At 72.2% G+C, this 55,749-nt stretch carries 50 protein-coding genes, 1 pseudogene and 2 riboswitches (1 of these 53 only partly in view); of the genes and pseudogenes, 24 read left to right on the forward strand and 27 right to left on the reverse strand.

Annotated features, from left to right (window positions below):
• Together BLT59_RS25295 and BLT59_RS32200 are read left to right on the forward strand one after the other, a co-directional pair.
• Positions 1–870 (forward strand): annotated as a pseudogene (locus tag BLT59_RS25295) (glycosyl transferase); the annotation flags it as partial.
• A complete protein-coding gene (locus BLT59_RS32200; RefSeq protein WP_091787379.1) occupies positions 867–1,586 on the forward strand; it encodes a CatB-related O-acetyltransferase in 720 nt (239 codons plus the stop codon). The pseudogene BLT59_RS25295 and the gene BLT59_RS32200, both read left to right, overlap by 4 nt.
• A gap of 28 nt (positions 1,587–1,614) precedes the next feature.
• Here the strand turns inward: BLT59_RS32200 and BLT59_RS25305 are convergent, their stop codons facing one another.
• From BLT59_RS25305 to uvrA, 7 genes are all read right to left on the reverse strand, one after another.
• Positions 1,615–2,817, reverse strand: coding sequence for a Zn-dependent hydrolase (locus BLT59_RS25305; RefSeq protein WP_091787382.1), 1,203 nt, complete (start codon positions 2,815–2,817; stop codon positions 1,615–1,617).
• A 50-nt stretch (positions 2,818–2,867) separates the two neighbouring features.
• Positions 2,868–4,295, reverse strand: a complete 1,428-nt coding sequence (gene trmFO / locus BLT59_RS25310; RefSeq protein ID WP_091787385.1) for a methylenetetrahydrofolate--tRNA-(uracil(54)-C(5))-methyltransferase (FADH(2)-oxidizing) TrmFO — start codon at positions 4,293–4,295, stop codon at positions 2,868–2,870.
• A 76-nt stretch (positions 4,296–4,371) separates the two neighbouring features.
• A complete protein-coding gene (locus BLT59_RS25315) occupies positions 4,372–4,518 on the reverse strand; it encodes a DUF1127 domain-containing protein (RefSeq protein ID WP_091787538.1) in 147 nt (48 codons plus the stop codon).
• 295 nt (positions 4,519–4,813) lie between these two features.
• Positions 4,814–5,083: a GCG_CRPN prefix-to-repeats domain-containing protein gene (locus BLT59_RS25320; protein WP_091787388.1), complete on the reverse strand. Its 270-nt coding sequence runs from the start codon at positions 5,081–5,083 to the stop codon at positions 4,814–4,816.
• Positions 5,084–5,268: 185 nt separating this feature from the next.
• Positions 5,269–6,243 carry a S1C family serine protease gene (locus tag BLT59_RS25325; protein ID WP_091787391.1) on the reverse strand — a complete coding sequence of 325 codons (975 nt, stop codon included), beginning with the start codon at positions 6,241–6,243 and terminating at the stop codon, positions 5,269–5,271.
• Positions 6,244–6,505: 262 nt separating this feature from the next.
• Entirely contained in the window at positions 6,506–7,486 is a 981-nt protein-coding gene (locus tag BLT59_RS25330; RefSeq protein WP_091787395.1) for a transporter family protein, read from the reverse strand.
• Positions 7,487–8,075: 589 nt separating this feature from the next.
• Positions 8,076–11,210 (reverse strand): excinuclease ABC subunit UvrA, encoded by a 3,135-nt coding sequence (uvrA, locus tag BLT59_RS25335; RefSeq protein WP_091787398.1) that lies wholly within the window; start codon positions 11,208–11,210, stop codon positions 8,076–8,078.
• A 432-nt stretch (positions 11,211–11,642) separates the two neighbouring features.
• On the opposite strand from uvrA, the gene BLT59_RS25340 reads away from it, so the two are divergent.
• On the forward strand, positions 11,643–12,824 hold the full coding sequence (locus tag BLT59_RS25340; RefSeq protein ID WP_091787400.1) for an MFS transporter: 1,182 nt from the start codon (positions 11,643–11,645) through the stop codon (positions 12,822–12,824).
• A gap of 29 nt (positions 12,825–12,853) precedes the next feature.
• Here the strand turns inward: BLT59_RS25340 and BLT59_RS25345 are convergent, their stop codons facing one another.
• Positions 12,854–13,270, reverse strand: coding sequence for a cupin domain-containing protein (locus tag BLT59_RS25345; RefSeq protein WP_091787403.1), 417 nt, complete (start codon positions 13,268–13,270; stop codon positions 12,854–12,856).
• A gap of 10 nt (positions 13,271–13,280) precedes the next feature.
• Entirely contained in the window at positions 13,281–14,300 is a 1,020-nt protein-coding gene (locus tag BLT59_RS25350; RefSeq protein ID WP_091787405.1) for a zinc-binding alcohol dehydrogenase family protein, read from the reverse strand.
• Positions 14,301–14,410: 110 nt separating this feature from the next.
• Here BLT59_RS25350 and BLT59_RS25355 point away from each other — a divergent pair, with 110 nt between their 5' ends.
• Together BLT59_RS25355 and BLT59_RS25360 are read left to right on the forward strand one after the other, a co-directional pair.
• Positions 14,411–14,770, forward strand: a complete 360-nt coding sequence (locus BLT59_RS25355; protein ID WP_091787408.1) for a winged helix-turn-helix transcriptional regulator — start codon at positions 14,411–14,413, stop codon at positions 14,768–14,770.
• A 102-nt stretch (positions 14,771–14,872) separates the two neighbouring features.
• Positions 14,873–16,921: a methyl-accepting chemotaxis protein gene (locus BLT59_RS25360; RefSeq protein WP_091787411.1), complete on the forward strand. Its 2,049-nt coding sequence runs from the start codon at positions 14,873–14,875 to the stop codon at positions 16,919–16,921.
• 96 nt (positions 16,922–17,017) lie between these two features.
• On the opposite strand, the gene BLT59_RS25365 is transcribed toward BLT59_RS25360, so the two are convergent.
• The 4 genes from BLT59_RS25365 to BLT59_RS25380 all read right to left on the reverse strand — a co-directional run bounded on the left by BLT59_RS25365 (position 17,018) and on the right by BLT59_RS25380 (position 20,872).
• On the reverse strand, positions 17,018–17,875 hold the full coding sequence (locus BLT59_RS25365) for an amidohydrolase family protein (protein ID WP_091787414.1): 858 nt from the start codon (positions 17,873–17,875) through the stop codon (positions 17,018–17,020).
• A gap of 222 nt (positions 17,876–18,097) precedes the next feature.
• Positions 18,098–19,504 (reverse strand): MFS transporter, encoded by a 1,407-nt coding sequence (locus BLT59_RS25370; RefSeq protein ID WP_091787417.1) that lies wholly within the window; start codon positions 19,502–19,504, stop codon positions 18,098–18,100.
• A 115-nt stretch (positions 19,505–19,619) separates the two neighbouring features.
• Positions 19,620–19,874: a hypothetical protein gene (locus BLT59_RS25375; protein ID WP_091787420.1), complete on the reverse strand. Its 255-nt coding sequence runs from the start codon at positions 19,872–19,874 to the stop codon at positions 19,620–19,622.
• Positions 19,875–20,029: 155 nt separating this feature from the next.
• Positions 20,030–20,872, reverse strand: a complete 843-nt coding sequence (locus BLT59_RS25380) for a TrmH family RNA methyltransferase (RefSeq protein WP_091787423.1) — start codon at positions 20,870–20,872, stop codon at positions 20,030–20,032.
• Positions 20,873–21,732: 860 nt separating this feature from the next.
• Between BLT59_RS25380 and BLT59_RS25385 the strand changes: the two genes are divergently transcribed.
• From BLT59_RS25385 to BLT59_RS25395, 3 genes are all read left to right on the forward strand, one after another.
• Positions 21,733–22,827: a replication protein RepA gene (locus BLT59_RS25385; RefSeq protein WP_091787426.1), complete on the forward strand. Its 1,095-nt coding sequence runs from the start codon at positions 21,733–21,735 to the stop codon at positions 22,825–22,827.
• 122 nt (positions 22,828–22,949) lie between these two features.
• Positions 22,950–23,603 carry a hypothetical protein gene (locus tag BLT59_RS25390; RefSeq protein WP_091787429.1) on the forward strand — a complete coding sequence of 218 codons (654 nt, stop codon included), beginning with the start codon at positions 22,950–22,952 and terminating at the stop codon, positions 23,601–23,603.
• 178 nt (positions 23,604–23,781) lie between these two features.
• Positions 23,782–23,997 (forward strand): hypothetical protein, encoded by a 216-nt coding sequence (locus BLT59_RS25395; RefSeq protein ID WP_091787431.1) that lies wholly within the window; start codon positions 23,782–23,784, stop codon positions 23,995–23,997.
• A 49-nt stretch (positions 23,998–24,046) separates the two neighbouring features.
• On the opposite strand, the gene BLT59_RS25400 is transcribed toward BLT59_RS25395, so the two are convergent.
• From BLT59_RS25400 to BLT59_RS25430, 6 genes are all read right to left on the reverse strand, one after another.
• Positions 24,047–24,397, reverse strand: a complete 351-nt coding sequence (locus BLT59_RS25400) for a hypothetical protein (RefSeq protein WP_091787436.1) — start codon at positions 24,395–24,397, stop codon at positions 24,047–24,049.
• A gap of 572 nt (positions 24,398–24,969) precedes the next feature.
• Positions 24,970–25,647: a carbonic anhydrase gene (locus BLT59_RS25410; protein WP_091787443.1), complete on the reverse strand. Its 678-nt coding sequence runs from the start codon at positions 25,645–25,647 to the stop codon at positions 24,970–24,972.
• A gap of 236 nt (positions 25,648–25,883) precedes the next feature.
• Entirely contained in the window at positions 25,884–26,204 is a 321-nt protein-coding gene (locus tag BLT59_RS25415) for a hypothetical protein (protein ID WP_244514142.1), read from the reverse strand.
• Positions 26,205–26,565: 361 nt separating this feature from the next.
• Positions 26,566–28,467, reverse strand: coding sequence for a sensor histidine kinase (locus BLT59_RS25420; RefSeq protein ID WP_091787446.1), 1,902 nt, complete (start codon positions 28,465–28,467; stop codon positions 26,566–26,568).
• A gap of 192 nt (positions 28,468–28,659) precedes the next feature.
• The gene (locus tag BLT59_RS25425; RefSeq protein WP_175544132.1) at positions 28,660–29,526 is read right to left on the reverse strand and encodes an alpha/beta hydrolase; all 867 of its coding nucleotides are present in this window, start codon (positions 29,524–29,526) and stop codon (positions 28,660–28,662) included.
• A 67-nt stretch (positions 29,527–29,593) separates the two neighbouring features.
• Positions 29,594–29,899 (reverse strand): hypothetical protein, encoded by a 306-nt coding sequence (locus BLT59_RS25430; RefSeq protein WP_091787449.1) that lies wholly within the window; start codon positions 29,897–29,899, stop codon positions 29,594–29,596.
• Between the two features lie 192 nt (positions 29,900–30,091).
• On the opposite strand from BLT59_RS25430, the gene argE reads away from it, so the two are divergent.
• Entirely contained in the window at positions 30,092–31,294 is a 1,203-nt protein-coding gene (gene argE / locus BLT59_RS25435) for an acetylornithine deacetylase (protein ID WP_091787452.1), read from the forward strand.
• A gap of 123 nt (positions 31,295–31,417) precedes the next feature.
• Here argE and BLT59_RS25440 read toward each other — a convergent pair whose 3' ends face one another.
• Positions 31,418–32,215, reverse strand: coding sequence for a glycosyltransferase family A protein (locus tag BLT59_RS25440; protein ID WP_091787456.1), 798 nt, complete (start codon positions 32,213–32,215; stop codon positions 31,418–31,420).
• 453 nt (positions 32,216–32,668) lie between these two features.
• Here BLT59_RS25440 and BLT59_RS25445 point away from each other — a divergent pair, with 453 nt between their 5' ends.
• A complete protein-coding gene (locus tag BLT59_RS25445; RefSeq protein ID WP_091787459.1) occupies positions 32,669–33,142 on the forward strand; it encodes a DoxX family membrane protein in 474 nt (157 codons plus the stop codon).
• Between the two features lie 37 nt (positions 33,143–33,179).
• Here the strand turns inward: BLT59_RS25445 and BLT59_RS25450 are convergent, their stop codons facing one another.
• From BLT59_RS25450 to BLT59_RS25460, 3 genes are all read right to left on the reverse strand, one after another.
• On the reverse strand, positions 33,180–33,785 hold the full coding sequence (locus BLT59_RS25450) for a glutathione S-transferase (protein ID WP_091787547.1): 606 nt from the start codon (positions 33,783–33,785) through the stop codon (positions 33,180–33,182).
• Positions 33,786–33,881: 96 nt separating this feature from the next.
• Positions 33,882–34,139 carry a hypothetical protein gene (locus BLT59_RS25455; protein WP_091787462.1) on the reverse strand — a complete coding sequence of 86 codons (258 nt, stop codon included), beginning with the start codon at positions 34,137–34,139 and terminating at the stop codon, positions 33,882–33,884.
• A gap of 191 nt (positions 34,140–34,330) precedes the next feature.
• Entirely contained in the window at positions 34,331–34,666 is a 336-nt protein-coding gene (locus tag BLT59_RS25460) for a hypothetical protein (protein WP_091787465.1), read from the reverse strand.
• Positions 34,667–34,857: 191 nt separating this feature from the next.
• A riboswitch (glycine riboswitch) is annotated at positions 34,858–34,960 on the forward strand.
• 3 nt (positions 34,961–34,963) lie between these two features.
• A riboswitch (glycine riboswitch) is annotated at positions 34,964–35,073 on the forward strand.
• Positions 35,074–35,141: 68 nt separating this feature from the next.
• On the opposite strand from BLT59_RS25460, the gene BLT59_RS25465 reads away from it, so the two are divergent.
• The 6 genes from BLT59_RS25465 (at position 35,142) to BLT59_RS25490 (ending at position 42,521) form a co-directional block, all read left to right on the forward strand.
• A complete protein-coding gene (locus BLT59_RS25465; protein ID WP_091787468.1) occupies positions 35,142–36,404 on the forward strand; it encodes a D-amino acid dehydrogenase in 1,263 nt (420 codons plus the stop codon).
• Between the two features lie 183 nt (positions 36,405–36,587).
• Positions 36,588–37,727: a pyridoxal-phosphate dependent enzyme gene (locus tag BLT59_RS25470; RefSeq protein WP_091787471.1), complete on the forward strand. Its 1,140-nt coding sequence runs from the start codon at positions 36,588–36,590 to the stop codon at positions 37,725–37,727.
• A 46-nt stretch (positions 37,728–37,773) separates the two neighbouring features.
• Positions 37,774–38,895 (forward strand): DSD1 family PLP-dependent enzyme, encoded by a 1,122-nt coding sequence (locus BLT59_RS25475; RefSeq protein WP_091787474.1) that lies wholly within the window; start codon positions 37,774–37,776, stop codon positions 38,893–38,895.
• A gap of 143 nt (positions 38,896–39,038) precedes the next feature.
• The gene (locus BLT59_RS25480; protein WP_091787477.1) at positions 39,039–39,977 is read left to right on the forward strand and encodes an ornithine cyclodeaminase family protein; all 939 of its coding nucleotides are present in this window, start codon (positions 39,039–39,041) and stop codon (positions 39,975–39,977) included.
• Positions 39,978–40,019: 42 nt separating this feature from the next.
• On the forward strand, positions 40,020–40,808 hold the full coding sequence (gene cobF / locus BLT59_RS25485) for a precorrin-6A synthase (deacetylating) (RefSeq protein ID WP_091787480.1): 789 nt from the start codon (positions 40,020–40,022) through the stop codon (positions 40,806–40,808).
• A gap of 9 nt (positions 40,809–40,817) precedes the next feature.
• Positions 40,818–42,521: a DEAD/DEAH box helicase gene (locus BLT59_RS25490; protein WP_091787483.1), complete on the forward strand. Its 1,704-nt coding sequence runs from the start codon at positions 40,818–40,820 to the stop codon at positions 42,519–42,521.
• A 631-nt stretch (positions 42,522–43,152) separates the two neighbouring features.
• Here BLT59_RS25490 and BLT59_RS25495 read toward each other — a convergent pair.
• The gene (locus tag BLT59_RS25495) at positions 43,153–43,899 is read right to left on the reverse strand and encodes an SDR family oxidoreductase (protein ID WP_091787485.1); all 747 of its coding nucleotides are present in this window, start codon (positions 43,897–43,899) and stop codon (positions 43,153–43,155) included.
• Positions 43,900–43,994: 95 nt separating this feature from the next.
• On the opposite strand from BLT59_RS25495, the gene BLT59_RS25500 reads away from it, so the two are divergent.
• Positions 43,995–44,906: an AraC family transcriptional regulator gene (locus tag BLT59_RS25500; protein ID WP_091787488.1), complete on the forward strand. Its 912-nt coding sequence runs from the start codon at positions 43,995–43,997 to the stop codon at positions 44,904–44,906.
• A gap of 33 nt (positions 44,907–44,939) precedes the next feature.
• Here the strand turns inward: BLT59_RS25500 and BLT59_RS25505 are convergent, their stop codons facing one another.
• Positions 44,940–46,073 (reverse strand): hypothetical protein, encoded by a 1,134-nt coding sequence (locus tag BLT59_RS25505; RefSeq protein ID WP_091787491.1) that lies wholly within the window; start codon positions 46,071–46,073, stop codon positions 44,940–44,942.
• 90 nt (positions 46,074–46,163) lie between these two features.
• Positions 46,164–47,408, reverse strand: coding sequence for a sensor histidine kinase (locus BLT59_RS25510; RefSeq protein WP_091787494.1), 1,245 nt, complete (start codon positions 47,406–47,408; stop codon positions 46,164–46,166).
• A 151-nt stretch (positions 47,409–47,559) separates the two neighbouring features.
• On the opposite strand from BLT59_RS25510, the gene BLT59_RS25515 reads away from it, so the two are divergent.
• From BLT59_RS25515 to BLT59_RS25540, 6 genes are all read left to right on the forward strand, one after another.
• Entirely contained in the window at positions 47,560–47,823 is a 264-nt protein-coding gene (locus BLT59_RS25515; RefSeq protein ID WP_091787497.1) for a hypothetical protein, read from the forward strand.
• A gap of 111 nt (positions 47,824–47,934) precedes the next feature.
• Entirely contained in the window at positions 47,935–48,165 is a 231-nt protein-coding gene (locus BLT59_RS25520) for a hypervirulence associated TUDOR domain-containing protein (RefSeq protein ID WP_091787499.1), read from the forward strand.
• Between the two features lie 117 nt (positions 48,166–48,282).
• A complete protein-coding gene (locus BLT59_RS25525) occupies positions 48,283–48,774 on the forward strand; it encodes a (2Fe-2S)-binding protein (protein ID WP_091787502.1) in 492 nt (163 codons plus the stop codon).
• Positions 48,771–49,814, forward strand: a complete 1,044-nt coding sequence (locus BLT59_RS25530) for an FAD binding domain-containing protein (protein ID WP_091787505.1) — start codon at positions 48,771–48,773, stop codon at positions 49,812–49,814. Before BLT59_RS25525 ends, BLT59_RS25530 begins: the two co-directional genes overlap by 4 nt.
• 10 nt (positions 49,815–49,824) lie before the next feature.
• Positions 49,825–52,089, forward strand: a complete 2,265-nt coding sequence (locus BLT59_RS25535; RefSeq protein WP_091787508.1) for a xanthine dehydrogenase family protein molybdopterin-binding subunit — start codon at positions 49,825–49,827, stop codon at positions 52,087–52,089.
• A gap of 128 nt (positions 52,090–52,217) precedes the next feature.
• Positions 52,218–53,153 carry a dihydrodipicolinate synthase family protein gene (locus tag BLT59_RS25540; protein ID WP_091787511.1) on the forward strand — a complete coding sequence of 312 codons (936 nt, stop codon included), beginning with the start codon at positions 52,218–52,220 and terminating at the stop codon, positions 53,151–53,153.
• A gap of 116 nt (positions 53,154–53,269) precedes the next feature.
• On the opposite strand, the gene BLT59_RS25545 is transcribed toward BLT59_RS25540, so the two are convergent.
• A complete protein-coding gene (locus tag BLT59_RS25545) occupies positions 53,270–54,538 on the reverse strand; it encodes an efflux RND transporter periplasmic adaptor subunit (RefSeq protein ID WP_091787514.1) in 1,269 nt (422 codons plus the stop codon).
• A gap of 205 nt (positions 54,539–54,743) precedes the next feature.
• Here BLT59_RS25545 and BLT59_RS25550 point away from each other — a divergent pair, with 205 nt between their 5' ends.
• Positions 54,744–55,749, forward strand: partial view of an oxalate decarboxylase family bicupin gene (locus BLT59_RS25550; RefSeq protein WP_091787517.1) — the 5' portion only. 221 nt of this gene lie beyond the right edge of the window; 1,006 of the gene's 1,227 nt are visible here — the first part of the coding sequence; it begins with the start codon at positions 54,744–54,746; its stop codon lies beyond the right edge, outside the window.

Consider the following 55,749-nt stretch of genomic DNA (forward strand, 5'->3'; position numbering starts at 1 on the left):
ACGCTGCACGACTACTCGCCGGTATGCCACCGCAACCACCTGGTCCAGCCGGACGGGCGCTATTGCGGCCTGGCGCCGGTGGCGGAGTGCCGGTCGTGCCTGGCGGTGGACGCGGACGGGTTCGAGGAGCCGGATCCGGGCGAGCGGCGGGCGGTGTTCGGGGCGTTCCTGGCGGGCGCGGCGCGGGTGTTTGCGCCGTCCTCCGACACGGCGGGCCGGATCCGCGCGGTGTACCCGGACCTCGCTGTCACGGTGCGGCCGCACCTGGAGCCGGAGCGGGCGGTGCGCTCGACCGCGCTGCAGCGGCCCGGCCGCGTCCGCCGCGTCGCCGTGCTCGGCGCAATCAGCCCCACCAAAGGCGGCCTACTCCTGCAGGCCCTGGCCACCGACGCACAGGACCGGGACCTGCCGCTGCACTTCTCGATCGTGGGCTTCTCCGACCCGGCGCTCGCCGTCGGCCTGGAGCGCGTCGGGGTCGCTCAGACCGGGCGTTATTCCGGCGACCACGAGGCCCTGGACCTGGTCTGGCGGGTCTCGGCCGATCTGGTGCTGCTGCCGGCGATCTGGCCCGAGACCTACTCGTACGCCCTGACCCTGGCGCTGCGCACCGGCCTGCCGGTGGCGGCCTTCGACCTCGGCGCGCCGGCCGAGCGGTTGCGCGCCTATCCGAACGGCCACCTGCTCCCCTGCACGCTGGCCACCGACCCGGCCGCCTTCAACGACCGCCTGCTCGCCATCGACGTCTCGGCGGCCGGTCGGCTCTCGGTGCCGATCCGGGCCGCCAGCTACAACGACCTGAGGCGCGACTATTACGGCCTGGATCCGGCGCCGGCCGGAACCGGACATCCCATCGACGAGGACGCCGCATGATCTCCGTCAACGAGGACATGAAGCAGGAGATGCTGCGGCGCGGCATCTCGGTGCTGCATCCTGCCCCCTTCGGTCTGCCGGAAGACTGCATCTTCGAGCCTCCGTGCAGCATCAAGTGGATGGGGATCGATTACTGCCTCACCATGGGGGCGTTCTCCTACGCGGTGAGCGGCTATTATTTCGGCGCCGACATCGCCCGCTACTGCTCGATCGGCGAGAGCGTCCAGGTCGGGCGCGGCAGCCATCCGGTCCAGTGCGGCTCGACCTCGCCGCTGTTCTACACGCACCACGCGGCGGTGTTCGACCGCCTCGACCCGCGGGCGGAGGATTACGAGATCTGCGGCCCCTATCTCTGGCCCAAGCGCGTGCGCATCGGCAACGACGTCTATATCGGCCACGGCGCCTTCCTGATGCCCGACATCACGATCGGCGACGGGGCGGTGATCGGCGCCATGGCGGTGGTGACCAAGGACGTGCCGCCCTACGCGATCGTGGCCGGCAGCCCGGCCCGGATCGTCAAGATGCGCTTCCCCGATGCGCTGATCGAGCGCTACCTGAAGGTGCAATGGTGGCGCTACGCCTTCTGGGACCTGCGCCAGTGCTCGATCACCGACCCGGAGAAGTTCATCGACGCCGTCGAGGAGCGGATCGCCGGGGGCATGCAGGAATACCGGCCGGAGCTGATCCCGATCCAGTCGCTGGTGCCGGGCGCCTGAGGCTCGGGGCGCCCGGCTGCCCGTCCGCTCAGCCCGCCAGCACGCGTGCCGCCGCGTCGCCGAGGGCCCGCACCCCGAGGGCCAGGTCGGCGTCGCTGGTATCCTCGGCCCAGTGATGGCTGATGCCGCCGATCGAGGGCACGAACAGCATCGCGGCCGGGAGGATCCGGGCGACGTTCTGGGCATCGTGGCCGGCGCCCGACGGCATCACCTGCCAGCCGCCGGGGCAGACGCTCTCGGCCGCCTCCGAGAGGGCGCGCATCAGCGTCGCATCGCAGGGGGCGGGGATCGCCTTCGCCAGGGCCGTCAGCGTCGCGGGGCAGCGCTCGCGCCGGTTCGATTCGCGCACCAGCGCCTCCAGGCAGGCCTCCATCCGCTCCAGCACCGGCATCGCCACGTCCCGGAACTGGAAATACACCTCGGCCCGGCCCGGGATGATGCTGAAGCCGCCGGGATCCAGGGTGATCCGCCCCGTGGTCCAGGTGCTGCGCGGGCCGCAGACCTTCGGAAACTCCCGGTCGATCGCCGCCAGCAGCCGCACCGCCGAGAGGCCCGCATCCCGGCGCTCCGCCATGGTGGTGCCGCCGGCATGGTCCTGGTTGCCTTCGAACACGATCCGGAACTGCCAGATCGCCACGATGCCGCTCACCACGCCGAGATGCAGGCCGGCGGATTCGAGCTGCGTGCCCTGCTCGATATGCATCTCCAGGAAGCCGCGGTAGCGGTCCGGATCGAGCCGCATCCGGGGCAGGCCGGCGAGGCCGGCGGCCTGCAGGGCGTCGCGCAGGGGCGTACCGTCGGTGCGGTTGCGGGCCTCGTCGATCTCGGCCTCGGTCAGGTCGCCGATCGCCGAGCGGCTGCCCAGGAAGCCGCCGGAGAAGTGTCCCTCCTCGTCCGCGAAGGCGACGACGTCGACCGGCAGGCCGGCGCGGGCCAGCGCCACCCCGGCCACGACCCCCAGAGCCCCGTCGAGCCAGCCGGCCTCGTTCTGGGTCTCGATATGGCTGCCGACCAGCAGGTGCGGGCCGGGGCCGCGATGGCGCCCCAGCACGTTGCCGATCCCGTCGATGGAAGCCTCCAGACCGCAGGCCTCGAGCCGGGCCATCAGCCAGCGGCGGGATTCCATGTCCGCGACCGAGAAGGTCGGCCGGTGGACGCCGGTGCGGAACCGGCCGATCGCGCGCAGGTCGTAGAGGTCGGCCAGAAAGGCCTGGGTGTCGATCTCGGTCATGATGAGCCCAGCTGCTGAAGACCTGGGCGGTGCAAGCCCCGTGCGGCGGGCTATTCCGCCGCCGCAGGTCTCGACGCTCCGCCCTGCGCGCCCTCCATCCAGACGGCGAGGTCGGCCCGGGCCCGGTCGGTCAGCGCGCGCTTCTTCAGCGCGGCCTTCTCGGGCCCGCGCAGGCGCCGGCCGGTCTCGTTGCGGGGGGCCCGCTCGAGCGGCGGGAACAGGCCGAAATTGACGTTCATCGGCTGGAACGAGCGCGGGGCATTGGCCTCGCCGTCCGCCGCCACGTGGCCACCGGTGATGTGGGCGATGAGCGCGCCGAGGGCCGTGCTCTGGGGCAGGCGCGCGAGGGGCCGGCCGGCCGCCTCGGCCACCGCGAAGCGGCCGGCCATCAGCCCGACCGCGGCGCTCTCCACGTAGCCCTCGCAGCCGGTGATCTGGCCTGCGAAGCGTAAGGAGGGCCGGGCCTTCAGCCGGAGGGTGGCGTCGAGCAGGCGCGGGCTGTCGAGATAGGTGTTGCGGTGCAGGCCGCCGAGGCGGGCGAACTCGGCCCGCTCGAGGCCGGGAATCGTGCGGAAGATCCGCACCTGCTCGGCATAGGTCAGCTTCGTCTGGAAGCCGACCATGTTGTAGAGGGTGCCCAGCGCGTTGTCCTGGCGCAGCTGCACGATCGCGCAGGGCTTGACCAGCGGGTCGCGCGGGTTCGTGAGTCCCACGGGCTTCATCGGGCCGTGGCGCAGGGTCTCGGGCCCGCGCTCGGCCATGACCTCGATGGGCAGGCAGCCGTCGAAATACGGCGTGCCCTCCCATTGCTTGAACCCGATCTTCTCGCCCGCCACGAGGGCGGCCACGAAGGCCTCGTACTGCTCCCGGTTCATCGGGCAGTTGAGGTAGTCCGCACCCGTACCGCCCGGTCCGGGCTTGTCGTAGCGGGACTGGAACCACGCCACGTCCATGTCGATCGAGTCGCGGTGCACGATCGGCGCGATCGCGTCGAAGAAGGCGAGGGACTCGGCCCCGGTGAGCCCGCGGATAGCCTCGGCGAGGGACGGCGCCGTGAGCGGCCCGGTGGCGACGATGCAGGGGCCCCATGCCTCCGGCGGCAGGCCCTCGACCTCCCCGCGCGCGATCGCGACGTTGGGGTGCTGCTCCAGCGCCCGGGTCACGGCGGCGGCGAAGCCCTCGCGGTCGACCGCGAGCGCCCCGCCCGCCGGCACTTGGTTGGAATCGGCCGCCCGCATGATCAGCGAGCCGAGGCTGCGCATCTCCTGGTGCAGCAGCCCGACGGCGTTGCCCTCGGGGTCGTCCGACCGGAAGGAATTCGAGCAGACGAGTTCGGCCAGGCTGTCGGTCTGATGGGCTTCGGTGCCGCGCACCGGGCGCATCTCGTGGATCACCGCGCGGTGTCCGGCTTCGGCGACCTGCCAGGCGGCCTCGGATCCGGCGAGGCCGCCGCCGACGATGTGGATGGTCTGTGTCATGCCCGAAAATAGCGAAGGACCGCCGTCCGGATCAACGGGCGGCGGTCCTTCGGGAAGTTCGTCACGAACGCTGGGATCAGACGCGGGCGACGCCGCGGATCTCGCTGCGGTTGATGCCGAGATCGGCAAGGTCGCGGTCCGAAAGGCGGGACAGCTGGGAAACGGTGTCGCGGTACCGGATATAGGCGCGGACGCGGCTCAGGACGCTACGGGCGGCGGACATGGTGTGCTGTGACCTCTGCTCGAGCAGACGATGGCGCCTCATTGCGCATCGCTGCCTCTTGTTGGTGCAACGCACATATAATCCCCCCGCAGCGCAGCAGGAGTCGCAAGGTCAAGCATCAGACCTGCGGAAATCGCATAACCGGCTTAAGAAACCGGCAAGGTTTCCAAATGGTCATTCTTTGTGCGCATACGCGCCGCCGGAAGGGCCTTGCGTGGCGTTCCGCAAACGCGACGGGCGCCCCGCCGGCCGGCGGGGCGCCCGTCATGCGATCCGGATCGCCCGGAGCTGGATTTCAGTAGAACGGCCGCGGGCCGTAGAAGCCATAGGGCCGATAGAAGGGTCGCGGCCGGTAATAACCGCCGTAACCGCCATAATAGATCGGCCGCCGCCAGTACCCGTAGGGCCGCGGGCCCCAGTTCGGCCGGCAGATGCCCCAGGGATTGGGATGGAAGCCGGGGCCGCAGCCCCCGGCCGCCTCGGCGGACCCCGCGAGCCCGAGGCCGCCGGCGATCGCGGCGGCCATCACGAGCGCCTTCGCGCGCGGTGCGCTCAGAACCGTCATGACTGGATCTCCTCAATGCGTCCGGCGGATCGGAAGCCGGTCGTCGAAGATTTGGCCCCGCCACCTGAACCGTTGCTGAGCCGTAGGTTGTGTCCGGTACAGCCCGCGACGACCGCGGCGGCAACGCCCCGCGCCGCGCAAAGGTTGCGCGGGACGTGCCGGGACGAGCCTGCCGGGCCGCCCGCTCAGTGGAGCGAGGGTGTGCGCAGGAACCGCTCCCGGTCCCCGGACACAAGGGCGAGCTTCACCCCGCGCCCTTCGCGGCGGACCGTGAGGGGCACCCGGACCCCGGCCTCGCCGAGGGCCCAGACGCTGCGAAACAGCGCCGCAAGATCGGCCACCGGCTCGCCGGCCACCGCCTCGATCACGTCGCCGGCCTGAAGGCCTCCGGTCTCGGCCGGACCGCCATCGGCAAGCCCCATCACGACGATGCCCTCCTCGCTCTCGGTGGCGTAGAGCCCGAGCCAGGGGCGCGGCGGCCGGTTGGCCCGCCCGCGGGTGGCGAGATCGTCGAGGATCGGCGTCAGCAGATCGATGGGCACCACCATGTTGATCGGTCGCGCCGCGCCGCTGCTCCCCTGCTGCAGCTGCAGCGAGCCGATGCCGAGCAGATCGCCCTCGGGACCGATCAGCGCGGTCCCCCCCCAATGCGGGTGCGCGGGGGCGGTGAACAGGGCCTCGTCGAGGACGTATTCCCAGTAGCCGGCGAATTCCTGCCGGGCCACGACCTCGACGGCGACGCAGCGCTGGCGGCCACCCGCCCCCGCCAGCACCGCCCGGTCGCCGGTCTTCAGCCCGGCCGAGCGGCCGAGCGGGAGGGCCGGCACGCCGAGGGTACCCAGCGCCTGGACCAGGCCGAAGCCCGTGGCCGCGTCGAAGCCGAGGACGTGGCCCGGCACCGAGCGGCCGTCCCGGGTGGTCAGCCAGACGCTCTCGGCCTCGGTGACGAGGTAGCCGATGGTGAGCACGAGGCCGTCCTCGCGGATCACCACGCCGTTGCCGGCGCGCTCGGTGCCGAGCGTCTCGGCGGTGAAGGCGCTCTCCGGGATCCGCGCCGACAGGGCCAGCACGGCGGAGAGCGCCCGGTCGAGATCGTAGCCGTAATCCGCGGGCCTGGGCTGGGCCTGCGCGGGGATCTTCCACTCGCCCTGCGTCGCCATGACATTCCTTCGGCTCGTCCGCCTGCGGTCCGGCCGGCACCGGACGCGCGCAATCGGCCCACCATAGGATGTCCACGCCGCCCGCGTCACCCGCGGCCCGGTGCGGCGCATGGCACGGGCTTGCCCGGCGCGGTCCGCGGCGGGCTCGGCACAACGAAAAACCGCCCGGCGGAGCCGGGCGGCGCGCCGTCCCGGAGGACGGCCTGTCGGAGATCCGGGCGTCCCCGCCGCGCGGCGGGGAGCCCGGCGTCTCGGGAGGGTCTCAGTACTTGCGGACCAGAGCCGCCGGGACCGGCGAGGCGGCCGGGGCCGGCGAGTACAGCGGCACGATGAACCGGATCCAGCCGTCGGTGGAGTAGTCGCTGCGAGTGCGGCCGAACGCGTTGGTGGTCTGCAGACCAGTCACGACGTCGCGGGCGACGTAGGCCTGGACGGTGAAGATCTTGAAGTCGTAGCCGATGAGGCCGCCGATAGCGAAGCGGCCGCGGTTGCCGGCCGCCGCGCTGGCCTGGCTGATGTCGAAGTTGTAGGTGCCGTAGGCGATCGGACCGATCTCGAAGTTGCCGAACTTCTTGGTCGCCGTGAGGTCGAAGTTCAGCGAGTCCGACAGGCGGATCGGGCCGATGGCGGCGCCGACCTGGCCGGGGAAGCGGCCGGGCGAGTCGTAGATGTTGGCGGTCAGGTTGGCGGTCAGGTTCCAGCCGTCACCCGTGTAGCTGCCGGCGACGCCGAAGCGGTAGGTGTTGGAGGAGAGCTGCGGCAGGACCGGGGTGGCCGTCGTGCCGTTGGCGGTGATGATCGAGCCGCGATCGCCGTTCAGGTCGTTCAGGTAGGCGCCGCCGAGCAAGCTGACGCCGAAGTTGCTGCCGAGGTCGAAGGCCCAGATGCCGCCGACGAAGGTGCCGACGTTGATCGAGATGTCCTTGTTGCGCACGCCCGCCGGGTTGCGGGTGAAGGCGAACACGGTCGGGGGTGCGACGAGCAGCTCGACGCGGCCGCCGAACGGCACGAACGGGGTCGACCAGACCAGGACCGGGATGTTGACGGCCGTGTCGGGATCGTTCCGGCCGTCGGTACGGCGATAGGTGAACGTGTTGATCGCGTAGAGGCCTTCCGGCAGCGGCGCGCCGACCGCGAGGCCGACCTGCTCGCCCGGAACCGTCGTGGTCTGCGCCTGCGCGATCGTCGAGGCCATGCCGACCGTGAGCGCGACCGTGCCGGCCGCGAGCCAGTTCTTCATCATTTTCTCATTCCTTCCCAAGGTCACACGGCGTCCGTCCCGCATTCGGCACTTCCTTGCCGGTCTGCTCGCCTATCGCGGCTGCCGGCTTCGAACCTGCCGAGCGCCCCCACGGAGCCTGCCCGTCTCAACGTCTGCGACTATTCTACAGAGACCTGCGGAAAGACAGTGGAATGCTCGCCGAAACGCCACAACCGGCCGAACCGTTGCGCAAAAGCCGCATTTTTGCGGCGATGCAACACTGTCCACAGACCGTGCTCGAACAGGGGGTCCGGCAAAATATCGTTGAACGGTCAAGCTGTTGTCGCGCCGGATCACGGGAGAATCCGGCAAGGCCCGGCGGGCGATCGGGCAGGCCGCCGGGCCGGGCAGGCCAGCCGGAATCCGGTTCCGCACCGGCCGGCGACGGGTGCGAACCGGCGGCCCGCGCCTCGAATCACCGCGCGCCGGGGCCGGTTCCGGCCGGCGCCCGGCAGAAAGTGCCGCGCCGGCCCAGGCGCCCGTCTCGCGGCCCCGCGACGGGGGAGGGCGCGTGTCCGGCCCTGTCCCCGCTGGCCGCGACGCCCGCCGCGCACCGGGAAGGCCCTGCGGGCTACTCGGCGGCGCGACCGCGGCTCGCGGGCGCGGCGGGGCGCCGCGCCAGCACCTCGCGCAGGAACCGGCCGGTATGGCTGGCCTTCGCGCGGGCGATCTCTTCCGGCGTGCCCTGCGCCACCACCCTTCCGCCGCCGTCGCCGCCCTCGGGGCCCATGTCGATCACCCAGTCGGCGGTCTTGATCACTTCGAGGTTGTGCTCGATCACCACCACCGTGTTGCCCTGGTCGACCAACTCGTGGAGCACCTCCATGAGCTTGGCGACATCGTGGAAATGCAGGCCGGTGGTCGGCTCGTCGAGGATGTAGAGGGTGCGGCCGGTGGCGCGCTTCGACAGCTCCTTGGAGAGCTTCACCCGCTGCGCCTCGCCCCCCGACAGGGTGGTGGCCTGCTGGCCGACATGGACGTAGTGCAGGCCGACCCGCTTCAGGGTCTCGAGCTTGTCGCGGATCGCCGGCACCGCCTTGAACAGCTCGGCCGCCTCCTCGACGGTGGAATCGAGCACGTCGGCGATCGACTTGCCCCGGTACTTCACCTCCAGGGTCTCGCGGTCGTAGCGCTTGCCCTTGCAGACGTCGCAGGTGACGTAGACGTCGGGCAGGAAGTGCATCTCGATCTTGATGACGCCGTCGCCCGAGCAGGCCTCGCAGCGCCCGCCCTTGACGTTGAACGAGAAGCGGCCGGGCTGGTAGCCCCGCGCCTTGGCCTCCGGCAGGCCCGCGAACCAGTCGCGGATCGGCGTGAAGGCGCCGATATAGGTGGCGGGGTTCGAGCGCGGCGTGCGCCCGATCGGCGACTGGTCAATGTCGATGACCTTGTCGAGATGCTCCAGCCCCTCCAGCCGCCCGTAGGGCGCCGGGTGCTCCAGGGCGCCGTTCAGCTTCTTGGCGATGGCCTTGTAGAGCGTGTCGATCACCAGGGTGGACTTGCCGCCCCCCGAGACGCCGGTGATGCACGTGAAGGTGCCGAGCGGGATCTCGACGTCCACGTCCTTGAGGTTGTTGCCCCGTGCGCCGAACAGCCCGAGCTTGCCCTTCCGGCCCTTCCGGCGGGCGGTCGGCGTGCGGACCGCCATCTCGCCGGTCAGGTACTTGGCGGTGAGCGAGGCCGGGTTGGCCAGCACCTCCGCGGGGGTGCCCTGCGCGATGATCTCGCCGCCGTGGATGCCGGCGCCCGGGCCGACATCGACCACGTAATCGGCCTGCAGGATCGCGTCCTCGTCGTGCTCGACCACGATCACCGAATTGCCGAGGTCGCGCAGGCGCTTCAACGTGCCGAGCAGCCGCTCGTTGTCGCGCTGGTGCAGGCCGATCGAGGGCTCGTCGAGGACGTAGAGCACGCCGGTCAGCCCCGAGCCGATCTGCGAGGCCAGCCGGATGCGCTGGCTCTCGCCGCCCGAGAGCGAGCCCGAGCCGCGGGCGAGCGTCAGGTATTCGAGGCCGACATCCACCAGGAAGCTCAGCCGGTCGCGGATCTCCTTGAGGATCCGGACCGCGATCGCGTTCTGCTTGGCCGTGAGTTTGTCCGGCAGCTCCGAGAACCAGCGATGCGCCTCGCTCACCGAGAGGGCCGTGACATCGGCGATGTCCGCCATGGCGACCTTCACGGCCAGCGCCTCGGGCTTCAGCCGCTTGCCGCCGCAGGTGGCGCAGGGCGTCTCGCTCATGAAGCGCCCGATCTCCTCCCGGACCGCGTCGGAGTCGCTCTCCTTGTAGCGGCGCTCGAGATTCGGGATCACGCCCTCGAAGGGCTTGGTGACCGTGTATTTGCGCAACCCGTCATCGTAGGCGAAGCGGATCGACTGGTTCCCCGAGCCGTACAGCACGATGGCGCGGGCCGTCTCCGACAGGCTCTGCCACGCCACCCCGGTCTTGAAGCCGAAATGCTCGGCCAGCGCGTCGAGGGTCTGGCCGTAATAGGGCGAGGTCGATTTCGCCCAGGGACCGACCGCGCCGCGCTTCAGGCTCAGGGCCGGATCGGAGATCACCAGCTCGGGATCGATCCGCATCTCGTGGCCGATGCCGCTGCAGGTCGGGCAGGCGCCGAACGGGTTGTTGAACGAGAACAGCCGCGGCTCGATCTCCGCGATGGTGAAGCCCGACACGGGGCAGGCGAAGCGCGACGAGAAGGTGATGGTCCGGGGCGCCTCGCCCTCGGGGGCGTCGGCGAACACGATCTCGCTGATGCCGTCGGCGAGCTCCAGCGCCGTCTCGAACGAATCGGCCAGCCGCGCCGCGATGTCGGGCCGGACCACGATCCGGTCGACGACCACGTCGATGTCGTGCTTGAACTTCTTGTCGAGCTTGGGCACGTCGTCGATGGCATAGTACTCGCCGTTGACGCGCAGCCGCTGGAAGCCCTTCTTCTGGTATTCAGCGATTTCCTTGCGGTACTCGCCCTTGCGGCCGCGGACCACCGGGGCGAGCAGGTAGAGCCGGGTCTTCTCCGGCAGCTCCAGCACCCGGTCGACCATCTGCTGGACGGTCTGGCTCTCGATCGGCAGGCCGGTGGCGGGCGAGTAGGGGATGCCGACCCGCGCCCAGAGCAGGCGCATGTAGTCGTAGATCTCGGTGACCGTCCCCACGGTGGAGCGGGGATTCTTGGAGGTGGTCTTCTGCTCGATGGAGATGGCCGGCGAGAGCCCGTCGATCTGGTCGACATCGGGCTTCGACATCATCTCCAGGAACTGGCGGGCATAGGCCGAGAGCGACTCGACGTAGCGGCGCTGCCCCTCGGCGTAGATCGTGTCGAACGCGAGCGACGACTTGCCCGAGCCCGAGAGCCCGGTGAACACCACGAGCTTGTCCCGGGGGATGGTCAGGTCGACGTTCTTGAGATTGTGCTCCCGGGCGCCGCGGACCGCGATGACCCGCCGGTCATGGGCGGAGGGCTGCGCGGCGTCGAACAGGGCCTCCAGCTTGGCGTCGGTGGCGGCTTCCGCGGCGGCGGCCCGCGCGACGGGCATGCCCGCCTTCACGCGCGTCGGCTTGGGAGGCGCCGCCTCGGGGCCGGAATTCGCCTTGGGCCTGGTCTTGAGATTGGTCTCGGACACCGTCTTGGGAGCGGCTTTGCTGGCGCCGGCCCGGGCTCCGGCACCGGTTCCGGCACGACTTCCAGCTTGGGCTTTGGCCATGTGGGCGGCGGTCTTTCGAGGCGTCGACGCGGTCGGATCGGGTTCGCGCCGGGCCAGCCGCCGCACCGACTCATGTCGAGCCCGGAGGGGCCGATGGCAAGGTGGGCCGGCGGGACGCAAGCCCGTCATGCGCCGCCCTTGCTAGAACGAAACGCGTACGGCGGCAACCGCTCCGTGAGCGAGCCGCTACCCCTGCAAGCGCGGCGAAGCGATCCGGCAGCGCCCGGATGGCCGCCCTAAGGAACACGTGGGCGCCCAGGGAAGCAGAGCAGGCACGTGAGCGCGCACGTGACCTGACCGCGCAAGCGGGAGCGGTTGCGCCATCCCGGTTCGCTGCGCTGCGCGCGATGACGGCCGCGGTGTTGCACCGCGGGAGCCGAGGCCCCACGTCGCCGGGATCCATTCTCGGACTCGACTCCATCGCAGGTGCCGATGCCAGTGCTCGACCTGACCGGCCCGGCCGCCCTCGGCGGGGCCGGAGATCGGAACGCGGCCCGCGGGCAGCGCGTGTCCACGCGGCTCCTGTTCCTGATCGTCGGCATCGCCAACGCCACCTGGGCGCCGCTGGTGCCGCTGGTGAAGGACCGCGCGGGCCTCGACGCGGCGGGACTCGGCCTGCTGCTCCTCACCTTCGGCATCGGCTCGCTCCTGGCGATGCCGAGCGCGGGGGCGGCGGCCGCGCGGCTCGGCTTCCGGCCGGTCCTGCTCGCCGGAACGCTCGCGCTCGGCCTCGCCTTGCCGGTGCTGGCCGTGGGCTCGGGCCTCGTGCCGCTCACCGGGGCGCTGCTGCTGTTCGGCGCCGGGATGGGGGCGATCGACTGCGTCATGAACCTGCAGGCGGTCGTGGTGGAGCGCGCGAGCGGACGGCCGATGATGTCGGGCTTCCACGGCCTCTACAGCCTCGGCTGCATCCTGGGGGCGCTGATCGCCAGCGTCCTGCTGGCCGCCGGGCTCGGCGCAGGCTGGAGCGTGCTGATCCTGGTCGCCGGGATCGCGGCCCTGTTCGCGGCCGCCTGGCCCGGCATCCTGCCGGCCGGCCGGGCAGGGGGGAGCGGCGGCCCCGCCTTCGCGCTGCCCCGGGGCGTGGTGCTGGTCCTGGGCCTGCTCTGCTTCGTGGTGTTCCTCACCGAGGGCTCGGCCCTCGACTGGAGCGCCCTGTTCCTGATCCAGCAGCGGGGGCTCGATCCGGCCTGGGCGGCGCTCGGCTACGGGGCCTTCTCGGTGACGATGACGGCCGGGCGGCTTGCCGGCGACGCGATCGTGGCCCGGCTCGGCCGGCGGACGGTCGTCATCCTCGGCGGGCTCCTGGCGGCGGCCGGCCTCGCACTCTCGGTCCTGGTGCCGGCCTGGGAGGCGGCGCTCGCCGGCTACGCCCTGGTCGGGGCGGGCTGCGCCAACATCGTCCCGGTCCTGTTCACGGCGGCCGGCCGCCAGACGACCATGCCCGACAGCGTCGCGGTCCCGGCGGTGACGACGCTGGGCTATGCCGGGGTGCTGGCAGGGCCCGCCCTGATCGGCTTCGCCGCGCAGGCGCTCGGCCTGCCGGCCGCCTTCCTGATCGTGGCCGCCCTGCTCCTCGGCGTCGCGGCGGCCGGGTGCTCCCTGCGGGGTTGAGCCTCGGGTCCGAATCCCGGGTCCGAGGCTCAGGCCTCCGCGTTGCGCGCCATGAAGGTCGCCGGGCTGCCATCCTCCGGGTTCACGAAGACGATGTCGGTGGGCGCCCGCCGGGGCGTGTCGATCGACAGGAAGGTCACCGGCGCGCCGGACTCGATCTCCGGCATGGCGTGGACAATGCCCCTGGCGAAGAACAGCAGCTGGCCGGGGCCGAACGCGGCCACCGAGGCGGGGTCGTCCATCCAGAAGGTGCCCCGGCCCGACAGGCAGTACAGGTACTCGTCGCAGGTGGCGTGATAATGCGGCGGGGTCGGCCGGTAGACCCGGAACACCCGGGCGCTCGCGGCCGCCCGGTCGGTCAGGTAGGTGTCGGCCAGGAGCGTCGCGGCGCTGTCGGGCAGGGCCGCCGCCAGCGCCGCCACGTCGAAGATCCCGGTTTCCGCCATCCCGTCCCCCTCACGCCGGAAAGCCTTCGAGCACGATCTTGCCCTTGGCGCGCCCGCTCTCGATCAGCGCGTGGGCGCGCCGGAGATTCTCGGCGTCGATCCGCCCGTAATGCTCACCCAGGGTGGTTCGCAGGCGCCCGGAATCAACGAGGCGGGCGATCTCGTCGAGGAGCGCGCCCTGGGCGGCGATGTCGGCGGTGGCGAACATCGAGCGGGTGAACATGAACTCCCAGTGCAGCGACAGGCTCTTGCGCTTGAGGAGCCCGACATCGAGGCGCTCGGGATCGTCGATCAGGGCCAGCCGCCCCTGCGGGGCGATCAGGTCGACGATCGCGGCGAGGTGGGCGTCGGTATTGGTCGTGGAGAAGACCAGCCCCGGTGCGCCGAGCCCCAGGGCCGCCACCTCGGCGGCGAGGGGCCTGGAATGGTCGACCACGTGGTGGGCGCCGAGATCCCGGCACCAGGCCGCCGTCTCGGGCCGCGACGCGGTGGCGATCACGGTGAGGTCGGTGAGCGCCCGGGCGAGCTGGATCGCCACCGAACCGACGCCCCCCGCCCCGCCGACGATCAGGATCGCCGGTGCGGCGCCCGGCACGGACTTTCCGGTGTCGAGCCGGTCGAACAGGGTCTCCCAGGCGGTGATCGCGGTGAGCGGCAGGGCGGCGGCCTGCGCCCAATCGAGACGCGCCGGCTTGTGGCCGACGAGGCGGGCGTCGACGCAATGGAACTGGGCGTTCGTCCCCGGCCGGGTGAGGTCGCCCGCATACATCACCGCGTCGCCCGCGGCGAAGCCCTGGACCTCCGCGCCCGCGGCGACGACGGTTCCGGCCGCGTCCCAGCCCAGCACCTTGAGTCCGCCGGCCTCCGGTTCGGCCCGGCGCCGGACCTTGGTGTCGACGGGATTCACCGAGACCGCCTCGACCTTCACCAGGAGGTCGCGCGGGCCGGGTTCGGGCTGCGGCAGGTCGCAATCGACCAGGGCTTCGGGATCGGTGATCGGCAGGGATTTGCGGTATCCGACGGCGCGCATCGTGATCTCCTCGAACGGTCGCCGCAGGAGATGCCGCCTGCCTTCACAGGCCGCAAGTACGCACATAAAACGCCGATAGTGCCGGAAACGATACCGTCGGAGAGGATGCCATGCCCCGCACCCGCCACCACACCGGCGCCTGCAGCCCCGGCTGCGCCGTCGAGGCGACCCTCCGGTTCATCGACGGCAAGTGGAAGGGCGTAATCCTCTACCACCTGCTGGAGGGGACCCTGCGCTTCAACGAGATCCGGCGGCGGCTCACCAGTGTAACCCAGCGCATGCTCACGAATCAGCTGCGCGAAATGGAAGCCGACGGCCTGATCACCCGGACGATCTATCCCCAGGTTCCGCCGAAGGTCGAATACAGCCTGACCGAGCGGGGTCGATCCCTCGAGCCGGTCATCCGTGCGCTGAAGACATGGGGTGATCTGCACGCCGAGCCGGCACAAGCGATCCAGAACGCCGCCTGATTGGGCAGATCCGTGCCGGATCTGTACGAAGCCGCATAACCCTATCTTTATGTCTTCGCCGGATGGTGAACCGTCTCCTGCTGGACGGTCCCAGATCTTCGGATGCCCATCCTTGCCTCGCTCCGCGCCCGCATCCTCGCGGTGGCGCTCGCCCCCTGCCTGGCCTTCGCGGGGGCGGGGGGCCTGGCCGTGTCGGACCAGTGGGCGCGGCGCGGCGAGATGGACCGGGTGGAAAGCTTGGTCGGCCTCGCCTCCCGGATCAGCGCCTTCGTGCACGAGGCCCAGCGGGAGCGTGGAGCCTCAAGCCTGTTCCTGGGCGCGAGGGGGGCGCAGTTCGGACCGGACCTGGCGGCCCAGCGCGGACGCACCGACGCGGCGCTCGCCGGGCTGCCCGAGGCCATGGCCGTCGCGACGGGCTTCGGCCCGGTCTTCGCGGCCCGGGGAGACGGCTTCGCGAAGGCGCTCACCGGACTCGTCGCGCAGCGCCGGGCGGTCGATGACCTGACGGCGGGCACGCCGTCGGTCGTGGCCTATTACACGGGCCTGATCGGCGAGGGGCTCGGGCTCGTGCGGGCGATGGGCGGCGTGATCGACGAGGCCGGCCTCGTAGCCCGGGCGAATGCCTACGCGTCCTTCCTGTCCATGAAGGAGGCCGCCGGCCTGGAGCGGGCCGCCGTCTCGGCCGCCTTCGCGTCCGGCCAGCTGGATCTCGCGGCCGCCCGCCGCCTCGCCACGCTCGCTTCCGAGCAGGCGACCTATGCCGGCCTGTTCCGGGCCGGGGCCGAGGCCGGGCAGGCGAGCCTGCTCGACGCCGCCGAGGCGACCGAGCCGGCCCGGGAGGTCGCGCGCCTGCGGACGCTCGCGCAGGAGACGGTACCGGGTACGCCGCTCGCCTACCGCGACGCGCCGGCCTGGTTCCGCCTCGCCACGCAGCGCATCGACGCCCTGAAGGGCGTGGAGGACCGGCTCACCGCCGATCTGGTGGCAGCCGCAGGCGCGGTGCATGCCCGGGCCGACCGGATGCTGATGCTCTGGGCCGCCGGAGGGCTCGCCCTGTTCGCCCTCTCGGCCGGCCTCGCGATCTGGCTCGGCACGGCGATCGCCCGGCCGCTCGTCCGGATGGCGCAGGTGCTGACCGCGATCGGCCGCGACGAGGGCACGGCCGATCTGGCGATCCCGGCCGGCGGACCGCGGGAGGTCCGGGCGATCGCCGCGGCCGCATTGGCGTTCCGCGACAGCGTCGCCGAGCGCCGGGCGGCCCGGGCCGCGCAGGAGCGGCTCGCCGCCGAGACCGCGGCGGCCCAGCGCGCGGCAGCCCTCGGCCTCGCCGACAGTTTCGAGCGCCAGGTCGGCGGGATCGTGGAGGCGGTCTCGGCCGCGGCCGCCGAGCTGGAGGCCTCCGCCCACGGCATGGCCCGGGCAGCCCGGGACACGACCGATCTCAGCCGGGCGGTGGCCAAGTCCGCCGATTCGGCCGCGCGCTCGGCCGACACGGTGGCGGCGGCCACCGAGGAACTCACCGCCTCGGTCCGGGAGATGGGCGTGCAGGTCGGCGCCTCGGCCGACCTCGCCGCCGCCGCGACCCGGGACGCGGACGGGATGGCCGGCGAGGTGCGGCGCCTTTCCGAGGCGGCCGGCAGCATCGGGGAGATCGTCGCGATCATCTCGCAGATCGCCGGCCAGACCAATCTGCTGGCGCTCAACGCCACCATCGAGGCGGCCCGGGCCGGGGAAGCCGGGCGCGGCTTCGCGGTGGTGGCCGCCGAGGTGAAGCACCTCGCCGAGCAGACCGCCCGGGCCACCCAGGAGATCGCCGCCAAGGTCGCCGAGATCACCGGTTCCACGGAAGCCTCGGTCCGGTCCATCGGCGGCATCACCGAGGTGATCCGCACTCTCGCCCGGATCGGCGCCGAGATCGCCGCCATGGTCGAGCAGCAGGGCACGGCCACCGCCGAGATCGCCCGGACCACCGGGCAGACCTCGCAGGATACCCGCGGGGTCTCCGGGCACATGGCGGGCGTCGGCGAGGCGGCCGGCACCGCCAGCCAGGGCTCGGCCCAGGTGCTGCAGGCGGCGGCCGACCTCTCTCGCCAGGCGGGGGACCTGCGCGGCGCGGTCGAAGGCTTTCTGGCCCGCATCCGGGCCGCCTGACGACGGGGATCCCGAAGGGCTCGGCCCTTGGGCGGGGCGTCGGGGCGCGGCCCTGCACCCGCGAAGGATCCGGGACCTTTCGGATCGGGGACTCTTCTACCCGCCGAGACCGAGACCGAGGAGCCGGTCGGCGTTGCGCCAGAGGGCGGCCTCCAGGGCGGCCTCGGAGAGCCCGAGCGCGCGGAAATCCGCCACGCCCTGGCCCATCGGGCGGAACGGGAACGAGGAGCCGAACAGGAACTGGTCCTTCATGAAGCCGTTCGCCGCCTCGACGTACAGGCCGCCGCCCGGCGCGAAGGTGTACATGTCCGGCGAGACGAAGACGTTGGCGTTGCGGAACGCCACCGCCACCATGTCGGCGACGCGCGGGTAGAAGCCGTGGCAGCACACGATCGGCAGCTTCGGGAAGGTCCGGGCGACCCGGTCGACCGCGAGCGGGTCGTTGAGGCGCAGGTCCGGCGTGGTCGGGCCCGACATCACGAAGGCCGGGACCCCGAGCTCCTGGCACAGGTCGTAGAGCGGCATCAGGCGCTCGTCGTCGGCCGTCATGGCCTCGCGATAGAAGCCGGCATCGAGGTTGATGCCCTTGAAGCCGAGTTCGGTCACGGCGCGCTTCGCCTCCGCGACCGCGGCCTTTCGGCCGAGCTTGACCGGATCCACCGAGGCGATGCCGATCAGGCGCTTCGGATCGTGCCGGGCGGCCTCCGCCAGCGCGTCGTTCGTGACCCGCACCCCCGGGACCGAGCGGGCGACCATGACGGCGACGTCGATGCCGGCCCCGTCCATCTCGGCGCAGAAACCTTCGATCGTCGTGCCGCGCGTGAAGTGCTCGACCTCCCGGCTGCCGACCCGGGCATTCAGCCAGCGGGCAACCCCGAATTCCGGCGTGTCGGGCTCGGCGCCGAAGAACCTGTGCAGGAAGGTCGGACGGCTGCGCATGTCCACGACGGGCATTTTCTGCGACTCTCCGGTGAGGCTGGGGGATCGTGCGGTGTGTACGGGCAAGTCCCGGGTTTCCAAAGGGCCAGCGGGCCCTTTGGCGGGGTGTCGGGGCGGAGCCCCGACGAGCACGGCTTCGCCCTGCACCCATGACAAGGTCCCGGGCCTTTCGAGACCAGTGTTTCTCGGCTCAAGACTCCGGAACCGTTCGGCACGACGCCGTGAGGCCCGGCGACATCAGTGCGAGACGGCCTCCAGGACCTTGCCGCGGGTCTCGACGCCGAGGATCAGGACCAGCAGGGCGGCGATGAGGAAGCCGCCGGCCCCCACCTGGAAGGCCGCGGCCGGGCCGTGATCCCGCACCAGAACCGGCACGATCATCGGGCCCAGGATCGCGCCGATCCGGCCGAAGGCCGAGGCGAAGCCGGCGCCCGTGGCCCGCGCCCGGGTCGGGTAGAGTTCCGGCGTGTAGGCGTAGAGGCAGCTCCACATGCCGAACATGAAGAACTGCATCACGAAGCCGGCGACGAACAGCCAGGTCACCGCGATGCCCGAGACGGTCAGGAGCGACCCGGCGCCGGCATTGCCGTACAGGTAGGCCGAAGCCGCCGCGCAGATCAGGAACAGGGCGGTGGCGGGCTTGCGGCCGACCCGCTCGAGCAGCACCGCCGCGGCGGCGAAGCCCGGGATGCCGCCGAGGGTGATCAGGGTGACGAAGCCCACCGAGCCGACGTTGGAGAAGCCGCGCTCCTTGAGCAGCACGGCGATCCAGGCGTTGAGGCCGAAGAAGCCGATCAGCGCGAAGAACCACAGCCCGAACGCCATCACGGTGCGCAGGCGGTATTCGGGCGCGAACAGCGTCGCGACGGCGCCGAGCCGCGGGGCCGGCACCGCGGCTGCCGGCCCCGGCCCCGGCCCCGGCGCGACCGGGGGGAGGGGACGGCCGGTGGCCCGCTCGACGGCCCGCTCCATGCGGGCCATCACGGCCTCGGCCTCGCCCCGGCGGCCGATCTCGGCGAGCCAGCGGGGCGATTCCGGCATCGTGCGGCGCACCGCCAACACCACGAGCGACAGCAGGCCGACCACCACGAAGGCCCAGCGCCAGCCGAGATAGGGCAGCACGAAGAAGCTGATCGCCCCCGAGAGGACGTAGCCGACCGCCCAGAACCCTTCCAGGATCGCGATGTACTTGCCGCGCACCGGGGCCGGGACGATCTCCGAGACCATCGCCTGCGCCACCGGCGCCTCGCCGCCGACGCCGACGCCGATCAGGAACCGGCAGGCCATCAGCACGGGCAGGCTCCAGGCGGCCGCCGCCGCGAGGCTCGCCAGACCCCAGACCACCATGGTGACCTGGAACACCGCCTTGCGGCCGAACCGGTCGGAGGCGGTGCCCGCGAGGATGTTGCCCACGAGCTGGCCCGCGAAGGTCATGGCGGCGAGCTGGCCGGCCTCGGTGGGCGTCAGGTTGAACGCCGCCACGATCGCGCCGAGCAGGAAGGTCAGGAGCGCCACGTCGATCTGATCGACGAGCCACGCCGAGGCGATGATCGCGAAGATCCTGCGCTGGTAGCCCGACATGGGCAGCCGCTCCAGGCGCGCCGCGATGTCGGAGGCGCCGGGGCGTTCTGCGGCTGGCGGCACGGTCGGCTGTCTCCTGCCGCGTCCCGGACCGTTCCGGGGCGGTTCCGCCGATCCGGTACAGCAGGCCGGGCTCCCGGAACAGGGACGGCGGCACGCTCGGCCTGCGCCGGGGCGTTCAGTCGGGAATGGCGAAGCCGATCGACAGGCACAGGACCGCGACGGCCGTCAGTGCCATGGCGGCCTGGCGGACCTGATGCCAGCGGGCGCTGCGCGCACGCTCCTCTGGGCTGGCGCCCAGCTGCAGCTCGTCGTCGAAGCCCTTCACGAAGGATTCGAAGCTCGGAAAGGCGCGCCGCGCGAGCCACATCCACACGCCGACGGCGACCAGGCTGAAGGCCCAACCGCCGTAGGTAAACGCATCGTCCAGCATCCGGCGCAGCCCTCGAGCCTACGCCCCCCTCACCCTCACTTCTACGGGAGATTGCGGAGATTGCCTAGGCGGACGAGGGGCTTCCGGCGCCGGTTCCGTGTTTCCGGACATGTCTCGGCCGGACCCGCCGGGCCGTCGTCTCGATCAGGCGCCGGTCAGGGCGCGGTCCGGCCGAGGGCGTAGAGGGTGATGGCGGCCGCGTTCGAGACGTTGAGACTGCGGATCGCCCCCGAGAAGGGGATCCGGGCCAGGACGTCGCAGCAGCCCCGGGTCCGCTCGCGCAGGCCCTTGCCCTCGGCGCCGAGCACGATCACCAGCGGCCGCGCGACCGTCAGCGCGTCGAGGCTCTCGGGCGCGTCGGAATCGAGGCCGACCCGGGTGAAGCCGCGTTCGCCCAGGGCGATCAGAGCCTCGGCGAGGTTCCGCACGGTCACGAACGGCACGTGTTCCAGGCCGCCGGAGGCGGATTTCGCCAGGACGCCGGTGGCGCCCGGCGCGTGGCGCGCCGTGGTGACGATTCCGGCCACCCCGAAGGCCGCGGCGGTGCGCACGATCGCCCCGACATTGTGCGGGTCGGTGATCTGGTCGAGCGCCAGCAGCAGCGCGTCGGCGGGCAGGTCGTCGAGGCCGGGGGCGGGCAGGGGCTCGGCCTCGAGATACAGGCCCTGGTGGACCGCGTCCGGGCCGAGCAGACGGCCGATCTCGCTCGGCCGCACCAGTTCGGGCGTGATCCGCAAGGGGCCGCCGAACTCCGCCTCCAGCCGCGCGGCCGCGTTCTCGGTGGCGAGCAGCCGGTGCAGGCCGCGCTCGGCATTGCCCAGGGCCTGCACCACGGGATGCCAGCCGTAGAGCACGGCCGGCCCGTCGCCGCCCTCCTCGTGCCGGCGACCCGCCGCCGGGCGGCCACCGGGCCGCGGAGCCGCCCACCGGGATCCGTGCGGGCGGTGATGGGCGGGCCGGCCGCCGGGCGGCCGGCCGTCATTCCGGCGGTCCGTCATCGGGATGCGATCGGCAAGAAGAGCTTGGGCAAGGGGAGCTTGGGCAAGGGGGACATCGGCACGCCGTTCTCTGAGGGCCCGTTCGGGAGGATCCGAGAAACCGGGCGCCCTCGCCCGCGTCAAGCCGCCCGCGCACCGGCGAAGCCCTGCGCCGACACGTCAAGCCGGCGCGGTCGGTGGCCGTCGGAATGTGGAAAACCATCTCATATTCCCTTCCTGCCCTGTGCATGTCCGGACCGGTCTCGGTTCGTTCGTCAGAACGAACGGGCGCCGCCGCCTTAGGAAGATTATCTGGGAGAGTCTTTCAGAGAGTCAGTTCAGCAGGTTATATGCAGTGGGAAATCCTGACGCCGCATCAGGGGTTTGAGCGCTGTTTGCGCATCCGACTCTGCGTGGCGGCGCATCGGATTCTGCGCTGGCCCGTATCGGATTCTGCGCGCGTCGGGTCGCCGGACGTATCGGAATCTGCGCGGCGGCGTATCGGATTCGGCGCGGATTCCGGCCCGGGCCGGTGGATAACGGGGACGGAACGGGCGCGGCCGGCCGTATTGGATTCTGCGTTGGCCGCGATCGCCGCCGGACCCCGTATCGAACTCTGCGTGATGTCGCGCGAAGGGCCGGCCCGAGCGGCGTCCGAGGGGCCGGAGAGGTCCTGAGAGGTCCTGGAGATCGCTTGGCCCCTGCCGGTGCGTCCGCATGCGGGGCAGGGAAGCGTGGATTGCCGGGACAAGCCCGATCGGACCGGGGCCGCGGCGCTCGAATCGTGGCATGGATGATGGCTTGGATCGTGGCTTGGCAGGATCGGGGCGTCCGCGCGTTCGCCGGGCGGACGGTCCACCTGCCGCGTTGGCCGAGGGGCGATGAGCATCGAGGAGAAGATCGCCGGGATCCACGACCCGGACCTGCGGGCCGAGATCGAAGCGGCGCGCGGCGGCTTCCTGTTCGCCCAGATCGTCGAGCATGTGCTGCACCGTCAGCGCGAGCGCGATGCCCAGGTCGCCCTCCTCGGGGAGGAGGAGAGCCGCCGGGCCGGGCTGTCGCGCGACCAGCGCCGCCGCGACGCGGTGCGCCTCGTGATCGAGAACGAGCCGGCGCTCCCGTCGAGCCTCCAGCATATCCACTCGGTCCTGGCGCTGTGCGGCCTGCCCTACCGCGATCCCGGCCCGGTGCGGGAATTCTCCCGCAGCTACGGCCGCAACTCGCTCAACCTGATCGCCGGCCGGATCAAGGACCCGGAGACCGGTGCCTTCGAGCCCCAGGGGCTGCCCTACGGCCCGAAGGCCCGGCTGGTCCTGCTGCACCTCTGCACCGAGGCCGTGCGCCAGCGCAGTCCCACCGTGAAGGTCGCCGAGACCCTGTCGGGCTTCATGCGCGAGATGGGCTTCGCGGTCACGGGGGGCGAGCGCGGCACCATCCGCCAGTTCAAGGAGCAGCTGAACCGGCTGGCCGCCTGCTCCATGCAGATCGGCCTCTGGGACGGGCGCGACAGCGCCACCACCCTCAACGTTCCGCCGTTCCGCAGCCTGGAATTGTGGCGCCCCCGTGCCGGGGAGGGGGACGAGGAGGCCGGCCGTACGGTGCGGTTCGACCCGGAATTCTACGAGACGCTGATCCGGCACGCCCTGCCGGTGGACGTGCGGGCGGCCCGGGCCTTCTCGGGCTCGGCACGCAAGCTCGACCTGCTGTTCTGGACCGGATATCGCCTGCGCTCGCTGCAGCGGCCGCTGCGGCTGACCTGGGCCAACCTCCACGCGCAATTTGGGGCCGAGAACGCCTCGATCCGCAGCTTCCGGCAGGCGTTCAAGGCGGATCTGGCGCATCTGCGCGAGGTGTTTCCGCGCCTGCCGCTGGTCCTCGACGATGGCGGCCTGACCCTGCACCCGGCCGATCCGAGCACGCTGCTCGTGCCGCCCCGCCCGGCAGCCAAGGGAATACGGAAGCGGCCGAAGGAATAATTGGAATTTTCGGGGCCGCTTGTTCTATTCCTTTAGGAGGTGAGCAAGCGGACGGAATGATCCGGTATTCCCGCAGCTTGAAGGAACGGCTATACGTTCCTTCTGGTCGGAGGGAACATCGCGTGGGCCTGTCGGAAGCGGAGATCGAGGCGCGGCTCGCCCTCCTGCGGCGTCAGCGCGAGGCGCTCGATCGGGAGATCGCCGATCTCGTGCTCTACCTGGAACTCGGCCGCCGCCTGGCCGCTTCCCGCTCCGCGCCACGACCTGAGCCCGTCCCGGTTCCCGAGACAGCCCCCGATCGGGGGTCGGTGCTTCCCGCGAGCCCGGCCGACAGCCCGCCGCCGCCGGGTCCGGTCGGGCCGGAAACCCGGTCCGGACCGGTCTCCGGCGCGGATGCGGCGCCGCGCGGAGACGGGGTGGTCGGGGCCCGTCCCGGACCGCGGTCCGCGCAGCCGCCGGGGCCCGCCTTCGGCCCCGGCGCGATCCCGCCGGCGATCGCCTTCGCGGAGGATGCCGCCGGCGCCCGTCGCTACGGCCGGGCGGTGGTGCAGGCGGCCTGTGCGGCGATCGCCCGCGCGGGCCGGCCCCTGCACGCGGCCGAGATCCTGGAGGTGCTCGCCGGGCAGGGCTTCACCCTGCCCGGCCGGGATCCGGTGGCGGCCCTCAACACGCGCCTGTGGAAGCGGTCCGGTCCGGGCGGGCCCCTGAGCCGGGTCGGCGAGGCCACCTACGCCCTGGCATCCACCCCGGAATCGCCGGAGCCGGACCCCGCCTGACGGGTGCCGGTCACGAAGACGTGACGCCGCGCCCGGCCCCCGCTCTCCATATTGGGGGCGCGCCGGGACCGGCGATCGGCTTGGCTGCCAGCCTGCGGGCCAGGCGGGCCGGCCGGGGAGGGCGTGCCATGGACAGGATCGGCGGGATCGGCCGTCCGCGGATGACCGGGAGGCCGCGATGACCCCGGTGCTCGCCACGCCGGTCACGCAGGTCTGCGCTTTCCTGCTCGGCTGCGCGGTGATCCACGCCGCCCGCGCCCACGCGGATCGGATCACGCGGGTGCTCGGCGTCGCGGCCGTCGGGGCGGCCGTGCTGGTGCTCCTCGTCGCCTCCCTCGACTACGCGCCGGAAGGCGGGACCTTCGACGAGGTCACGATCTACGCGGCCTCCTGATCCGGCCGCCGGGCCCTTGCAGGGCTCCCGGGACGGGCGACGGGACCGCTCAATTGACCAGGCAGAAGCCCTGGCCGGTGCCGACCCGCCGTTCCTGCGCGCACCACGGCTTGGACGCGGCCGACGGGGCCTTCAGGCTGGCGGTCGTCTGCGCGGGGTCGGCTGCGGTGCTGCCGAGGGGGGACCGGCCGGGCGCGGGCCGGAAGGCGGCCTGATCCGGACCGGTCCCCAGGCGCAATCCCGGCGCGGGCCCACCGTCCGGCGCCGGGCCGGCCGGGCTCGCCGCCACCGGCTGGCCCGGATCGGAGGGGCTCAGGGTGGCGAGGCCGGGCATGTCCTGCGCTGCCGCGGCGCCGCACAGGACCAGGCAGGCGGCCGAGGCCGCGAGGGACCTGATCATCGACGAAGCTCCTGACGAGAATCATGTGCGCCGACCGATCCCGCAGAGCGGGCCTGCCGTATCGCCGAGTCTGGCGCTCCGCTCGTTAAAGGCCTGCGAAGATTTAGGATTAACCGGTTTTGAAGATCGTGGAATTTCCGGGGCTGGGCCGCCTTGACGACGCTCGTCCCGGGTCACGCTGGCCGACCGGCCGCCGCGGCGGGATGCCTCGAGCGGTCGTGGTGCGAGCCGGCGCTGCCTCCGCGCGGGGCCTCGATCCGTCGCGGGGGCGCCGCGGGATCGATGGTCCCGCCCGCGGGGCCTGCGCGGAGCGGAGGTTGCAGCGCGCCCGGGGGCCGCTCCCGACGGCCAGGTGATCGGAAACGGCCGCCTTGCGTCCTTCTGGGCTCCTTCTCGGCGTCCCTCCGCCGAATCGGCGGCCCCTGCGGTGGAGGCCGCCTGGTGAGCCGGGGCCGCCACCGCGGCGGCGAGCCGGTCGTGCGGAACGCCGGACCCCCCGACCACGGCGATCCGGCTGCCGGCGGCGCTGCGCCGGCTCGCCCAATCGCCGATCATCTCCAGGGGGCGCATGATCAGGCCGCCTGCAGGCGGCTGCCGGCGGAGGAATCCTGCGCCACGGGTATGTCCGCCCCGGCGATCGGCCGGAAGCGCCCGCTCGCGCCGTCATAGGCCAGGAGGGCCCCGGTCTCGATCTCGAAGAACCAGCCGTGCAGCCGCAGGGATCCCTTGGCCAGGGCGGCGGCGACGCTCGGATGGGTGCGCAGGTTGGCGAGCTGGACCACCACGTTCTCCAGGGCCAGGGCGTGGTGGCGGGCCTGTTCATCCATCCCTTCGGGATAGGCTTCGCAGACGATCCGCTCGGCGGCCTCGGCGTGGCGCAGCCAGGCGGCGACGCTGGGCATGCGCTTGAGCAGGTCCCGGTTCATCAGCCCCTTCATGGCGCCGCAATCGGAATGGCCGCAGACCACGATGTCGCGCACGCCCAGCGCCACCACGGCGTACTCGATCGCCGAGGAGACGCCGCCGACCACGTCGGAGGCCGGGGGCACGATGTTGCCGGCGTTGCGGCAGACGAACAGGTCTCCGGGCCCCGCCTGGGTGATGTGCTCGGGCGAGACCCGGGAATCCGCGCAGGCGATGATCAGCGCGCTCGGGTGCTGACCGTCGCGCACCAGCTGCTGGTACATCTGCCGCTGGCCGGGAAAGACGCTCCCCTGAAAGCTCGCAATGCCCTGGATCAGGTTGTTCATGAAGGGATCTCTGACGCTGGGAGAACCGGAGGACGGGACGGGGGAGGGCGATGCGCGCAGGCCGTGCCCGTCAGGGTATGGACGGGACGTGCGGAAGGGGCGTGCGAAGCGGCATTCGGGTCGGGGCCGCCCGGCCGGCGGGGCCGGGCGGCGGGGGGGGGGGGGGGGGGAACCGCCGGCCCAGAGCCGGACGGTCAGGCGACGGCCAGTCGACGGTCAGCCTGAGCCTCGGATCCTCAGCGTCGGATCCGGCGGGGCTCGCCGGTTCCGGAAGCCCAGTGCGGATCGACCACCCGGCCGGGGGTGACCGCGGCCCCGGCCCGGTCGTGAAGCATCGGCGCCCCGAGGATCTGCCCGGTCCCGGAGCGCTGCGAATGCAGCGAGCGCGGATCGTGATTGGGATCGCTGACGTAGGAGCTCATATGGCCGCCGCCGGCAGCCTGACGGCTGCCGCCGCCGCCCTCACCCGCCTGCGCCGCCAGGGGGACGCCGAGCAGGAGACCCAGGGCGAGGCCGACGGTAGTGCCGCGGACCGGGAGGTGTCTGGACTGGGTCATGGCGTTTCCTCGCATGTTCGTCTTGTGGCGAGGGGCACCGCATCCCTGCCGATAAGTCGACCCTAGTCAAACTATCCAAAAGAGCGTGTGCGTCTCAGCACACTACATCAATGAAAACTTTAATCCTCCCTCCTGTACTACCGGGTGTGATCGCGCACGTCCTTGCTGTCTGATGAAATCATCGACGGGATTAAGGCATATCCGGTTCTGGCGCGCCCGGAACGTATCCTGCCGGGCCACCGGGATGCCCGGCCGCTCTCCCGCCGCGACGGAGCGGGGCGCTGTCGGGAAGGTGCCGGGAAGGTGCCGGGAAGGTGCCGGGAGGATGCCGGGAGCGGCGGCCGGTCAGGCCGGAGCGGGATCAGGCCCGTCCGGCGCGCAGACGCGCCGCCGGCCGTGCGGGCGCGCGGGCGGCGGCGGGCAGGGGATTGGCCGCCACGTAGACGAGGCCAGCAGCCTCGTAGGTGAGGCTGGCGGTCCGGCCCCCGGCAAAACCCCGCTCCAGCAGGCGGGTGCCGAATCCCGTCCGCGATGGGGAGACGACCGGCGGGCCGCCGCACTCGCGCCAGGTCAGCCGCAGGGTCTCGGTGTTCGGACCGGATTCCACCGTCCAGGCCAGCGCCGCTCGCCCGCCCGGAACCGACAGGGCGCCGTGCTTGACCGCGTTGGTGCACAATTCGTGCAGGATCATCGTGAGCGCGAGCGCGCCCTCGGGCGGCAGCCGCAGGTCGGGGCCGTCCAGGGTGATGCGGGGTGCCGTCGCACCCGAAGAATCCCGACCCGAAGAATCCCGACCCGCGGATTCCGCGCCCAGGAAGGGCCGCACCGCCTGGGCGGCGATGCCGCGCAGGTCCGCGCTCGCCCAGCTCTCGCGGGTCAGGATGTCGTGGGCGCGGGACAGGGTGAGCAGCCGCGCCTCGAAGGCGTCGCGCCCGGCCGCGGCGGCGGCGCCGAGATTCTTCAGGCTCTGCGCCGCCATCGCCTGCACGGTGGCGAGGGTATTCTTCACCCGGTGATTGAGTTCATCGATCAGCAGCCGATGGGTCTCCGCGCGCCGGGCGCGTTCGTCCGCCGCCGCGGTCAGGGCGTCGGCGATCATCGCGCCCTCGCGCACCAGGGAGCGGGGCAGCGGCGGCAGGGGCTGGTCGCGACCCAGCGTCTCGGCGGCGACCGCCAGCTCCAACAGGGGGCGGGCGATCAGGCCGGCCAGCAGCCACGCGAGCAGCGCCGCCGCGAGGGCCACCCCGCTGCCCGCCACCAGGATGAACCCGCGCAGGGCCGCCACCGAGGTCAGGGCCCGGTCGGCCGTCTGCCGCACCACCACCTGCCAGCCGAGACCCGGATAGTCGCGGTGGCCGGCCGTGGATGCGTGGGCGCTGAGATACGCGGCGGCGCCGTCGGGCCAGGGCCCGACCCGGCTCGTGCCCTGCGCATCGAGGGGCCGGCCGCCCGCCAGGACAGACCCGGGCAGGCGCGCGCCCTGCAAAGCGGGCGGACCGAGGAGCACCGTGCCGTCGCGGGACAGGATCAGGATCTCGGCACCCTGGCGGTGGCCCCGGAGGCCGCCCTCGAGGATGCGCGCCATGTCGCGCGCCCAGGTCCAGTCGAGATGGGCGGCCAGCACCCCGAGGACGCGGCTGTCCGGCGCCCGGACCGGAGCCGCGACGTCGAGGAGGCGCAGGGGCTCGCGCGCCGCCGCGCGCGCCCCGGCCTCGGGCGGGGGCATCAGCGCCTGGAGGAGCTTGGCCGGGTGTACGTCGCCCACATAGGGCCCGGCGCGACCGCCGCGGAAATAATCGCGGCCGGAGACGTCCGCACCTTCCAGGGCGCCGGTGCTGGTCACGGAAACGCGGCCGTCGGCGTCGATCAGCCCGATGATCGAATAGGCCGGATAGGTCGCCTGGAGCCGCTCCATCACGGCGCGCTTGGCGGCGGAGCCGGTCCCGGGATCGCGCAGGCTGTCCGAGGCGGCGGCGATCTGGATGTCGCGCCAGCGCTCGAACATCCCGATGTCGAGGCCCCGGGCCATCTGGCCGGCGATCTCGGCGAGCTGGCCACCGACCTCCGCCTCGAGCCGTCGGGTCGCCTCGCGGCTCACCAGGGCGGCGAGAGCCAGGGTCGCCAGGAAGCCGAGGGTGCCGAAGCCCAGAGCCAGCACGATGCGCAGCCGCGGCACGCCCAGGACACCGCGGCGGCCGGATCGGTCCGCGCGATCGGCGCGGGGCGCCGCCGCAGGGGTTTCCGATTGCGCGACCGCTTGCATCCGATCTCCCTCGGATCCGGCCGGCTCCCGGGGGAGGGAGATCGTGTCCGCGACCCCGTCTGAGCATGCGCGGCGGGCCTCAGCAAGACGGGAATGGCCTCCGGCGATACAGAATTTCTATCGGGAGTTGCAAATATGCACGTGGTCGTCGCCTGCGCCATCCAAGGTTTCGTCAGGATGACGGCCGGGACTTCAGCCCTCGAGAAGGGCATGGGCGGCCCGGACCAGGATCCCGTCCGGCCGGCGCAGGGCGTTGAGCACCGAGAAGTGCTCGGCCTCGGGAACCGGCAGCAGGGGCCCCGGCGCGTGGGCCGCCGCCCGCAGGGCGTGCAGGTTGCGGGCGTCGTGGATCAGGGCCGGCAATTCGCGGGAGCCGTAGGCGATGCAGAGCGGCTTCGCCACCACCGGGAGGCGCAGCGGCGACAGGGTCTCGATCTCGACGTCGGTGAGGCTCAGCTTGGCGTTCAGAGAGGTCTGGCGGATCGGCGCGAGGTCGTAGACGCCGGAGATCGCCAGGCCCGCCGCCACCGCCGGGTGCCCGAGCTGCATCGCGGTGAGCAGCCCGCCCGCCGACCAGCCCGACAGGACCAGGGGACCGCGGATCCCGTGCGCGGCCCCGTGGGCGGCGAGCCAGTCGAGGGCCGCGCCGGTCTCCGCCACGATCCGGGCGAGGCTCGCCTCCGGCGCCAGGGTGTAGCCGACCATCGCCACCGACCAGCCGGCGGCGTTCGGGCCCTGCGCGAAGCAGGCGAACAGCTCCCGGGCGCCGCGCTGCCAGTAGCCGCCGTGGATGAAGACCAGGCAGGGCGCTCCCCCGTCCCGGGCCGGATAGAGGTCGAGGGCGTTGCGGGCGCCGGGGCCGTAGGGCACGTCGAGGCCGGCCGGATGCGCGGCCCGGTAGCCGGCCGAGGCCGCGTCCCGGGCGGCCATCTGGGCGGCGCTGTCGGCCACCGCGCGGGTGTTGTCGTAGCAGGCGTCCCGCGCCTCCTGCGCCAGGGCGGCCCAGCGGCGGCGCGGATCCGCAGGGGTCGAATCGTCCAGGCGGAATTCCAGTGCCATCGTGGGCTGTCTCAGGCCTTCCGGTCACCCGTACCATGGCAGGCGGACGGGGCCGGGTCGAGGCGGTTCAGAAGCCGGGCCAAGCCCCGGGGATGGTGCCGCCGTAGCCCCAGCCCGTGAACGGCGGCGCCCCGACCCGTTCGCGCGTCGCCGGAGCCAGGGCCCGGACGAGCGGCCGCGTCTGCTGCCAGACCCGCCAATGCGGCCGGTCGCGCGCCGCCCTGCGGGCGAGGGTCCGGTCCATGTCGGAGGCGGTGCGATGGTGCGGCTTCCCCGGATGCTTCCCGTCATGCTGGCGGGCCTCGGCCGGGATGGCCAGCAGCAGCGCCACCGGCAGCAGGGCGGCGCGGGTCGGGACGCGGCCGGTACGCATGGTTCGGGCTCCGCCGGAGCGGCCTTCGGGGGCCGCCACTGACGCAGACGCCCGGGCAACCGTCCGGTTCCGGGGACCCGCCGGGCGGCCCGGACGTTGCCCGGGATCCCCGGAGCGTTGAAAACCCCGTAGGAATCCGGTCGACCCTTCCGGGCCGACCGGACCGAATCGCGCTCCCGCAGGACGCCATCCATGACAGAGCCCGCACAGACCGCCCCCCCGCTCCCGGGCACGCCCGATCCGGTGGCGCTGCTCGCCACGCTCGTCGCCTTCGACACGGTGAGCGCGCGCTCGAACCTGCCGCTGATCGACTGGGCGGAGGCCTATTGCCGGGGCCAGGGCGCCGCAGTCGAGCGGGTGCCGGATCCGACCGGCCGGAAGGCGGCGCTGCTGGTCAGCGTCGGGCCGTTCGCCGACCGTCCCGGCTACGTGCTCTCCGGCCACAGCGACGTGGTGCCGACGGACGGCCAGCCCTGGTCGTCGGACCCGTTCACCCTGCGGGAGGAGCAGGGACGGCTCTACGGGCGCGGCACCTCCGACATGAAGGGATTCCTCGCGGTCTGCCTCGCGCTCCTGCCCGAGATGGTCGCGGCGGACCTCGCCACCCCGATCCACCTCGCGGTCTCGTACGACGAGGAGGTGGGCTGCCTCGGCGTGCGCCCGCTGATCGCCCGGATGCGCGAGCGCGTGCCGCGACCGCTCGGCTGTTTCGTGGGCGAGCCCACCGGGATGGATGTGGTGGTCGGCCACAAGGGCAAGTCGGCCGCCCGCCTCACCTTCCGCGGCAGGGCCAGCCACTCGGCCCTGGCGATCCAGGGCGTCAACGCGGTGGAATACGCCGCCCGCTTCATCGAGCATGTCCGCCTGTCCGCGGAGGCCATCGCCCGGGACGGAGCCCGCGACCCGCTCTACGACGTGCCCCACACCACCGGCCTGTCGAGCGTGGTCCGGGGTGGATCGGCGCTCAACATCGTGCCCGACACCTGCAGCGTCGAATTCGAGTACCGGGCGATCGGCGCGGACGATGCCGCGGCGCTGGCAGCCGCGGCGATCGCCTACGCCACCGGGACGCTGGCGCCGCTGATGCGGGCCGGCGATCCGGCCTGCGGCGTCGATGTCGAGCCGCTGATCGATTATCCAGGCCTCGACACCGATCCGGAGGCCGAGATCGTGACCCTGGCCAAGCGCCTCGCCGGCCGCAACGGCCACGCCAAGGTCTCGTACGGCACGGAGGGCGGGTTGTTCGAGCGGCTCGGGGGCGTGCCGGCCGTGGTGATCGGGCCGGGCTCCATCGCCCGGGCCCACCGGGCCGACGAGTACGTCACCCGGGACGAACTCGAGGCCTGCGCGGGCTTCGTCCGGCGGCTGATCCGCGCCTGTACGTCCGGCCGCTAGAGCCGCGCCCGGTCGCAACGTGATCGGGCGCGCTCTTACGCCGAACCGCTCTCCATTTCAGTGGCGCGCGCCCGGGCGCGCAGCTTCATCCGGTTCGCGCAGCGGCTGCCGGGCGTCCCGGTCTCACCACGGAATCCGCCCGAAGCGATCGATCAGCCGCTGATACTCGGCCTCGCTTTCGGCCTTGGAGGTCCCGCCCTGGCCGACATCCGAGGTTCCGGAGCCCGGATGCACCAGGCGGCACACCAGCGGCAGGGCGAAGCCGTGGCGCATCAGGCTTATGTTGGGTCCGCCGTTGTGCAGAACGTTGGCGAGCCAGGGGCGGACCTGGACCGCGTCCCGGAGGGTGCCGGGCGCCGTCGCCTCGACGAGGTGGACCCGGCGCAGGCCGGTCTCGGCGAGGCGGCCGAGCCACTCGTTGTCGTAATGCCACTTCGAGGCCGGGCTGATCGCGCCGACCTGCGCGAAGGTGGTCCGCCGCATCAGCCAGCCCGACGGCGTCGCGAAGTCGTTGATCCGGACCACCTCGCCGGCCTCGTCCACCTCGAGCTGTGTCGAGGAGACGAAATCGAAGCGCTCCAAGGCCCGCAGCGCAAAGCCGAGATATGGCGGCAGCCAGCGATCGTCGTCCTCGAGGAAGCCGACGTAGTCCCAGCTGGCATCGACGGCGCGGATCGCGGCGTTCAGCGCGGGGATCTGCCCCTTGCGCTCGCCGCGCGCGAAGGTGATCTGCGGATGGTCCGCGAGGTGCGCGGGGATCTCGGTCTCGGGGTCGGTCCCGACGAAGAAGTGGATCGTCACCGGCCTGTCGAGTTCCTGGGCGTTGGCGCTCTCCACCGCATGGTCCAGGAAGTACTGACCGGCTTTCCCGGCCAGGGTCGAGGGCTTCAGCCGAGATGGCGTGATGACGGCGACCCTCATGCCCAATGATCCGAGACTTTGATCGCTGACATTTGCAGCATAGCTCTGCTTCCAAGATCGATGTGCGGTAACGGGCCCGCAAGGGGGCCGGGCTGCGCATCAGTCCAGCGAAGAATGATGCGACGCAGGATGTCAAGACTTGCTCGAAGGTCGTTTGTGTGCGTGAATTGATCTATGGAAAATATTACTGACGATAGTAGTGTGATGATTTATCGGTCTATAAAAATATATCTGGGTCCTGTTGCGGGTTTATCGAGCAAGCATTCGGAGTGGAGCGCTCAAATCACTGTTGCCCGGATGCCACCCGTGATCGAAGAAGCGCGGCGCGCCGGCCCGCACAGCGCGTTCCGGGGGCGGATCTGCACGCGGGCGCGGCCGTGGACGAAACCTTTGCGCCGCTCGCGGCTTGGATCTGCGGCCTGAACCGGGCCGGGTGGGGAGACCGTTCAGCGCATGGCCAGCCTCAGCGTCGCGATCGCGTTCGGCGTCCGCCTGCTCCTCGTGCTGCTGTTCCTGCCGTTCAGCGCCCTCGACAAGATCCTGAATTTCAGGGGTGCGGTCGGGCAGGCGCGGCAGGCCGTGCACGCCACCGCGCCCGCGACGGTGCTGATCCTGATCGGGCTCTGCGTCGAGATCGGGATGTCGCTCTGCATCCTGACCGGCACCGCCGACCGGGCCGCCGCCTTCGTGCTCGCCGGCTATTGCGGGGTGACGGCGCTGCTGTGGAAGCAGTTCTGGGTGCCGGGGGATTTCTGGGCCGGGGGCAAGGGCCGCGAGCTGTTCTGGGACTTCCTGAAGAACTTCGCCCTGGCGGGGGGCTTCCTGCTCATCACCTTCGGCACCGGCGCCGGGACGGTCCAGGACTTCCTCGCCGATCCGCTCGGCTCGACCCACCCCTACGCGATCACGGACCGGGCCCGGCCGTAGCGGGGCCAGGCGCGGCTGGGCTTGGCGCCGCGGGGCTTCAGCCGTGCGGCACGGTGGCTTCCATGGACGGGCGGCGCTCGAACGCCGCGTACCAGGCGGCGACCGCCGGGCGGCCCTCCCGCCACGCGAGATCGGGGAAGCGCAGGTCGAGGTAGCCGAGTGCGCAGCCCAGCGCGACCGTGCCGATATCCAGCGCCGGCATCCCGCCGACCAGGCTCTCGAACCGGTCCAGCGCCGCGCGGATCTTGCCGACCTGACCGGCCTCCCAGGCGTCCCAGCGCTGCGGCTCGGGGCGGAGCACGCGCTCGTAGCGGGTGAGCAGCGCCGCATCGAGCAGGCCGTCGGCGAGCGCCTGCCGGGTCAGCGCGTCCCAGCGGGCGGCGCCCTCGGGGAACAGGCGCGGCCCGGACGAGAGGCCGTCGAGATACTCGCAGATCACCCGGCTGTCGTAGAGGGCGGTGCCGTCCTCCAGCACCAGGGCGGGGATCTTGCCCAGCGGGTTGTGGGCGGCGACCTCCGCGGAGGGGCCGGTCGGCGAGGCCCCCGCGACGGTGACGGCGATCCGGCTGATCAGTCCCGTCTCATGGGCGAGGACCAGCACCTTGCGGGCATAGGGGGAGGCGGGGGAGTAGAGGAGCTTCATCGGACCGTCCCGGTTGGTCTCAGGCGCCGTGATGGCGGCGCCGGGACCTTGCACCGATGCCGTGGCGAATCCAGTCCCCGGCGCCCCGCCGGAGGCTCAGACCTTCCGGGACATCCTGGCGCCGGCATGGACCACCCGGCTGCGGTTCCGGCTCGGGCTCGGGCGCCGCGCCCGCATCCGCGCGCGCCAGACGAGGATGGCGCTCGCCACCCGATCGAGGGCGAGCATGCACAGGCTGCCGACGATGGCCAGCACACAGGCGGCCCCGATCAGGACGCCCCAGATCCCGGGGGCCGGGATGATCATCAGGCACAGGAGACCGAAGACGGCCGCGCCAGGAATCCACTTCGCCATCGCGCCGTCCGCCTGAACAAGAAAAGTGTCGCTCGGTCAGAACCTGCACCGAGACCCTTAAAGAGTGTTGGATCGACTGCTGTGTAGGCGAATATTTTCAGCTTTGGAGGATGTAAATCTGTCCATCTAGGTTTATGTGCGGTAAACAAGCCGGCGAATGCGGCAGGTGATTGCCGTCCCGCGACCGGATCCTAATCCACCAGCGACAAGGTCCGTCCGGCGCTGACCAGATGGTAGAAGCGGCCGTCGAACATCTGCATCACCGCCTCGGTGGCGGCGTGCGATTCCGGGCGGATCGGCGAGGCGAGGCAGGCGTCCAGGGCCGCCTGATCGGGAAAGTCCATCTCCAGGATCATGGCGATCGGCCGCGCGTCGTCGTCCTTGGAGACGAGGCGCTGGACCCGCACGGCGGTGACGCCCGGGAACCGCCGCCAGAACGGCTCGAGCTCGTCCCGGACCCGGCGGAAGAATTCGTCCTCCCGGCCGTCGCGCACCGTGCCCTCGTAGATCGCGGTCCTGGTCAGCATCGGCCGTCCCCCTGAAATCCCCCGTCAAACCGCCGGGTCAACCGCCGGCAGCCGAGATCGCTCCCGGCCCAGATCGCTCCCGGCGACGACCCGGCGGTGACAACGCGCACCGGCTGTCGGTGGAATCGGCCGCCGGCGGGATGGGCGGGCTTCTCCCCCGCGGCCGATCGGCGTATCCCGGGACAGCCCATCGCGACGATGCGGGAGAGACCGGGATCTTCCCAGCAGAGGGGACCCGGCGCCGACGGAGCAACCGCCCCGGAAACTCTCAGGCACCGGAACCGTGTCGTCAGGGCGATCTGGAGAGTGGTGCAGCGGGCGAGCCCGTGGGCACCCGCCGAAGGGGACGTCCGTGCTTCGCCTCGCCAGGGCGAGGCCGGATCAAGCTCTCAGGCATCGGGACAGATGGGGCGCGCAACCGGCCGACCACTTGAGGGCGGCCTTCCCGCGTCCCGACGTCTCGGAGTCCCGAATCATGACCCACATCGCCGTGATCGGCGCCGGCATCACCGGCGTGACGACCGCCTATGCGCTCGCCCAGCGCGGCTACCGCGTCACCGTCCTCGACCGGCAGCGCTACGCCGCCATGGAGACCTCCTTCGCCAATGGCGGCCAGCTCTCGGCCTGCAACGCCGAGGTCTGGAACAAGCTCTCCACGGTGATGCAGGGCCTGCGCTGGATGCTGCGCCGCGACGCGCCGCTGCTGATGAATCCCAAGCCCTCCTGGCACAAGCTGTCCTGGATGGCGGAGTTCGTCCGCGAGATCGCCCATTATCGGGAGAACACCGTGGAGACGGTGCGGCTCGCCCTGAAGGCACGGGAGGCCCTGTTCGCCATGGCCGGGGCGGAGGGGATCGACTTCGACCTGAAGACCCGCGGCATCCTGCACTTCTACCGGGACCGGGCGAGCTTCGAGAAGGCCACGGCCGTCAACGCGCTGCTGCGGGAGGGCGGCCTGGAGCGCTACGCCGTGACCCCGGAGGAGATCCGCGCCATCGAGCCGACGCTCGCCGGCACCTATCACGGCGGCTACTTCACGCCCTCGGACGCCACCGGCGACATCCACAAATTCACCCGGGGCCTCGCCGCGGCCTGCGCCCGCAAGGGCGTCCGCTTCGTCCAGGACGCAGATGTCCAGACCATCGCGCCGGGGGAGGGGGGCTATGCCGTCGGCTGGCGCGAAGCGGGCCAGCCGGCCGGCGGCGCGCAGGCCCTGCGCGCCGACGCGGTGGTGATCTGCGCGGGCTGCGCCAGCCGGCGCTTCGCCGCGATGCTGGGCGACCGGGTCAACGTCTACCCGGTGAAGGGCTACTCGATCACCGTGAACCTGCTGACTCCGGAGGCGCAGAAGGCGGCGCCCGAAGTGAGCATCCTCGACGAGGCGGCCAAGATCGTCACCAGCCGCCTCGGCGACGAGCGCCTGCGGGTCGCCGGCACCGCCGAGTTCAACGGCTTCAACCGCGACATCCGCCACGACCGGATCCAGCCGCTGGTCGACTGGACCCGGGAGCAGTTCCCGCGCGTCGACACCGACCGGGTGGTGGCCTGGAGCGGCCTGCGCCCGATGCTGCCGAACATGCTGCCCAAGGTCGGCCGCGGCCGCCGGCCCGGGGTCTTCTACAACACCGGCCACGGCCATCTCGGCTGGACCCTCTCGGGCGCCACCGCCGAACTCGTCGCCGCGGCGATCGCCGCCGACCACGCGCCGGAACGGACAATCCTGCCGCTCGCGGCCTGAAGGGTCCCGGGTTTCCGAAGGGCCGAGGCCCTTCGGCGGGGTGTCGGGGCGGAGCCCTGACGCGGCGAGCCTCCGCCCCCCGCGAGCCGGATTGCGGCGCGCCGTCCTGTCCCCACAAGGGAGGCGCGCCGACCAAGATTATTTTGTATTATCTTCCCGAACCGCCCCGGAAACCGAGCCGCGATGCCTCCGTCCGCCGCCTATCTCGACCCCGCCACCGGCGCGACCTACCCGATCGAGACGCCCCGCTGGCGCTCGGAGACGGGCGGTCCGCTGATGATCACCGACCTGCCAGGGATCGGGCGGGCGGAGATCGAAACGGCCGAGCGCTCCCTCTGGCGCTACGCCGCCGCCCTGCCGGTGGCGGTTTCCGACCCGGTCTCCCTCGGCGAGGGCTGCACCCCGCTGGTGCGCCGGCCCTGGCGGGGTGGCCACGCCCATTTCAAGCTCGAATGGTTCGCGCCCTCGGGCAGCTTCAAGGATCGGGGCGCCTCCGTGATGCTGTCGATCCTGCGCCAGCAGGGGGTGGACGCGGTGCTGGAGGATTCCTCCGGCAACGGTGGCGCCGCGGTGGCGACCTATGCGGCGGCGGCCGGGATGCGGGCCAAGATCCTGGTCCCGGCCTCGACTTCGCCGGCCAAGACCGTCCAGATGCGGGCCGCCGGCGCCGAAGTCGAGTTGATCCCCGGAACCCGCCAGGACACGGCCGACGCCGCGGTCGGCCAAGCGGATGCGATCTTCTACGCCAGCCACAACTGGCAGGCCCATTTCCTCCAGGGCACCAAGACGCTCGCCTACGAGCTGTGGGAGGATCTGGATTTTCGCGCGCCCGACAATGTCATCATTCCCTGCGGCGCCGGCAGCAACATCCTCGGCTGCGATATCGGCTTCTCGGAACTGCTGCGCCGGGGCGAGATCGCCCGCCTGCCGCGGCTCTTCGCGGTGCAGCCGGCCCATTGTGCGCCCCTGCATGCCGGTTTCGAGGCGGGCGCCGCGGATTTCGTGCCGGTCACCCCGCGCCCGACGCTGGCCGAGGGTGCCTCGATCGCCCAGCCGGTCCGCGGCCGGGAAGTGCTGGCGGCTCTGCGCCGCTCCGGCGGCGGCACCGTGGCGGTCTCCGAGGAATCCATCGCGGCGGCCCTGATGGAGCTTGCCCGCTCCGGCCTCTACGTCGAGCCGACCTGCGCCATGGCGGCGGCGGCGCTCACCGATCTCGCCGCGCGCGGCGCGATCCGGCCCGAGGAGACCACCGTGGTGGTGCTCACCGGCACCGGCATCAAAGCGACGCCGCGCATCGCCGAGCTTCTGGGCCTCGCCCCGTAACCTGGGTTCCCGCCAAGAGATCTGCACGCGATCAGGAGGACACACCATGCGCAACAATATCCCCGCCACCGTCGGGATGCCGGTCGAGGAGGTGGACACCCCCTGCCTGCTGGTCGACCTCGACGCCCTCGAGCGCAACATCGAGAAGCTCGGCCGCTTCATGAAGGAGCACGGCCTGCGCCACCGGGCGCATGCCAAGACCCACAAATCGTCCGACATCGCCGTTATGCAGATCGAGCGGGGTGGGGCCTGCGGCGTCTGCTGCCAGAAGGTCAGCGAGGCCGAGGCGCTGGTGAGCGCCGGCATCCGCGACGTGCTGGTCTCCAACCAGGTGGTGGCGCCGAAGAAGATCGAGCGCCTCGCGGCGCTCGCCACCCGGGCGCGCGTTCTGGTCTGCGTCGACGACCTCGGCAATGTCGACGACCTCTCGGCGGCGGCGGTCACGTACGGCGTCACCCTCGAGTGCCTCGTGGAGATCGACGTCGGCGCCGGCCGCTGCGGCGTCGTGCCGGGCGAGCCCGCTGTGGCGATCGCGAAGAAGATCGCGGCGGCGCCAGGCCTCAGCTTCGCGGGCCTGCAGGCCTACCAGGGCAAGGCCCAGCACGTGCGCGACTACGGCGAGCGCCAGGCCCTGATCCAGACGGCGATCGACGACACGCGGCGCACCGTCGACCTGCTGAAGGCAGCGGACCTCGACTGCGCCATCGTGGCGGGGGCCGGCACCGGCAGCTTCGCCATGGAGGGCGGAAGCGGCGTCTACAACGAGCTGCAATGCGGCTCCTACGTCTTCATGGACGCGGATTACCAGCGGGTGAAGGATGCGGACGGGCGGCCGATCGCGGAGTTCGAGAACAGCCTGTTCATCTACACGGCGATCATGAGCAAGGCGAAGGCGGACGTCGCGATCTGCGACGCCGGCCTCAAGGCGCAGAGCATCGACAGCGGCCTGCCGGTGGTCTTCGGCCGGGACGACGTGGAGTACATCAAGTGCTCGGACGAGCACGGGGTGATCAGCGATCCCGGCAACGTGCTCAAGCTCAACGAGCGCCTGAAGCTGATCCCCGGCCATTGCGACCCGACGGTCAACGTCTACGATTGGTATGTCGGCGTCCGGAACGGCCGGGTCGAGGCCATCTGGCCGGTCACCGCGCGCGGCATGACGTTGTAGGGGATTCCGAAGGGCTGAAGCCCTTCGGCGGGGTGTCGGGGCGGCGCCCCGACACCGGGCTCCGCCCGAGGGCAGGGCTCTGCCCTGCACCCGCAAAAGGTCGATGACCTTTTGAAACCATGACTTGGGAGGTCCCTGAATCCATGCGCTTCATCTCTGAGGAGGAATCCGCCGCCCTGGTCGATCACGCCATGGCGTTCGACGCGGCGCGCGAGGCGCTGATCGCCGCGGTGGCGGCGGGCACCACTCTGTTCCCGGCGGTGCTCGGCCACGGCTCGGAGCCGGCCAACCGGTTCTCGATCAAGTCGGGCTCCACGGCCGAATATGCCGGCCTGAAAGTCGGCTCGTTCTGGCCCGGCAACCCCGACCGGGGCCTGCCGCGGCATAATTCGGTGATCCTGCTGTTCGATCAGGCCGTCGGCCGGGTCGACACGGTGATCGAGGCGGGCCGGGTCAACGCCTACCGCACCGCCGCCGCCGACGCGGTGGCGGCGAGCGTCCTGGCGCGGCCGGATTCCAAGGTGCTCGCCGTGTTCGGGGCCGGCAACCAGGCCGAATTCGAGGCCGCAGCGCTCGCCCGGGTCCTGCCGATCAGGACGGTGCTGGTCGTCGCCCGGGACCCCGCCAAGGTCGCGGGCTTCGCCGAGCGCCTGGCGGGGCAGGGGGCCTCCGGGCTCGACGTGCGGGCGGCCTCCGCCCGGGAGGCCTGCGAAGCGGCCGACGTGATCGTCACGGCAACGCCGGCCCGGGCGCCGCTGTTCGAGGCCGCCTGGGTCCGCCCCGGCACGCATGTCGCCGCCATGGGGGCCGACGCCAAGGGTAAGCAGGAATTGCCCCCCGCCCTGCTGGACCGGGCGGCCCTGTTCTGCGACCTGCCGGAGCAATCGCGCACCATCGGCGAGTTCCAGCACGCCTCCGCGCGCGCCCGGGCGGGCCTCACGGCGCTCGGCGGCGTGCTGCGGCGCGGGGAGGGGGGGCGGACCGATCCGGCGGAGATCACCGTGTTCGATTCCTCCGGCATCGCCCTGCAGGACCTGACCATCGCGCGGGCCATCCTCGCCAAAGCCGATGCGCGCTTGTAGGGGAGGCCAGCGCCGGCCCTCCCCGCCCCGGCGGAGGACGGCATGCAAAACAGGCAGATCCGGGTCATCGGCATCGGCACGGGCGATCCCGAGCACCTGACCCTCCAGGCGGTGCGGGCGCTCGCCGATGTCGACGCGGTGTTCGTCCTCGACAAGCGCGCCGAGACCGCCGATCTCGTCGAGAGCCGCCGCCGGATCTGCGCGGCCCATATCCGAAAACCCCACCGGGTCGTCACCGTCGAGGACCCGCCCCGGGAGCGCCGCCCGGCCGATTACGGCAGCACCGTCGCGGCCTGGCACGCGGCCCGGGCCGAGCGGCTGGAGGCGGCCTTCGCGACCCATCTCGGGGGCGGGGAGGTGGGGGCGATCCTGGCCTGGGGCGACCCGGCCCTCTACGACAGCGTGCTCCGCATCCTCGACCACATCGCCGCGCGAGGGCGCGTGGCGTTCACCCGCACGGTGGTCCCCGGCCTGTCGAGCGTGCAGGTGCTCGCCGCCCGCCACGGCGTTCCGCTGAACGGCATCGGCGGATCGGTGCTGATCACCACCGGCCGGCGCCTCGCCGCGGGCTGGCCGGCGGAGGCGGAGAGCGTCGTGGTGATGCTCGACGGCGATCCGGCCTTCGCGCATCTCGACCCGGACCTGACGATCTATTGGGGCGCCTATCTCGGCAGCCCGGACGAGATCCTGGTCTCAGGCCGGCTGGGCGATACGGGCGACGAGGTCCGTCGCGTCCGCGCCGAGGCCCGGGCCCGGCACGGCTGGATCATGGACATCTACCTGCTGCGCCGTGACCGCGCCGCAACGGACAGGGCCGGCGAACCCGACTAGACCGCCGCCATGCTGCGCCTGCGGGACTACCAGCGCGCCAGTCTCGACGCGCTCTCGGCCGCCTGGGCGCGGGCAGGGGCGGACGAGGCGGCGCCCGGCCACCTGATCGTGCTGCCCACCGGCGCCGGCAAGGCACTCGTGATCGCGGCCCTCGCCCGGGAGGCCCTGGCGGAAAACCCCCGCGCCCGGGTGGCGATCGTCACCCATAGCCGCGAGCTGGTCGCCCAGAATTTCTCGGAGCTGACCCGTGCCTGGCCGGAAGCGCCGGCCGGGATCTTCTCGGCCGGGCTCGGGCGGCGGGAGGGTGGGGCGCCGGTGCTGGTCTGCGGCATCCAGTCGGTGGCCGACCGGCTCGACGCGGTCGGCCCGCGCGACCTCGTGATCGTCGACGAGGCGCACCTGATCCCCCGCGCCGCCGACACCCGCTACGGCCGCTTCCTGTCCGGCCTGCGGGCACTGACCCCCGGGATGCGCGTGGCGGGCTTCACCGCGACCCCGTACCGGCTCGATTCGGGCCGCCTCGACGAAGGCGAGCACCGGCTCTTCTCCGGCATCGCCTACGAGGCCGACACGTTCACGCTGATCCGGGACGGCTTCCTGGCGCCCCTGGTCTCCAAGGCGACGCTGACCCAGCTCGACGTCTCGGGCGTCGGCCGGCGCGGGGGCGACTACATCCCGGGCGAGCTGGAGGCGGCGGTCAACCGCGAGTGGATCACGCGCGCGGCGGTCGCGGAGCTCGCGGAGTACGGGCGTGCCCGCCGGGCCTGGCTCGCCTTCTGCGCCGGGCTCGCCCACGCGGAGGCCGTGCGCGACGCGGTGCGGGCGGAGGGGTATTCCTGCGAGACCGTCTCGGGCGAGACCCCACGGCGGGAGCGCGACCGGATCGTGGCGGCATTCCGGGCTGGACGGATCCGCTGCCTGACCTCGGTCGGCGTGCTGGGGACCGGCTTCAACGTGCCCGAGGTCGATCTCGTGGCGCTGCTGCGCCCGACCCGCAGCACCGGTCTCTACGTGCAGCAGGTCGGCCGGGCGCTGCGCTGCGCCCCGGGCAAGGTCAATGCACTGATCCTCGACTATGCCGGTCTGGTGCGGATGCACGGCCCCGTGGACGCCGTGACGGTCCGGAGTGCCACCCAGGTGATCGGCGGGGCAGGGGGCTCGCGCGCCAAGCCCTGCCCCGGCTGCGGCGCCCTGATCGCGCTGAACGCCTCCACCTGCGAGGCCTGCTGGACCGAGCCGGAAGTGGATACAGAGGCCCCGCACGAGGCCGCAGCCGACGACGAGCTGGCGATCCTCTCGGCGGATCCCGGATTGCCGGGCCCCGAACCGGCCGGCCCTGCCCCGGCGGCGGAAACCGGCTGGCACGAGCCGGCTTGGCATCCGGTCACGGACCTGAGCCTGGAGGCGGCACCGGACGGGCTCGACCTCGTGCTCGGCTGGCGGGACGGCGCCGCCGAGGCGGTGTGGCGCGTCCATCTGCGGCCCGAGCGCAGCGGCTACGAGCGGGAGAAGGCGGTGTCCTGGTGGCGCGGCCTCGGCGGCGGCCGGGACGCGCCGATGAGCGCCCTCGGCTTCCTGGAGCGCGCCGAGCTTCTGGCCCGGCCGACGGCGATCCGGATCCGGCCCGGCCGGCTGTCGGAGCATATCGACTGTCGGACGCAGGACGGCCGGATCCTCGGCGATGTGCGCCGCATAGCCGGGCGCGCGGCGTGAGGCCGTGCGTGTGGCGTGAGCCGCTGCGGGGAGGGGGCTCGGACCGCCCTCACCCGGTCCGGCCGCGACGTCCAGGCGGCCCGGCCCGATCACGGCCTCGGGAACCGGACACGGCACGAAGCGGCATGATCCCGGATCGCCCACCGGTGACCAACCTGGCATGCCAGCCCCCTCGCCCGGCCGGGACTGCCGTCCATGTTCCATAATATATCTTATGCGAACTCTGGATCCTGACACAGGGCGGGTCCCGAAGCCGGATAGCGGGCCTCAGCCTGGAACAAAACGGAGAGAAAAGCCGAACACATCTCGGCTGGCTTCGACCGGCTCTGGCTGGAGCCTGCACGATCGGCGGTTTCGACGCGGGAGCCGGCTCCGCCGCGATCCTGGATGCGGGACGGCGGCGATCGCCGCGGACCACCGGGCGGCCCCGGTCCGCCGGATCGGGCGAGGGCGGCCCGGGACCCCTCCCCGCGGATGCGTCACGCGCACTGATCCGCCGGATTCCGTCGCGCGATCTCCAACCCGCGCGGACGGCCCTATCGGCGCGGAACGTTTGCACCGGCATGCCCGTCCGTCTGCTCGGCCCGCCCTCCCCGAGGCGGGCCGTCGGATGTCGCCGGAACCGTGGCGGTCAGGCGGCCGCGGCCCAGGCCTCGGCGTCCGCGCCGGCCGGAAGGCGCATCGGGCAGGCCGGATCGGTCGCCGCCCGCCAGATCGCGGCCGCCACGTCCAGCGACCGCGTCACCGGCTCGGCGGATTGGCGCATCCCGGCGAAGAGCGTGGCTCCCTGCTCCGCATAGGCCTCGGGAATGTCCATCCCCATGCGGGCGCGGGCATTCTCGCCGAACGCCGTGTCGGGGGCCCGCCCTGGGATGACGAGGCGTGTGCGCACGCCGAACGGGTCCAGTTCCACCGCGAGCGCTTCGGTGAAGGCATTCACCGCCGCCTTGCTGGCCGTGTAGACCGAGAGGAACGGCAGCGGCCTGAGCGTCACGGCCGAGGTGACGTTGACGATGACGCCCGCGCGCCGGTTCCGGAACTGCGGCAGCACCGCTCGGGTCATCGCGATGGTGCCGAGCGTGTTGGTCGCGAAGACCTCCTCGGCCATGGCGGGCGTTGTCCCCTCGAGGGCGTTGAGCAGCCCGACGCCCGCGTTGTTGACGAGGACATCGATCGGGCCCGCCGCCGCCACCGCCGCCGCGATGCTGTCCGCCTCCGTCACGTCGAGCGGCAGGACGCGGAGCCTGTCGGAGGCGGGCAGGATGTCGGGGTGCGGCCTCCGCATGGTGGCGACGACCGACCAATCCCGGTCGAGGAAGAAGCGGGCCGTCTCCAGGCCGAAGCCGGACGAGCAGCCGGTGATGAGTATGGTGCGCATGGACGATGATTCCGGTTGGGAAGGCCCGAGGGTAGGCGGCCGAGGCTGGACGATCTACGATCAAAAGTCCGAATTCCATGCGCGATCGTCCAGATATGACGGATCCCCTCAGCCAGGTGGTCAGCCTGCTCCGGCCCGAGCCCGACATCTCGAAACGCATCGTCGCGGGTGGCCGGTGGCGGGTGACGCGCTCGGATGCCGGCCGGCCGTTCTATGGCGCGATCCTGGAGGGCCGGTGCCGTCTGGATGTGGCGGGCGGTGCACCGGTCGTGCTCGAGGCGGGCGACTTCATCCTGGTACCGGCAGCCCGCGCCTTCGCGGTCTCCAGCCTGGAGCCGCCGGCGAACACGCCGTTAGAGGCGCCGGCCGCGCCCGTTGAAACGAGCCCCGGCCTGTTCCGGCTCGGGCCGGAGCACGCCGAGCCCGACATTCGCATGCTGGTCGGGCATTGCACCTTCGCCTCGGACGATGCCGGCCTGCTGGTGTCGCTCCTGCCGGATCAGGTGCATGTGCGCGGCGAGCCGCGGCTGAGTGCCCTGATGGCGTTCGTCGACGACGAGACGCGGGCGGGGCGACCGGGCCGAGAAGCCGTCCTGACGCGGCTTCTGGAGGTGCTCCTCATCGAGGCCCTGCGCTCGGCCGCGGGTCCATCCGCGTCGGCCGGACTCCTGCGCGGGCTTCGCGACGATCATCTCGCTGCCGCCCTGCGGTGCATCCATGATCGGCCGGCACAGACCTGGACGGTGGGCGCCCTCGCCCGGGAGGCCGCCCTGTCGCGGTCAGCCTTCTTCGACCGGTTCCAGCGCGCGGTCGGGGTCGCGCCGATGGCCTACGTCACCGGCTGGCGCATGGCGCTGGCCAAGGCGTTCCTCCGCCGGGACGGGATCACCGTCGCGGAGGCGGCCGGACGGGTAGGCTACAGCTCCGCCGGCACCTTCAGCGCGGCCTTCCGGCGGCATGTCGGGATGCCGCCCGCCCTCTACGCGCGGCGCCTGAGAGAGGAATGAAGGCGCCCGGCGCGGGAGAGCGGGGCGTCCGAGCTACAGGACCCGCGGCAGCAGCCGCCCGAGGAGATCCCGGCCCGGGAAACGGAACGGCGGCATCGGCAGATCCGGCGCGGGCTCATCGCCCGGGATCGGCCCCTCGGCGAAGCGCGCCCCGGCGGACCAGAACCTGTCCCGCCGCGTGCCGATCATGCCGAGCCCGACGGGCTCGCGCGTCGCGTCGGGCCGCAGCCGCCCCGCCGCCCAGACGCGCTGCCAGCACCGGCGCCGCGACAGGTCGGCATCCCGCCAGCCCAGCCGGGCATAGCCGGCTGCCGCGAAGACCCGGTCCCCGGCAAAGTCCTCCGGGATCCACACCCAACTCGAGAAGACGTGGACCGCATCGGTGCGGAAGCCGGCCGGATCCACCGCCCGCGTGTAGGCGCTGAGCGCCATCGCCCGGTGGCGGCCGACATGCCGACGCAGGCGACCCGGCAGCGTCAGCGCCTCCGGGAAGGCGGCGGCGTCGAGGGGGGTCGGCGCCACGCCGCGCTCCAGCGCGTAGGCGCTGTCCACGAGGTGCATCCAGGGTTCGAGGTCGACCTCCCAGGCCTGCTCCGCCGGCGCGAAGCGGCGGACCCGCCCCGCGATCAGCCGGTCGGCGACGCGCCGGGCCGGTTCCGGAATCCAGTCCGGCCCGGCCTCGGTCACGCGGAGCAGCGTCGAGGGCCCGTGTGCCCAGACCGCCTCGGTCAGGCGGGCGAAATCGGCCTCGGGCTCGTCGCGGCCGACCTTGCGCACCAGGATCTTCGAGCCGTCGGCGAGGTCGTCCAGCAGCTTGCGCTTGAGATGGGCCAGCCGGCCGTATTCCCGCTCCAGCAGCACCGCCGGCTCGATCGAGCCGGCCGGGTGCCCGGTATTCGCCCAGATGTTGTAGGCTACGCTGTGGCAGTAATAGGTGCCCCCGGCGCTCACGGAGAGCCGCAGATCTCCCGGTACGCCGAAATCCGCGAAGCCGCAGCGCAGCCCGCGGATCAGGTCCGCCATCGGCGTGTAGGAGAAGCGCAGCAGCCCGGAGGGCTCGACCCCGCCGTAGCGCTGCACGAACCCGAACTCGCAATTGTCGCCGAGGCTCCGGAAGGCGTGGAGCCGTTCGGCGAGGCGCGCCGCCGTCGTGCTGATCCCGGTCACTGCACCCGCTCACTCTCGCCGAGCCCGTCGTGCGCAGATCGCGACGGGGCAGGGCCTTTGTCCAGTCCCCGCCCCGGCCGGGCGGCGCGCTCAACCGGCCAGCGGCACCTCCAGGCGGAAGCAGGTGCCCGTCTCCCGGGCCGGGATCGTCAGGCTGCCGCCGAGCTGGCGCGTGAGGCTGCCGACCACCCGCATACCGAGGCTCTTCGAGGCGCGCCCGATCTCGAACCCCGCCGGCAGGCCGATCCCGTCATCGGTCACCTCGACCACGAGCCCTTCGGGCCGGCGCTCGGCGCGGACCCGGATCTCCCCGCCCGCCGGGTGCGTCTCGGGCGGGTAGGCGTATTTGAGCGCGTTGGTGACGAGTTCGTTGACCAGCAGGCCGATGGGGATCGCCCGGTCGGCCGAGATCCGCTGCGGGCAGGCCGTGCAGGCGAGCCGCTGGCCCGGCACGCCGCTGGCGAGGTTGGCCACCAGCTTCTCCAGGAAGGGGGCGAGGTCGAGTTCGCCCGGCACCCCCTCCCCGTCACCCTCCGCTTTGTCGCCGGCCTTGTCACCTTGCCGCCAGAGCTGGTCGTGGACGCCCGCGATCGCCTCGACGCGGCTGCGCGCATCCGCCAGGGCCGTCTGCACGGCCGGGTCTTCGGCGGCCCGGGCCTGGAGGGCGAGCAGGCTCGCCACGATGGCGAGGCTGTTCTTGACCCGGTGACTCATCTCGCGGGCGAGCAGGTCCTGCCGCGCGAGGGCGGCGCGCAGCAGGGTCTCGGTGCGCTGGCGCTCGATCGCGCCGCCGAGCAGGTTGGCGAAGCCCTGCATGAAGGCGATGTCGGCCTCCTCGAACATGCCCTCCCGGGTATCGTCCACCTCCAGCACCCCGAAGGCGCCGTCCCGATTCTCGATCAGCACGTTGATCGCCCGGCGGATGCCGTGATCGGCCATGAGCTGCGGCGTGCGGAACCGGGTCTCATCGGCGAGGTGGTTGGAGATCACCGGCCGGCCGGTCTTGAGGGCGAAGCCCGCCGGAGAGGCGAGGTCCGCCCCGATCCGGGCCTTCCCGATCACGTCGGGCCCCCAGCCGACGCCGGCCCGGACCAGCAGGGTGTCGGCACCGCGCTGATATTCCAGCGCCTTGCAGAACTCGGCGCCCATGCCCTGCGCGCACAGCTCCGCGGCCCGCTGCAGCAGGTGGTCGACATCGGTGCCGCGCAGCGCCTCGACGCCGAATTCCGACAGGATCACCTGCTGGCGCAGGCGATAGTCGAGATCGGGCGGCGCGGGGGCGCGGAGCGTCTCGGGGGTGGGTTCCACTTCGGTCTGATCGGTCTGCGCATTCATGGAGGATGGCAGACTAGCAGGAAGGCGGCCCCGGCGCGAAGCCTCGCCGCTCGGGCGCACCCGTCGTCGCACCCCTGCCGCCATCCGGAGCCCCAAGGCTCCCGCGGCGTTCGTCGAACAGCCCACGAGGAGCGCAGGGAGGCGCACAAGCATGGCCGACGACGTGAACGGACTCTCCGACAAGGCCCTCTCGATCTTCGCCTTCGCGGCCTATCACCGCCTCGTCAGCGGCGAGACGGTCACCTCGGTGATCCGCCGCGACGGCGCCGGCCACGAGGCCGATCCGGAGGGCGTGAAGGAGCTGGAGGCGCGCGGCCTCGTCACCGCCGGCGAGACCGCCATCGACCTCGGTGAGGCCGCGCAAGGAGCGGTCGAGACGATGGTCACGGCCCTGCGCCGGGCGGTCGGGCGCTGAGGCTGGAATTCCGGCGGGGCAGGTCGATCCGGCTGCGGCATTCCGGCCGTGGATACCCGGGAACGCCCCTGCCCCAGCTCCGCTTTCCCCGCATCCGCGATGGAGACGCACATGACCGCCAAGGCGAAGGTGAAGGCTGGCGACGACGTGACCTACAAATGGGGTCAGGGCACCGTCTCGGGTGCGGTGACCAAGGTCCACACCCAGGACGTCAAGAAGACCATCAAGGGCAACACGGTGAAGCGCGAGGCTTCGAAGGCGGAGCCGGCCCTGGAGATCAAGACTGCCAAGGGCAAGACGGTGCTGAAGTCGGTCTCGGAAGTCACGGTCAAGTCCGCATAGGGGTGCGACCTGCGCGTGCCGTGATCCTGCGCACATCACCTTGTGCTTAAGGTCTCGCCGAGAGCGTGGCGGCGGCTATCTGTAACGGTTCCAGCCTTTGCAAGCCGGGACCCCCGCATGACCATTCCCCTCAGGCTCACCCTGAACGGGCAGCCGCGCGAGATCGCCCTCGACGATCCGCGGGTCACCCTCCTCGATCTCCTGCGCGAGCGCCTCGGCCTGACCGGCGCCAAGAAGGGCTGCGACCGCGGCCAGTGCGGCGCCTGCACGGTGCTGGTGGACGGACGGCGCATCAACTCCTGCCTGACGCTCGCCGCGAGCCTCGACGGTGCCGAGGTACTGACCATCGAGGGGCTGGCCGAGGGCGACCGGCTCCACCCGGTCCAGGCGGCCTTCATCGCCCATGACGGCTTCCAGTGCGGCTTCTGCACTCCCGGCCAGATCATGAGCGCGGTCGGCCTGATTCGCGAGGGCCACGCCGGCACAGATCCCGAGCGCATCCGCGAGGGCATGAGCGGCAATCTCTGCCGTTGCGGCGCCTATGCCGGCATCCTCGATGCGGTTCAGGACGCGGCGGCCCGCACGGAGCACCGGGAGGACGCGGCGTGAGACGCTTCGATTACATCCGCCCCGCGAGCGTGCCGGAGGCCCTGGCGGCCGGGCAGGTTCCGGGCACCGCCTTCCTCGCCGCCGGCACCAACCTCGTCGACTTGATGAAGGGCGGCGTCGCGACTCCCGAGCGGATCGTCGACATCACCCGCCTGCCCGGCCTCTCGGCGATCGAGCGGTTGCCGGACGGCACCACCCGGGTCGGTGCCCTGGTGCGCAACAGCGACCTCGCCTATGACCCCGCCTTCGCCAAGGCCTACCCGATGGTGGCCGAGGCCCTGCTGGCCGGCGCCTCGGCGCAATTGCGCAACGCTGCGACCGTCGGCGGCAACCTGATGCAGCGCACCCGCTGCCAATACTTCACCGACGCGGTCTCGCCCTGCAACAAGCGCGCGCCCGGCTCCGGCTGTGCGGCCCTGGGGCACGCCACCCGGATCCACGCGGTCCAGGGCTGGAGCGAGCACTGCATCGCCACCCACCCGTCCGATTTCTGCGTGCCGCTCGCCGCCCTCGACGCGGTGGTGGAGATCGCCGGGCCGGACGGCGCCCGGGAGGTGCCGCTGACGGCCTTTCACCTGCTGCCCGGCGACCATCCGGAGCGGGAGACCGACCTGCGGCAAGCTGAGCTGATCACCGCCCTGCGCCTGCCGCCCGAGGCGGCGTCCTTCCGGGGCCATGCCCGCTATCTCAAGGTCCGCGACCGCACCTCCTACGCCTTCGCGGTGGTCTCGGCGGCGGCTGCCCTCACCCTGGAGGCCGGCGGACGGATCGGGCAGGCCCGGCTGGCGCTCGGCGGGCTGGCGCTGAAGCCCTGGCGGGTGGCGGAGGCTGAAGCTGCGCTCGCCGGACAGGCGCCCGTCCCCGAGGCCTTCGCGAAGGCCGCGGACGCGGCGCTCGCCGGCGCCAAGCCCACCGGCGAGGCCAACGCCTTCAAGATCGAGCTCGCCCGCCGGGTGGCGATCCGCGCCCTCACCCAGGCCGCCGCGGGCACGCCCGCCCGGATCCCGGCGCTCCCTGCCTCTCCGTTCGGCATCGTCTGAGGAGACCCGCATGACCGCGACCTCCACGCCCGCCTCGAACCTCCCCGCCGGTGCGATCCGCCACGGCTCCAGCATTGGCCAGCCGCTGACCCGGCGCGACGGCCCCCTCAAGGTGACGGGCCAGGCCCGCTTCTCCGCCGACAACCTGCCCCCCGGCACGCTCCACGCCGCGCTCTGCGTCGCCCGGATCGCCAAGGGCCGCGTCACCGGCCTCGACGTGGCCGCCGCCGAGGCCCATCCCGGCGTCGTCGCGGTGATGACGCCGCAGAACGCCCCGGCGCTCGCCAAGGACCCGGACGCCAAGGACGGGCCGTTCACGTTCCGCCTCGACCTCCTGCAGAACGATACGGTCCGCTACGCCAACCAGCCGATCGCCGTGGTGATCGCCGAGACCCTGGAGGCGGCCACCGAGGGCGCCCGGCTGCTCGCCCCGACCTACGCGGCCGAGACGCCGCGGATCGGGCTCGATTCCGGCGCGGTCTTCACGCCGGATTCGGTCGGCGTCGGCGCGCCGCCGGTGGAGATTGACGGCGACGTCGAGGCCGGGCTCGCGGCCGCGTCCAAGACGATCGCCGCCACCTACGAGACGCCGGCCCAGTACCACAACGCCATGGAGCCGCACGCGGCGGTGGCCAGCTGGGACGGGAACCGGCTGACGCTGCACATGCCGACCCAGGCGCTGGCCATGTCGCAGGGGCGGCTCGCCGGGCTGTTCGGCATCAGCCCCGACGACATCCACATCGAGAGCCCCTATCTCGGCGGCGGCTTCGGCTCGAAGGGCGTGCCGGCCGGGCCGCAGGTGCTCGCCTGCATGGCGGCCAAGCTCGTCGGCAAACCGGTGAAGCTCGTGCCGACCCGGAGCCAGATGTACGGCCCGATGGGCCATCGCGGCCCGACCCGGCAAACGATCCGCCTCGGTGCCGACGCCGCCGGCAAGCTCACGGCGCTCGATCACCACATCCGCACCGCCTCGTCGAGCTTCGACGACTTCTTCGAGCCGGCGGGCCGGGCGACCAGCACCCTCTACGCCAGCCCCGCCATTGCCATCCGGCACGAGGCGGTGCGGCTCGATACCGGCACGCCCCTGTTCATGCGGGCGCCCGGCGAGGCCACCGGCAGCGTCGCCCTGGAGAGTGCGCTCGACGAGATGGCCTTCGCGCTCGGCATGGACCCGCTGGAGTTCCGGCTCGCCAATTACGCCGAGGTCGAGCCGATCACCGGCAAGCCGTTCTCGTCGAAGGCGCTGCGGGACTGCTACCGGCGCGGCGCCGAGGCCTTCGGCTGGGCCGGGCGCCCGCTCCAGCCCCGCCAGACCCGCGACAGGGACGGGTTCCTGGTGGGCACCGGCATGGGCACCGCGACCTTCCCGGCGCTGATCTTCGAGGGCATGGCCCGGGCCGAGATCCGCGCCGACGGCACCGGCACGGTGGAGCTCGGGGCGATCGACATGGGCCAGGGCTCGTGGACGGCGCTGGCCCAGATCGCCGCCGACGGGCTCGGGATCGGGATGGACGCCCTCACCTTCCGGATGGGGTCTTCCGACCTGCCGAATGCCGGCATCGCGGGCGGCTCGGGCCACACCGCGACGGCGGGCGGGGCGATCCACGCGGCCGCCGGCGACGTGATCCGCCAGCTCGCGGATCTCGCCACCAACGATCCCGCCTCCCCGCTCTACGGGGCCGGCAATGCCGGCGTCACCGCGGCGGGCGGCCGGCTCGCCCGGCGCGACGACCCGAGCCGGAGCGAGGCCATCGCCGACATCCTCAGGCGGGCCGGCCGGGCCAGCATCGAGGGCCAGGGCAAGGCCGGCGCCGATCCGGCCGCGCAGGCGTCGTACGCCATGCACGCCCACGGGGCGGTCTTCGCCGAGGTGAAGGTCGATCCCGAGCTCGGCCAGATCCGGGTGAGCCGCCTCACCGGCGCCTTCGCGGCCGGCCGGGTGATCAATCCGCGGCTGGTCCAGAGCCAGTATTACGGCGGGATGATCTGGGGCCTGTCCTTCGCCCTGCACGAGCGGGCCGAGATGGATCCGCGCACCGGCCGGTTCCTCAACGACAACCTCGCCGAGTACCACGTGCCGGTGAACGCCGACGTGCCCGCCCTGGAGGCGATCCTGGTCCACGAGGACGACGCGGTGGTGAACGCGCTCGGCGTGAAGGGGGTCGGCGAGATCGGCATCACCGGCACGGTGGGCGCCATCGCCAACGCGGTCTGGCACGCCACCGGCGTGCGGGTCCGCGAGATGCCGATCACCCTCGACAAGCTGCTGGGCTGATCGAACCGGTCGATCGCGCGCCGAACGCGGTCCGATCCCGTCCCGGGCGCGTCGCGTCGCCCGGGATTTTTTAGTATGGGGCATGCCACCCGGCGGCCGGCGGCCGCCGCAGCAGCGCGGAGACCGGCATGCCCCTCACCAGCGACATCGGCGGCGTCGTACCGATCGCGCCGACGCCGTTCCATCCGGACGGCCGGATCGACGAGGTCTCCCTCGACCGGATGACAGACTTCTTCGGGTCGGCCGGCGTCGACGGCCTGACGATTCTCGGCCAGCTCGGCGAGGCCGGCAAGCTCGACCACGCGGAGGGAATCGCGGTGGCGCGGCGCGTCCTCGGGCGCACCCGGCTGCCGGTGATCGTCGGCGTCACGGCGCCAGGCTTCGCGGCCATGCGGTCGCTCGCCCGGGAGGTGATGGAGCTGGGCGCGGCCGGCGTGATGATCGCGCCGCCCAACACGCTCCGCACCGACGACCAGGTGGTCGGCTATTTTCGGAATGCCGCCGAGGCCGTGGGCCCGGACGTGCCCTTCGTGCTTCAGGACTATCCCCTCACCTTCTCGGTCCAGATGACCCCCGGCGTGATCCGCCGGATCGTGTCGGAAAACCCCTCCTGCGTGATGCTCAAGCACGAGGACTGGCCGGGCCTGGAGAAGATCTCGACGCTGCGCGGCTTCGAGGCGGACGGCTCGATGCGCCACATCTCCATCCTGGTGGGCAATGGCGGCCTGTTCCTCGACTTCGAGACCGAGCGCGGCGCCGACGGGGCCAATACCGGCTACGCCTTCCCGGAGATGCTGGTCGACGTGGTCCGCCTCGGCCGGGCCGGCGAGCGCGACGCCGCCCACGACCTGTTCGACGCCCACCTCCCCTATCTGCGCTACGAGCAGCAGCAGGGTCCTCTGGGCCTCGCGGTGCGCAAATACGTGTTCATGCGCCGGGGGATTTTTTCATCCGACGCGCAGCGCAAGCCGTCGCAGGCCCTGACCGCCCAGGCGAAGGCCGAGGTCGAGTACCTGCTGGCCCGCCTCGCCCGCACGGATTCGCGGGCGCGGCTCGAAGCCTGACGCCCGGCACGCCCTGCCCCTCGCCCGGCCGGGAAAGGGGCGGGGCGACGGGGCCGGTCGGCGTCGCCCCGCTCGCCAGGACGATCGGTGCGGCTCCCCTACGCCCGGGCTGGCTCTCACGCCCCCGTCCGACCCTCCGGCTGCGGCGCGATCCGGTCGCCGTCGCGCAGGCCGGCCGGTGGGCCCACGACCACGCGCTCGCCTCCGCGCAAGCCCGACCGCAACTCCAGTGCCGTCCGGGTCTGGCGGAAGATCGTGACCGGGCGCATCCGCACGACGGTGCTCCCGTCGGCCTCCGTCTCGACCACCGCCACGCGGGTCCCGTTCTGGTCGAAGATCAGGGCGTCGTTCGGCACCGTCACGGCGGGCGCGGCCCGCGGAATCTCCAGCGTGATGGTGATGTGGAGGCCCGCCCGCAGCGCGCCGTCCGGGTTGGGGATGTCGACCTGCGTCACCAGCGTGCGGGCGGCGGAGAGCAGCGTCGTCGACGAGCGCGAGACCGTGCCGGGGAAGACCTTCCCGGGGATCTGCGCCACCTCGACCCTGGCGTTGAGCCCGTCCCTGACGCCGTCGGCGGCGTAGAGCGGCACGTTCACCGCCATGCGCAGCACGTCGTCCCGCGCCAGCGTCAGGAGTGGCGCCCCCGTGTTGGTATCCGCCGTCACCGCGTCGCCGACGTCGTTGTTGCGGGCCGTGACCACCCCGTCGAAGGGCGCGCGGATCTCCTCGAAGCCGGTCAGGACCTTCAGGCGGGCGACCTGGGCCTCCTGGGCGGCGATGTTGGCCTCGGCGACCTTCACGGCGGCCTTGGCGGCGTCGACATTGGCGGTCTGCGCCAGCACCCCGGCCTGGGAGGTGTCGGCGTTCTGCCGGGTCTCGACCCCGGTGCCGGCCAGGGTCGAGGTCCGCCGGTTGGTCACGTCGGCGAGGTGGCGGTTGGCCTCGGCCTGGTCCACCATCGCCCGCGCCTGGATCCGCGCCGCCTGGAGCTGCAGCACCTGCGACTGCGCCTGGACCAGCTGCTGGTCGAGGTCGGGCGCGCTGATCCGGAACAGCAGGTCGCCCTTCTTCACGTGCGAGCCGAGATCGACCTCGCGCGCGACGATGTAGCCGGTCGCCCGCGGATAGAGGCTCGCCGTATCGAAAGCCTGGGTGGTGCCCGTCTGGGTCAGGCTCAGCGTATCGGAGGCCCTGGCCGCGAGGGCGACCCGCACGGTCGGCGGCTTCGCCTCGGCGGCCGGGGGCGGACTCGCCGCCCGGGACGCTTCCGGCCACAGGCGGTATCCGAGGAGGCCGAGGCCCGCCAGCGCCAGCAGGGCGAGCCACCGGCGGCCGCGCGCGGGCGGGCCGGTTCCGTCCGCGGCTGAACTGTCCCGGTCCGCCATCCTCGCCCTCGGGTCGCGCCGCGCCTGAACCGCCGCCTCGGCGCCCGGCCGGGACGCGTGCAGTGCCGTATTCAATGCGCCGTACTCAATGCATAGACCGCGCGCGGGCTCCGGGCGAGATGCCGCAGCGCACAGTGCGGCCCGTCCGCGGATCCTCCGAGCACGCGACCGGTTTCCCTGCCACTGACGCAGGGACCGATCCACGATGACCGAGATCTCCAGGCGCGCCGTCATCGCAGCCGCCGGCGGCGCGCTGGCGGCGTCCTCCGCCGCGGCGCAATCCGCCGGGCCGGCCGCGCCGGGCCCCGAGCGCGGCGGCAAGGGCGCCGACATCCTGGGCCCGCAGAACCGGCCCCGGGCCGCGGAGGAGCCGTTCACCCTGGCCCCGCCCGCCACCGACCACGGCACGATGCCGAACCTGAAATGGTCATTCAGCGACAGCCACATGCGGCTGGAGGCGGGCGGCTGGGCGCGCCAGACCACGATCCGCGAGCTGCCGGTCTCGAAGGCCATGGCGGGGGTCAACATGCGGCTCAAGGCCGGTGCGGTCCGCGAGATGCACTGGCACAAGGAATCCGAGTGGGCCTACATGATCAAGGGCCGGGCCCGGATCACCGCGGTCGATCAGGACGGGCGCACCTTCGCGGACGATGTCGGCGAGGGTGACCTCTGGTACTTCCCGGGCGGCATCCCGCACTCGATCCAGGGGCTTTCCGCCGACGGGATCGACGGCTGCGAGTTCCTGCTCGTGTTCGACGACGGCGGCTTCTCGGAGGATTCCACCTTCCTGCTGACCGACTGGCTGGCGCACACGCCGAAGGACGTGCTCGCCAGGAATTTCGGCCTGCCCGAGAGCGCCTTCGCCAAGATCCCCGAGAAGGAGCTCTACATCTTCCCCGGCCCCCAGCCCGGTCCCCTCTCGGCCGACAGGATGGGCGGCTCCGGTCCGGTGCCGAAGGCCTTCAGCCACAAGATGCTGGCCCAGGAGCCGGTCCGCACCAGGGGCGGGAGCGTGCGCATCACCGATTCCACGGTGTTCCCGGCTTCCGCGACGATCGCCGCGGCGCTGGTCGAGGTCGAGCCCGGCGGCCTGCGCGAGCTGCACTGGCACCCCAACGGCGACGAGTGGCAATACTACCTCTCCGGCCAGGGCCGGATGACGGTGTTCGGCTCCGAATCGAAGGCGCGCACCTTCGACTACCAGGCCGGCG

This window comes from Methylobacterium sp. UNC378MF (assembly GCF_900103195.1).
Lineage (GTDB): Bacteria > Pseudomonadota > Alphaproteobacteria > Rhizobiales > Beijerinckiaceae > Methylobacterium.

Bases quoted from the DNA above. Each gene is read 5' to 3' on its own strand.
- BLT59_RS25420 (WP_091787446.1), bottom strand. From the start codon at position 28,467: ATGCAAGCGGTCGCGCAATCGGAAACCCCTGCGGCGGCGCCCCGCGCC.
- BLT59_RS25410 (WP_091787443.1), bottom strand. From the start codon at position 25,647: ATGAACAACCTGATCCAGGGCATTGCGAGCTTTCAGGGGAGCGTCTTT.
- BLT59_RS25430 (WP_091787449.1), bottom strand. From the start codon at position 29,899: ATGCGTACCGGCCGCGTCCCGACCCGCGCCGCCCTGCTGCCGGTGGCG.
- BLT59_RS25325 (WP_091787391.1), bottom strand. From the start codon at position 6,243: ATGGCGACGCAGGGCGAGTGGAAGATCCCCGCGCAGGCCCAGCCCAGG.
- BLT59_RS25540 (WP_091787511.1), top strand. From the start codon at position 52,218: ATGCCCCTCACCAGCGACATCGGCGGCGTCGTACCGATCGCGCCGACG.
- BLT59_RS25360 (WP_091787411.1), top strand. From the start codon at position 14,873: ATGCCCATCCTTGCCTCGCTCCGCGCCCGCATCCTCGCGGTGGCGCTC.
- BLT59_RS25345 (WP_091787403.1), bottom strand. From the start codon at position 13,270: ATGGCGGAAACCGGGATCTTCGACGTGGCGGCGCTGGCGGCGGCCCTG.
- BLT59_RS25350 (WP_091787405.1), bottom strand. From the start codon at position 14,300: ATGCGCGCCGTCGGATACCGCAAATCCCTGCCGATCACCGATCCCGAA.
- BLT59_RS25415 (WP_244514142.1), bottom strand. From the start codon at position 26,204: ATGACCCAGTCCAGACACCTCCCGGTCCGCGGCACTACCGTCGGCCTC.
- BLT59_RS25515 (WP_091787497.1), top strand. From the start codon at position 47,560: ATGGCCGACGACGTGAACGGACTCTCCGACAAGGCCCTCTCGATCTTC.
- BLT59_RS25425 (WP_175544132.1), bottom strand. From the start codon at position 29,526: ATGGCACTGGAATTCCGCCTGGACGATTCGACCCCTGCGGATCCGCGC.
- trmFO (WP_091787385.1), bottom strand. From the start codon at position 4,295: ATGACACAGACCATCCACATCGTCGGCGGCGGCCTCGCCGGATCCGAG.
- BLT59_RS25385 (WP_091787426.1), top strand. From the start codon at position 21,733: ATGAGCATCGAGGAGAAGATCGCCGGGATCCACGACCCGGACCTGCGG.
- BLT59_RS25470 (WP_091787471.1), top strand. From the start codon at position 36,588: ATGCCTCCGTCCGCCGCCTATCTCGACCCCGCCACCGGCGCGACCTAC.
- uvrA (WP_091787398.1), bottom strand. From the start codon at position 11,210: ATGGCCAAAGCCCAAGCTGGAAGTCGTGCCGGAACCGGTGCCGGAGCC.
- BLT59_RS25510 (WP_091787494.1), bottom strand. From the start codon at position 47,408: ATGAATGCGCAGACCGATCAGACCGAAGTGGAACCCACCCCCGAGACG.
- BLT59_RS25380 (WP_091787423.1), bottom strand. From the start codon at position 20,872: ATGACGGACCGCCGGAATGACGGCCGGCCGCCCGGCGGCCGGCCCGCC.
- BLT59_RS25495 (WP_091787485.1), bottom strand. From the start codon at position 43,899: ATGCGCACCATACTCATCACCGGCTGCTCGTCCGGCTTCGGCCTGGAG.
- BLT59_RS25315 (WP_091787538.1), bottom strand. From the start codon at position 4,518: ATGTCCGCCGCCCGTAGCGTCCTGAGCCGCGTCCGCGCCTATATCCGG.
- BLT59_RS25480 (WP_091787477.1), top strand. From the start codon at position 39,039: ATGCGCTTCATCTCTGAGGAGGAATCCGCCGCCCTGGTCGATCACGCC.
- BLT59_RS25445 (WP_091787459.1), top strand. From the start codon at position 32,669: ATGGCCAGCCTCAGCGTCGCGATCGCGTTCGGCGTCCGCCTGCTCCTC.
- BLT59_RS25365 (WP_091787414.1), bottom strand. From the start codon at position 17,875: ATGCCCGTCGTGGACATGCGCAGCCGTCCGACCTTCCTGCACAGGTTC.
- cobF (WP_091787480.1), top strand. From the start codon at position 40,020: ATGCAAAACAGGCAGATCCGGGTCATCGGCATCGGCACGGGCGATCCC.
- BLT59_RS25375 (WP_091787420.1), bottom strand. From the start codon at position 19,874: ATGCTGGACGATGCGTTTACCTACGGCGGTTGGGCCTTCAGCCTGGTC.
- BLT59_RS25440 (WP_091787456.1), bottom strand. From the start codon at position 32,215: ATGAGGGTCGCCGTCATCACGCCATCTCGGCTGAAGCCCTCGACCCTG.
- BLT59_RS25340 (WP_091787400.1), top strand. From the start codon at position 11,643: ATGCCAGTGCTCGACCTGACCGGCCCGGCCGCCCTCGGCGGGGCCGGA.
- BLT59_RS25320 (WP_091787388.1), bottom strand. From the start codon at position 5,083: ATGACGGTTCTGAGCGCACCGCGCGCGAAGGCGCTCGTGATGGCCGCC.
- BLT59_RS25455 (WP_091787462.1), bottom strand. From the start codon at position 34,139: ATGGCGAAGTGGATTCCTGGCGCGGCCGTCTTCGGTCTCCTGTGCCTG.
- BLT59_RS25330 (WP_091787395.1), bottom strand. From the start codon at position 7,486: ATGATGAAGAACTGGCTCGCGGCCGGCACGGTCGCGCTCACGGTCGGC.
- BLT59_RS25355 (WP_091787408.1), top strand. From the start codon at position 14,411: ATGCCCCGCACCCGCCACCACACCGGCGCCTGCAGCCCCGGCTGCGCC.
- BLT59_RS25545 (WP_091787514.1), bottom strand. From the start codon at position 54,538: ATGGCGGACCGGGACAGTTCAGCCGCGGACGGAACCGGCCCGCCCGCG.
- BLT59_RS25450 (WP_091787547.1), bottom strand. From the start codon at position 33,785: ATGAAGCTCCTCTACTCCCCCGCCTCCCCCTATGCCCGCAAGGTGCTG.
- BLT59_RS25525 (WP_091787502.1), top strand. From the start codon at position 48,283: ATGACCATTCCCCTCAGGCTCACCCTGAACGGGCAGCCGCGCGAGATC.
- BLT59_RS25465 (WP_091787468.1), top strand. From the start codon at position 35,142: ATGACCCACATCGCCGTGATCGGCGCCGGCATCACCGGCGTGACGACC.
- argE (WP_091787452.1), top strand. From the start codon at position 30,092: ATGACAGAGCCCGCACAGACCGCCCCCCCGCTCCCGGGCACGCCCGAT.
- BLT59_RS25460 (WP_091787465.1), bottom strand. From the start codon at position 34,666: ATGCTGACCAGGACCGCGATCTACGAGGGCACGGTGCGCGACGGCCGG.
- BLT59_RS32200 (WP_091787379.1), top strand. From the start codon at position 867: ATGATCTCCGTCAACGAGGACATGAAGCAGGAGATGCTGCGGCGCGGC.
- BLT59_RS25500 (WP_091787488.1), top strand. From the start codon at position 43,995: ATGACGGATCCCCTCAGCCAGGTGGTCAGCCTGCTCCGGCCCGAGCCC.
- BLT59_RS25520 (WP_091787499.1), top strand. From the start codon at position 47,935: ATGACCGCCAAGGCGAAGGTGAAGGCTGGCGACGACGTGACCTACAAA.
- BLT59_RS25400 (WP_091787436.1), bottom strand. From the start codon at position 24,397: ATGATCAGGTCCCTCGCGGCCTCGGCCGCCTGCCTGGTCCTGTGCGGC.
- BLT59_RS25305 (WP_091787382.1), bottom strand. From the start codon at position 2,817: ATGACCGAGATCGACACCCAGGCCTTTCTGGCCGACCTCTACGACCTG.
- BLT59_RS25395 (WP_091787431.1), top strand. From the start codon at position 23,782: ATGACCCCGGTGCTCGCCACGCCGGTCACGCAGGTCTGCGCTTTCCTG.
- BLT59_RS25535 (WP_091787508.1), top strand. From the start codon at position 49,825: ATGACCGCGACCTCCACGCCCGCCTCGAACCTCCCCGCCGGTGCGATC.
- BLT59_RS25490 (WP_091787483.1), top strand. From the start codon at position 40,818: ATGCTGCGCCTGCGGGACTACCAGCGCGCCAGTCTCGACGCGCTCTCG.
- BLT59_RS25475 (WP_091787474.1), top strand. From the start codon at position 37,774: ATGCGCAACAATATCCCCGCCACCGTCGGGATGCCGGTCGAGGAGGTG.